This is a genomic window from Neorhizobium petrolearium (genome assembly GCF_017873175.1).
Lineage (GTDB): Bacteria > Pseudomonadota > Alphaproteobacteria > Rhizobiales > Rhizobiaceae > Neorhizobium > Neorhizobium petrolearium.
In genome coordinates, this window is record NZ_JAGGJW010000004.1 from 115,344 (window position 1) to 171,155 (window position 55,812).

Consider the following 55,812-nt stretch of genomic DNA (forward strand, 5'->3'; position numbering starts at 1 on the left):
GCGCCACAAGCGAGTCGATGACGTCGCGCGAGCCGCTCGGGTAACCCAGGCCGGAGGTCAGGATGAAGTAGTAGATCGAAACGCCGAGGAGAGCGAGGCCCGCCACCAGCATGCCGGTGATCGCGCCCGACTTGAAAGCGATGTCGAGGCCGGCGGCAAGGCTCTGCGAGGAGGCCTGGGCCGTGCGCACGTTGGCGCGGACCGATACATGCATGCCGATAAAGCCGGCAGCGCCCGAAAGCACGGCGCCGATGATGAAGCCGATCGCCGCCGGGCCGGACAGGAGCAGCCAAGCCAGGATGGCCACCACGACGCCGACCATGGCGATGGTCATGTACTGGCGCGTCAGATAGGCCTGTGCGCCTTCACGGATATAACCGGCGATCTCCTGCATGCGCTGATTGCCCTGATCGGCAGCCAGCACCGAGCGCGTCGCCCAGATGGCATAAATGATCGACAGTAGGCCGCAGACGATCACACCCCAGATTACGGTCATTCGCTTTCCCTCTCCCTAAGCGCCGGACGGTCAAATCCCTCCGGCCATGCACCCCGCGGCGCGGCACCTTTCCCGAAGATGCCAGAAGCACCGCAATATTCCATGCGCATTTCCGCGCAGGCGACCGCCTCCCCTCCCCGGGAGTTTCGGGCTCGCTCACGCGGAGGCGAGATTGCGGTGGAGATGAACCGGCGTCAAGCCCCGAAAGGGCAAGACTTCAAGCAGATTTGGAGGAACGCGACCTGGCCATCAGCGCCAGGATGAGGACGAGGCAGAGGATCGTCACCGGCCAAATGATGAGGTTCATGAACGACCAGCCATAAGCGGTGAAGACCTTGCCGGAGGAGAACGACGAGAGAGCCACCGTGGTGAAGAGGATGATGTCGTGGAAACCCTGCACCTTGTCAGCCTCGTGCGGGCGGTAGCTGGAGGCGACAATCGCGGTCGAGCCGATGAAGCCGAAGTTCCAGCCAATGCCGAGTAGGACCAGCGCACCCCAGAAATTCCAGAGTTCGATGCCCATATGGGCGACGACAGCGCAGCCCATGAGGATGAGAAGGCCGGCGGCGACGATTTTCTCGACGCCGAAGCGGGAGATCAGCATGCCGGTGAAGAAGCTCGGCGCGAACATGGCGAGCACGTGCCACTGGATGCCGAGCGTCGCCATTTCCGACGGGAAACCACAGCCGATCACCATGGCGAGCGGCGCGCCCGTCATCATGAAGGTCATCAGCGCATAGGAGCCGATGCCGCAGACCATGCCGGTGATGAAGCGCTGCGTCAGCACGATCTCGCGCAGCGGTCGCACCTGCGCCGCCGAAGCGGTGCCGACAGCCTCCGGCAGTTTCAGCGGCGAAAGCATGGCGATGGCCAGCAAGCAGAGCGGAATGATCGCCATGAAAGCACCGGCAAACAGAACCGGCTCGAGCAGGTTCTGGGTCCAGATCGCAAGCTGCGGGCCAAGCACCGCCGAGACGATGCCGGCCGCCAGAATCCAGGAAATCGCCTTCGGCTTGTAGAAGGACGGCGACGCATCGGCGGCGGCGAAGCGGATTTTCTGGGTGAAGCCGTTACAGAGGCCGATCAGCAAGAGGCCCAGCGCGAAGAGCCAGAAATTCGCCTGGAAGAGCGCGATTGCCGCAACGGCTGCGCCGAATGCACCCAGAAGCGCGCCCAGCATGAAGCTCGACTTGCGGCCGAGGAAACGCGAAGAGACGGCGATCGCGACGGCGCCCGCCGCCATGCCGACGTTGAAGCCGGTCAGCGGCGCGGTCGAAAGCGACTTGTCGTCGCCGAGAAGCTGATAACCTGCGAGCCCCCCGAGCGCAAAGACCATGGGCGGACCCGAACCCAGGATCGCCTGGGTGGCGGCGAGCAGCGCGACGCTGCGCCGGGCCGTCTGCAACTGCGTCTGAAGACCGTCCACCGTTGCGTCCATAGGTCCCTGCCCGGCTATTTCTTCGCTTCGCCGCGCGCCTGCTTGGCGATACGGTCAAGAACGGCATTGACGATGCGCGGCTCGTCCTCTTCGAAGAAGGCACGGGCGATTTCGACATATTCGGTGACGATGACGGCTACCGGCACGTCCTTGCGCTCAAGAATCTCGAACGTACCCGCCCTGAGGATGGCGCGCAGCGTCGAATCGAGGCGCGAGAGCGGCCAGTCTTCCTGCAGCGATGACCGGATCAGCGGGTCGATCTTCGTCTGGTCGCGCACGACGCCGGAGACGATGGAACGGAACCAGGAGGCATCCGCCTTGAGATAGGTCTCGCCGTCCAGCTCCTGGCCCAGGCGATGGGCCTCGTATTCCGCCACGACCTCCAGCACGCCGGTACCGCCTATATCCATCTGATAAAGTGCCTGCACGGCAGCAAGACGGGCGGCGCCTCGCTGATTGGCCTGCTTGACCGGCTGTTCGCCTTCCTTCGTCATGAAATCAACCACCATAGAGCTTTTCTCGCAGCGCGATCATGGAAAGCGCCGCCCGAGCGGCAAAGCCGCCCTTGTCCTTGTCCGAACGGCGCGCACGCGCCCAGGCCTGTTCCTCGTTCTCGCAGGTCAGGATGCCGTTGCCGATCGCCAGCGATTCGGAGACGGCGAGATCCATCAGTGCACGCGCGGATTCGTTCGAGACGATGTCGAAATGATAGGTCTCACCGCGGATCACCATGCCGAGCGCGACGAAACCGTCGTAATTCTTGCCGCCCTCTTCGGCTGCATCAAGCGCCATCGCAATCGCCGGCGGAACCTCCAGGGCGCCCGGAACCGTGACGACGTCATAGGTCGCTCCGGCTTCCTTCAGCGCATGGGTGGCACCGTCGAGCAGCGCATCGGACATGTCTTCGTAGAAGCGCGCCTCGACGATCAGGATGTGGGGCTTGGTATCGGACATCAGTGTTTCCTGCGGAAATTGGCGGGATTTGCATCTTTCCCGATTGCGGCGGTCAAATCATGGCGCGGCCGGATTGGCAAGTGTTTTTAGAGCCGCAGGCCTGCAGCGCCGGCACAGCAGCCTTGCCGTACCTTGCCCGCAAGTCTCGCCATGCTCGACCGAAAGTGATCGGCAGGCATACTACCCTCCTTGGCGATCTCGGTATTTCTTGTTTCGGCCGGGACACGTCGGGTGCCTCGAGTTAGATTTTTATGAGTGACACGCGACGTCCCGTTCGGTGTTCTTGTGCTGCGCAACTTCGATCCCTCTGCGCGGATACCGGCACCTTAGCCAGGGCAGCGCTCGCGGCGGAAACCGCCGGACGCTCCGAAAGGTTCGCGCCTTTCGGCAAGAACCAGTCGCCGGTCCAATCATGTGTGCCGCACAGGCACGCCCCGCCATATTTTCAGACGAGAGGGGGACCATTTTCTGCACAGCCCCTGACAACCCGCCTGCATCAACGGCAGACCGAAAGGGCACCGGTCCCATCTCGCCGGCGATGCTTGAACCGGTGTAGCCGAAACGGGACGCGGAGATTGTAGGCATGGGTTTGGAGGGCGGGGATGAAAAGAGACCGATTCGAGGGTAATTTTCTCTCAAATGACTGATTTTCCTAAGCAAGCCCCCTCTGCCCTGGCGGGCATCTCCCCCACGGATGGAGAGATCACAAGTGACGTGATCCGCGCTTCCAAACTACCGCTGCAAACGTGGGAGGCTCACTCGGGACACTCGATGAAGGGCTGTGAGCAGGCGTCCAGCCGATCTCCCCCTTGTTGTGGGGGAGATGCCCACCCTTCGACAGGCTGAGGAGGGCAGAGGGGGGTGCCGTGTCCACCGCCGCCGAACACGCTCCGATGCCTCTTGACCCCGCTTCCCTCGTTTCCATTTCAATGGCGGTGCCGATAGGAGGCGACCATGTCCGATGATCATAATGCCGTCCTTGTCAGGATAACCGGGAGGGTACAGGGCGTCAGCTTCCGCGTCTGGACACGCGACGAGGCAGTGCGGCTCGGTTTGACGGGCTGGGTCCGCAACGAAGAGGACGGGGCGGTGGTCGCCCTGATTGCAGGCCCTCATGCCGCGGTCTCGACGATGATCGAGCGCTTTCGACGCGGGCCCCCCGCCGCATCGGTTTCCGGTGTGGAAACACAAGCGACCACACTGGCAGAGTTTCCGACGGAATTCCGCATCAGCCGGTGACGGCGCCCGCGATGCGCCAAAGAAGACATTGAAAAGTACGGGTTGGCAGAGCGCCGCAAAGCGTGGTCTTTTCTTCCCAGAAAAAAGGAATGCGCCATGAACGAACCGACAGGACCTGTCGCCAATTCCGCCGATTTCACGTTCGACCCGTTCGAACAGGCAACGTCCGACAAGGGCGCCGGCATCCCAACGATCGAGACCGAGCGGCTGATCCTCAGACCGCACCGGATCGAGGATTTCGACGCCTATGCGGCATTCTGGGCCGATCCGGAGGTTGTTCGCTTCATCACCGGGGTTCCCTCGACGCGGGAAAACAGCTGGGGGCGGATGCTGCGGGTCAACGGCATGTGGCACCTGATGGGCTTCGGCTTCCTGGCGATCGAGGAAAAGGCGACGGGCCGGCTTCTGGGCGAGGCAGGCTTCCAGGACATGCGCCGCGATTTCGAGCCGTCCATCGAAGGCACGCTTGAAACCGGATGGGCGCTCATCCCTTCCGCCCACGGCAAGGGTTATGCAACAGAGGCGGTCAGCGCGCTCATTGCCTGGGCCGACGCGCATTTTCCCGGCCGGCGAATGACCTGCATCATCAGCCCGGAAAACCAGGCCTCGCTGCGGCTTGCCGCCAAGTTCGGTTTCCACGAATTCGCCCGCAGCAACTATCGCGGCCCGATCGTCGTGCTTGCGCGCGAAGGCTGAACTGCCGTTTTTCACCTTTTTTCAAGTATGATACGCGGAAAACGCGAAAGGTAATTGTTTTTCAGAAACTCCGAGTAAATTATCCCATAAGTTGCATGCCTGACATGACTCACCGCACCTTCATCAGAAGATCGCGACATGAACGACCATATCAGCGAGATACTATGGACACCTCACCGAAACAGCGTCCCGTTTCCACCGATGGCATGGAAGACCTGATTTTGCGCCTGTCCATGGCGCGCGGCGTCGAAGAGATCATGGCGTTGGTCCGCCAATCCGCACGCAGCCTCACTGGTGCCGACGGTGTGACCTTCGTCCTTCGGGACAACGACAAGTGCTATTATGCCGACGAGGACGCGATCGCGCCACTGTGGAAAGGTCAACGTTTCCCGATGGAAACCTGCATTTCCGGCTGGGCTATGAACCATGCCGAAGTCGTGGTCATCGAGGACATCTACAAGGATAACCGCATTCCGCATGAGGCTTATCGGCCGACCTTCGTGAAAAGCCTGGCGATGGCGCCGGTACGCGAAGAGGATCCGGTTGGTGCGATCGGAGCCTATTGGGCGAAGGCAGAATGCCCTTCGGCGGAAGCCATCCATCTTCTGCAGCGGATTGCGCATAGCACCGCCGTCGCCATGACCAATGTCGCGCTGATCAATTCTCTGGCCGCAGCCAAAGAGGAAGCCGCGCGGGCTCGCGACGCGATGATCCTTGCCATGGCCTCGCTTGCGGAAACCCGGGACACCGAGACCGGCAACCACATCCGCCGTACCCAGCACTATGTCAGGGCGCTTGCAGAAGCACTCAAGGAGCACGAACCTTACTCCGAGCACTTTAGCGACGACGTGATCGACCTGCTCTACAAGTCCGCACCGCTGCATGATATCGGCAAGGTCGGTATCCCGGACAGCATCCTGCTGAAGCCTGGCAAGCTCGAGCCAGAGGAATACGAGGTGATGAAGACCCATGCGGAACTCGGCCGCACAGCCATTGCCGCAGCCGAGCGCTACATGGGTTCGACGACCCCGTTTCTCAGCCTGGCGAAGGAAATCGCCCATACGCATCACGAAAAATGGAACGGCACCGGTTATCCGCAAGGGCTGAGGGGGGAGGACATTCCGATCGGCGGGCGAATCATGGCGATCGCCGATGTCTACGACGCGTTGGTCTCGGAACGGATCTACAAGCCCGCCATGCCGCATGACGATGCGGTCGACCTCATCCTCAGGGAGGCAGGGCGGCATTTCGATCCGGGCCTTGTCAATGTGTTCGCCACGATCGCCCCGAAGTTCAGGGAAATCCACCGCCAGTTCGCAGATGCGGCCTGATTTCTAGGCTTTCGCCGGAAACTCCGCCAGCCGTGCGGCATAGCGAGCCATGGTGTCGACCTCGAGATTGACGAAGTCGCCGGGCTTGCGGTCGCCCCAGGTGGTGACGGCCAGCGTATGGCGGATCAGGAGCACATCGAAATCCGTGCCTTCGACCGCGTTGACCGTCAGCGACGTGCCGTCGAGCGCGACCGAACCCTTCGGCGCGACGAAGCGAGCCAAACGTTCCGGCGCGCGAAGACGGATGCGCACCGCCTCGCCTTCCGGCTCGATCGCAAGGATTTCCGCCTTGCCGTCCACATGACCGGAAACGATATGGCCGCCGAGCTCGTCGCCGATCTTCAGCGGCCTTTCAAGATTGATCCGTGTACCCTCAGTCCATGCGGAGACCGTCGTCAGCCTGAGCGCCTCTTCCCAGGCTTCCACCTCGAACCAGCGCTCGTTGCTACCTTCGTCCGGAAGGGCCGTCACCGTGAGGCAGACGCCGGCATGAGCGATCGACGCGCCCATATCGATCGTCTTCGGATCGTAATTGGTGGCGATCCTGAGCTTCAGCCCCTCGTCCATCGGCGTCAGTTCGCAGACCGTGCCGACATCGGTGACAATTCCGGTGAACATCAGGAAACCCTTTCGTATTCGAACGCGCGGTCGGGACCATATGCGGCTTCGCCGACCAGTTCGAAGCCGTCCGGGATATCGGATGGAACGAGGGGCGATTCAAGTCCGTTGCCGCCAATCATGCCGGCGCCCTGGAAAAGCAGGATGCGATCCACGAGACCGGCGTCGATGAAGGATTTCGCGACCGCCGCCCCCCCCTCGACCAGGATGGAGGAGATCCCCCGGGTCGACAGCGCTCCCAGCAGCAGTTCCAGATCGTGCGGGTCGCATTGGAGCGTTTCGACACCGGCCGCCCTGAGTGCTTCCCGGCGCTCGATGACGGCCTGATCCGGATCGTCGCTGAACAGCGGCGGTTCGCCGGCGACCGCAATCACCGGCACGTCGTTCGCCGTCCGCACAAGATTGGAGGTGAGCGGCAGGACAAGCCTTCTGTCGAGCACGATGCGGGTGGGCGACCTGTCCTCCATACCGGGAATTCGGACCGTGAGTTCCGGGTCGTCCGCAAGCACCGTACCGATGCCGACGAGGATGGCATCGGCCTGAGCCCTCAGCCGATGCACCTCGTCCTTGGCGAGCAGCCCTGTGATCGCCACCTCTTCGCCCGGACGGCCAAGCATGCCATCGGCGGAAACCGCAAGCTTCAGTGTCACGTAGGGGCGGCCCTTCGTCTGACGCATGAGGTAGCCGGCGAGCGCCCGCCGTCCCTCCTTCTCCATCAGGCCAGTCTCCACGATGATGCCACCCTCCTCGAGGATGGCCAATCCACGGCCGGAGACACGTGGATCGGGATCAGCCAGGCAGGTGACGACGCGGGCGACGCCGGCTTCCACCAGCGCATTGGCGCAGGGCGGCGTCTTGCCGTAGTGCGAGCAGGGTTCGAGCGTTACATAGACAGTCGCCCCCCTCGCCTTGTCGCCGGCGATCGCGAGCGCCTGGGCTTCCGCATGCGGCCTGCCGCCCAGCGCCGTTACCGCCTCGCCGACGATCTCGCCGTCCTTGACAATGACGCAGCCGACCGATGGGTTGGTACCGGTCAGACCGGTATGCCGACGCGACAGTTCGAGCGCCCGCGTCATGAACTTTTCGTCATCAGCCGCGGTCATCCGTCACGCTTTCCTATGGCTCCACGCCAGGATCGCGGGCGATCTTGGCATTGATCTCGGCGATCACCTTCTCGAAATCCTCCGCATGGGAGAAATCACGATAGACCGACGCGTAGCGCACAAAAGCCACGTCATCGAGGCTCTTCAAGGCTTCCAGCACCTGCAGGCCGATTTCCTCCGACGAAATCTCGCTTTCGCCCGAGCTTTCCAGTCTCCGGACGATGCCCGAGACCGCCCGCTCGATGCGGTCGTTGTCGACCGGCCGCTTGCGCAGCGCGATCTGGAAGGAGCGCACCAGCTTGTTGCGGTCGAACGGCACCTTGCGGCCGGTCTTCTTGGTGACCATCAGCTCGCGCAGTTGCACCCGCTCGAACGTCGTGAAGCGGCCGCCGCAATCCGGGCAGATGCGCCGCCGGCGGATGGAGGTATTGTCCTCCGCCGGGCGCGAGTCCTTGACCTGCGTGTCTTCCGAGCCGCAATAGGGGCAGCGCATCGCTTCTCCTTAGGTCCTGGGTTTTCGGCTTACATATAAGGGTACATGGGGAAACGGCCGGTGAGCGCCACGACCTTTTCCCGAACGCCGGCTTCCACAGTGGCATTGCCCTCGTCGGAATTGGCGACCTTCAGACCGTCGAGAACCTCGACGATCAGGTTGCCGATTTCCCTGAACTCCGCTTCCTTGAAGCCACGTGTCGTGCCGGCCGGCGTGCCGAGGCGGATGCCCGACGTGACGAAGGGCTTTTCCGGGTCGAAGGGAATGCCGTTCTTGTTGGTGGTGATGTAGCCGCGGCCAAGAGCCGCTTCGGCGCGCTTGCCGGTGGCATTCTTCTTGCGGAGATCGACCAGCATCAGGTGGTTATCGGTGCCGCCGGAGACAATGTCGAGGCCGCCGGCCTTCAGCGTCTCGGCAAGCGCCTTGGCGTTCTTGACGATCTGCGCGGCATATTCCTTGAATTCCGGCTGCAGCGCCTCGCCGAAAGCGACCGCCTTGGCGGCGATGATGTGCATCAGCGGACCGCCCTGCAGGCCCGGGAAGACGGCCGAATTGATCTTCTTCGCCAGTTCCTCGTCATTCGTCATGACGACGCCGCCGCGCGGGCCGCGCAGCGATTTGTGCGTCGTGGTCGTCGCCACATGGCAGTGCGGGAACGGCGACGGATGCTGGCCACCTGCGACGAGGCCGGCGATATGCGCCATGTCGACCATGAGGTAGGCGCCGACCGAATCGGCGATCTCACGGAAGCGCTTCCAGTCCCATATGCGGGAATAGGCCGTGCCGCCGGCGATGATCAGCTTCGGCTTGTGCTCCTCGGCCTTCTTCTGCACGTCGTCCATGTCGAGCAGGTTGTCCCCCTCGCGCACGCCGTAGGAGACGACGTTGAACCATTTGCCCGACATGTTGACCGGCGAGCCGTGGGTCAGGTGTCCGCCCGAGTTGAGGTCCAGGCCCATGAACGTGTCGCCGGGCTGCAGCAGCGCCAGGAAAACCGCCTGGTTCATCTGCGAGCCGGAATTCGGCTGGACGTTGACGAAGTTGACGCCGAAAAGCTTCTTGGCGCGCTCGATCGCCAGTTCCTCGGCGATATCGACGAACTGGCAGCCGCCGTAATAGCGCTTGCCCGGATAACCCTCCGCGTACTTGTTGGTCATGATCGAACCCTGCGCTTCGAGCACGGCGCGGGAAACGATGTTTTCCGAAGCGATCAGCTCGATCTCGTGGCGCTGGCGACCCAGTTCCTTCTCGATCGCACCAAAGATTTCCGGATCGGATTCGGCGAGAGGACGGGAGAAGAAGGCATTGGTGTTCGACATGTGCGAAGCTCCTCGAAGGGGTGGGGCATGCGATGTCGCGTCTTAGCGCCCTGCCGGGTACAGGGCAATATGGAGAACGACATTTGCGGGCCTGAAGGCGCGGCGAAAAGCCTATGAACGAAAAAGCCGCACCCTTTGCGGATGCGGCCCTCGATGGTCTGACGACTGCGCCGGCTTACTGCGGCAGCATGTCGTCTTCGATGGAACCGGCCGGCTTCTCGACACCGGTCGTGGTCTGCAGCGCCAGTTCCTGATTGCCGTCGAGTTCGTAGATGTCGTCGCGGAACTGCACGACGCGGTCCTTCGCTGACCAGGCCGTGACGTAGACGATATAGACCGGCACTTCCTGCGCCAGCTTGATGGGCGTGTTGACGCGGCCGGCGATGACGCGCTCGATCTCCTGGCGCGACCAGCCGGGCGTGTCCCGCAGCAGCCAGGTGATGAGGTCGCGGACGTTCTGCACGCGCATGCAGCCCGAGGATTCGAAGCGCATCAGCTTGTTGAACAGGCCCTGCTGGGGCGTGTCGTGCATGTATTCGTTGTTCGGGTTGTGGAAGTTGATCTTCGTCGAGGCCATGGCGTTGATCTTGCCGGGGTCCTGACGGAACATGAAGTTCGGCGCCTTCGGAGCGAACCAGTCGACCGTTTCCGGCGCGACTTCGTTGCCCTTGCCGTCGATCAGGCGGATGTTGTTGCGGGTAAGATAGGTCGGATCCTTGCGCATCAGCGGCACGATGTCCTTCTCGACGATCGAGCGCGGAGCCGTCCAATAGGGGTTGAGGATGACTTCGTAGATCTTCGAGTTGATGGCGTGCGTCGGCCGGTCGATGCGGCCGACGACGGCATTGGTGCGCAGCGCCACGCGGTCGTTCTCCACCGCCTCGATATAGGCGGCCGGAATGTTGACCATCACGTAGCGGGGGCCGAGATCGCCCGAGAATGTCTGGAGACGGACGAGATTCGTGTTCAACTGCTGCAGGCGGATGTCGGCCGATACGTTGAGCGCCTTGACGGTGAATTCGCCGAGAACGCCGTCGGCCGGCAGGCCGTGACGGGCCTGGAAGCGCTTTACCGCGCCGTCGACATAGGAATCGAACGCGGACGAGATGCCGGCTTCCCGCGGCAGGTCGCCGGAAATCATCAGACGCTGGCGCAGGACTTGGACGGACGGATCGACGACGCCGATCTTGAGGCGCTGCTGGCCGGGATTGATTTCAGGCCAGCCGCCGTTCGAGACGATCTGCTGATAGTCGAAGATCGCCTGCTGGATGTTCGCCGGACCGCCGGGGCCGAGAACCGGATTGTTGGAGACGACGCCGACGGCCGTGCGCGATGCCGCCCTGGCATCGAACTGATCGTCCCAGGTGCCGCGGCGCGGCGCATTGATGAGGTCGTCGACGGCCGACTGCGCGAGAGCGGGTGCGGCAAGCGCTGCAGCTCCGGCGGAAACGGCCGAGCGGAGCAACGCGCGGCGGGATAGAACTTCGGATCCGGTCTTTTTCGACATCATACTACCCATCTGGTCCCGAGTATCGTCTTAGACGCCTACCGGGATATGGTTAACAAATGCGCAAAAGAATGCGCCGCCGGCCACGGCCTCGTCGTCATCGCGATATCGTGAAGCACGAAGTCCCGCCCGGCCCTTTGGTTCAGCGGGTCCCATAGCAATATGGCGAATTGGTGTCAGGTGCCGGCGTGTCACGATGCCGTGCGGGGCATGTGATTTTTTTGCATGCCTGCCCCAAACTCACAGCCGCGAAAACCGGATGCGCAGGGGACGCATCCGGTTCCGATCGCTGAGGAGGTCTTTTGCCGGCGGCCGCCCCTGTGGATGAGACGGCTGCTGGAGTTTTCGATTACAGACGATAGAGGATCTGGTCGTTCCAGAAACGGTCGAGGCGCTGCAGCAGCTTGTTCATCTGGCTGAACTCGCCTTCGCCGATGCCGCCGACCTTTTCGATCGAGCCGATGTGGCGCTCATAGAGCCTGGCGACGGTTTCGGCGATCGCCTGGCCTTCCGGCGTCAGGCTGATGCGGACCGAGCGGCGGTCGATTCGTGAACGCTGATGGTTGATGAAACCAAGGTCGACCAGCTTCTTGACGTTGTAGGACACGTTGGAGCCGAGATAGTAACCGCGGGAGCGCAGTTCGCCGGCCGTCAGTTCCGAATTGCCGATGTTGAACAGCAGGAGTGCCTGAACGGCGTTGACATCGTCTCGGCCCTGGCGGTCGAATTCATCCTTGATCACATCGAGAAGACGGCGGTGCAGGCGTTCGACCAGATGCAGCGATTCCATGTAAAGGGCGCGAATGGTTTCTTCATGCGGTTCTGCTACTGCCGGTGCCGCCTGCGGCTTCAGTTTCGTGTTCATCATGACTGCCTCACTCTGTTTTGTTTGGCGGTGTTTGTTTCTTCCCGCCTTGAGACAGACACTATCCAATACGCATAAAATTCGACTTAAAACATAGGCTTAACAAATACTTAACGCGACGCGTCGAATTCCGGCGACCGATTGCCGGCTATGAGGGCCAGCACTTCGGGCTATTAGAAATCAACAACTTAGCCGGATATTTTTCGTCAAATGCGGCCCCGAAAGCTTTAATTTCAGGGTAAATCAATCCTTACCCGCTCGGCTTTGCGGCGGGCTTCGATCCATAAGGAGAGGCGGAAAACGATATAAAGCGCCGCCACGAGGCCATGCATGAGAGGCACGAGCCGGTTATGACCAAATATATCCGGCCAGACCATATACATCAGGACCTGCGTTACGGCAGCGATCGCCCAAAGCACCGCCCCCCAGGAAACCGCAAGCCAGAGACCGAGCGAGGCGACCGGGAAAAGAACCGCGAGAGAAGACGCGGCCACCTTCCAGGGAAGGCTCAGGAGATCGAAGCGCGCCATGCCATGCAGCGAATAGCCGACCAGCATCGCCCAATATTGCAGGCCGAACCAGAAGCAGATGAGCGCGATCATCCGCAGGAAGATCACGTAAAGGATTTCCGTCAGCGTGCGCCTCGGCACGTTCAGTGAATCAGGCTCCATAGGATCTACACTAGCCGCCCCGACCGCCAACCGCCAGTGCCGGACCGGCGCCTGCACAATCGTTCAAGAGCTTTGAATTCGGCCCGGCTAAATCTACCGCCAACCGAAGGAGCAGACATGACCAGCGACTTTTCCCGCGCATCAATCAATCTTGCCGAAAAACTACAGCGGATTCCCGACCTCTGGCAACCGCGCGTCGTGGCGGAAATGAACGACTACCAGTTCAAGCTCGTCCGCATCCAGGGCGACTTCATCTGGCATGATCATCCCGAAACTGATGAAACCTTCATCGTTCTCGAAGGAGACTTGCGGATCGATTTCCGCGACGGCTCCGTCCATATCGGCCCCAGCGAAATGTTCGTCGTGCCGAAGGGTGTCGAGCACAAGCCGTTTGCCGAAAAGGAAGTGAAGATGATGCTGATCGAGCCGCGCGGCGTCTCGAACACCGGCCACGAAGGCGGCGAACGCACCGCTCAGAACGATCTCTGGATTTAGCGCTGCGGCGATCCCGCCCATTCATAAAGACCCTGCTCCATGATAATAGCGGCGCAATTGCAGAAGAATGGAGCCCTATCATGGACAAGACGCATCTGGTCGACGAGATCACCGGCCATCGCCGCATGCGGCGCAACCGCAAGGCCGACTGGACGCGCCGCCTCGTCCAGGAAAGCCGACTGACGGTCGATGACCTGATCTGGCCGATCTTCATCGTACCCGGCACCGGCATCGTCGATCCGATCGCGGCCATGCCCGGTGTCAGCCGCATGAGCGTCGACAAGGTAGTGGAAGCGGTAAAGGAGGCCGCCGATCTCGGCATTCCGGCGATCGCCACCTTTCCCGACATCGAAATGGAACTGCGCGACGAGACCGGCTCCAACAGCCTTGTTCCCGACAATCTGATCAACCAGGCGACGGCGGCGATCAAAAAGGCGGTACCGAATATCGGCATCATCACCGACGTGGCGCTCGACCCCTTCACCAGCCACGGCCATGACGGAATCCTGCGCGACGGCGTGATCGTCAACGACGAGACGGTGGACCAGATTGTCAGGGCGGCCGTGATGCAGGCGGACGCCGGGGCCGATATCATCGCGCCGTCGGAGATGATGGACGGCCGCATCGGCGCGATCCGCCACGCGCTCGATGCCGCAGGCCACCAGGATGTCGGCATCATGTCTTATGCGACGAAATTCTCGTCCGGGTTCTACGGACCCTATCGCGAGGCAATCAACACGAGCGGCCTCCTGAAAGGCGACAAGAACAGCTATTACATCTCGCCGGCGAACGGCACCGAGGCCCTGCGCGACGCGGCACTCGACGTCGAGGAAGGCGCCGACATGCTGATGGTGAAGCCGGGTCTTGCCTATCTCGATATCTGCTGGCGCATCAAGGAAGCCTTCGGACTGCCAACCTTCGCCTACCAGGTCTCGGGAGAATATACGCAGATCAAGGCGGCCGCGATGAACGGCTGGATCGACGGCGAGCGGATCATGATGGAGACGCTGCTCTGTTTCAAGCGTGCCGGCTGCGACGGCATCCTCACCTATTTCGCGGTGGATGCGGCGAAGAAATTGGCAAAAAGCCGCTGAGACTTGTTGTATAAACGGTTTCTACCCATATCCTTTGGGTAGAAACAGGAGACACGAACCCGATGACGCTCGACCCGAACCCGGCCTATGCCGCCCCCGACGACTGGCGGGCCTATAGTGGCGTTCTGTCGCGGCGGGTCTTTGCCTTCATCATCGACTACCTGGTCATCCTGTTGCTCTGCATTCCGGCAGCGGTCGTCGTCTTTTTCCTGGGCATCATCACGCTCGGGCTCGGCTTCGCGCTCTATCCCGCGCTCTTCGTGATCGTCGCGCTCCTTTATTTCGGCCTTACGCTCGGCGGCCCGAACCAGGCCTCGCCCGGCATGCGCGCCATGGGAGTCGCCATGGTCCGCCTCGACGGCCGGCGGATGGACTTCCTGACGGCGGTCGCCCACACGGTGATCTTCTGGATCATCAACTCGGTGCTGACACCGCTCATTCTGCTCGTCGGCCTCTTCACCGAACGCTCGCGTCTCGTGCACGACATGCTGCTCGGCACCGTCATCATCCGGACCGCGTAACCGTCACCGACAGAACGTTTGTCGTGCAAGCGGCGCTGCACCACGCTGCACATGGTTGACGTTTTACTTTTATGCGCCATGGTATGGATTTACGATGACAAGACGGGACCACCGCGACGCAATGAATACCCAGGCAACGCCCTCACCGCAGTTTTATCTGACGGCCCCGGCAGTTTGTCCCTACCTTCCGGGCGAGATGGAGCGCAAGGTCTTCACTCACCTGGTCGGTCCGCGCGCCGCCGAAATGAATGATCTCCTCACCCAAGGCGGTTTCCGACGATCGCAAAACATTGCCTATCGCCCTGCTTGTGAATCCTGCCGAGCCTGCGTTTCAGTCCGCATCCTCGCCAATGATTTCGAGCATAACCGTTCAATGCGGCGCGTGCTCGCGACCAACAGCGACCTGGTCTCGACCGTCTATCCGGCGCAGCCCTCCACCGAGCAGTTCTCGCTTTTCCGCCGCTACCTCGATGACCGGCACCAGCGCGGGGGCATGTCCGACATGTCGGCGCTCGACTACGCGATCATGGTGGAAGACACGCATGTCAACACCCGCATCATCGAATACCGCCGTCGCGAGCCGGGTTCGGGCATCAGCAATGAGCCGAAGGGGGAATTGCTGGCCGTGGCACTCACCGACATGATGAGCGACGGGGTTTCCATGGTCTATTCCTTCTTCAACCCCGAACTCGAAAAGCGGTCGCTCGGCACCTTCATGATCCTCGACCACATCAAACGCACAAAGGCGCTCGGCCTGCCGCATGTCTATCTCGGCTATTGGGTCAAGGGTTCCTCAAAGATGGGCTACAAGACCCGCTTCCTGCCGCAGGAGCATCTCACCCCGCGCGGCTGGGAGCTCTACGATCCCTCAACCGACGCCTGATACCCGACCTTCTCCATGAACAGTCACAAGAAGGGCCTCGTGCTCACCACCATCGGCGGGCTCGCGCTCTCCTTCGACGTGCCGCTCGTCAGGCTCGGCCATGGCGAACTCTGGTCGACGATCCTATTGCGCAGCGTCACCACCTTCTTGGCGGCAATGCTCCTCTGGCTTCTGGTCCGCCGTTTCGGCTCCAGCCGCCCGATCCTGATCCCCGGCAAGGCGGGCCTCGCCGCCGGCATCTGCTACGGCATTTCGACGATCGCGTTCCTCGGCGCCATCTTCAACACGGCAACCGCCAATGTCGTCTTCATCGTCGCCTTCACGCCAATGTTCGCCGCACTCCTCGGATGGCTGGTGCTGAAGGAACGCCCCTACCCGGCGACGCTTCTCACCATGCTGGTCATGCTCTTCGGCGTTGGATTGATCGTCTCGGGCGGTCTTTCCGGCGGGCATCTCTTCGGCGACGCGCTGGCAATTCTGGTCGCCTTGGTGCTGGCACTGGCGATCACCATAGGCCGGGCGACGCGCATCGACATGGGCTTCGTGCCACTCGTCGCGGCGGCCATGCCGGGGCTGATCGGGCTTGCCTTCGTGGGCAAATCTTCCCTTGCCGGCACGGGCGGCTTTTCGGTCCCCGATCCCTTCTGGGTGATATTTGACGGAGCGGTGATGATGCCGCTCGCCTTCTGGTGCCTGGCAACCGGCCCGAAGTATCTCTCCGGCCCGGAAGTCGGCATGTTCTATCTGCTCGAAACGATCCTTGCGCCGATCTGGGTCTGGCTGATCTTTTCGGAATTCCCCTCTTCCCGCACACTTCTCGGCGGCACGATCCTCATCCTGGCACTGATCGGCTATTCGCTCTGGCAGATGCGGAGAGTGGAGAGGGTAACCGAAATAGCGTAATTTTATGTTCCATTGGGAATATCTTCGTGTTATAACCTCGTTGCAACATGAGGATTGAACCATGAACGCCACCATTCGCAAGATCGGCAATTCCGAAGGCATCATCATTCCAAAGGAAGTCCTCGACCGCATGGGATTGAAGGCGGGCGATAACCTGGAGATTCGTGAGAACGACGGTAATATCGAGCTTGTTCCGGAGCACGCTGATCTCGCCGAACAACTCAAGGCTGCGCGTCTCGGCATGCAGAAGTATCGCGTAGCGCTTCGGGAGCTTGCCAAGTGAAAGTCGTAAAATGGCTTTCACCGCAAGCCATTGAGATCATTCATGCAGAGCAATTGGCAGAGCACGGCGGATTGCCAGGCTTAAGAGACGAAAACGCACTGGAAGGGGCGCTCGCTCGCCCTCTCCATAAGCACGCTTATGGGGAAGAGAGTGTTTTTGTGCTGGCTGCCGCCTATCTCTACGGCTTTGCCCGCAACCACCCTTTCTCAGATGGTAACAAGCGCACCGCTTATCTGGCAACGTTCACCTTCCTGATGATAAACGGCTATCTTATCGAGGCCACCCAAGCCGAGGTCATTGCGTTCGTCCTCTCAGTCGCCGCCGGCGAGATCGATGAGGAAGGGGCCATGCGTTTCCTGCGCGATCACACCGTCCCCCTCACCTGATCACCCCGCAAATTTCCCGCTTCTCGGAAAGCCCTTCGGCACGACGCGTCCGGCGGAGGCGCGGTCGCCCATCCATTCCAGAAGCTCGTCGTTGTTGCGCGTGAAGACACGGCCGGCGCTGTCTTCCCAGGAAAGCCCGTCGGCCATCGCGAAACACTTGACGTCGGAAATGCCGCCGTCCTTGTAGCGCTGCAGGCGCACGCCCTTGCCGCGGCTCATCTCCGGAAGCTGGACGAGTGGAAAGACGAGCATTTTGCGATTTTCGCCGACCACAGCGACGTGATCGCCCGAAACCGGCACGACGAGCTTGGCCTCGTCCGGCATGCCGACATTCATGATCTGCTTGCCCTTGCGGGTATTGGCGATCATTTCGCTTTCCGCCACCACGAAGCCGTTGCCCGCAGTCGAGGCGAGAATCAACTTGCGCGACGGGTCATGCACGAAGGCGGTCAGGATGTCCTGATCGTTCTCCATGTCGACCATGATGCGGACCGGTTCGCCGTGGCCGCGGCCGCCCGGCAGCCTGTCGGCACCGAGTGTGTAGGCTTTGCCTCCCGTCGTCACCAGCAGCAGCTTGTCGGTCGTCTGCGCCGGGAAGGCGAGCTTTAGCCCGTCGCCTTCCTTGAAGGTGAGGCTCGACGTATCGGACATGTGCCCTTTGAGCGCGCGGATCCAGCCCTTCTGCGAGACGACGACGGTGATCGGTTCCTTCTCGATCATCGCCTGGTTGATCGCTTCGATATCCGCCTCCGGCGCGTCGGCAAAACTCGTCAGGCGCGCATAGGGCTTGCCGCGGCCCTTGGCGAAGGACTTGCGGACCTCCTGGATCTGGTGCTCGACGACCCGCCACTGCTTGTCGTCGGACGCCAGCAGCGCTTCGATATCCGCCTTTTCCTTGGTGAGCTCGTCGAACTCGGTGCGGATCTCGAACTCTTCGAGCTTGCGCAGGTTACGCAGCCGCATGTTGAGGATGGCTTCCGCCTGCGTATCCGTGAGCGACCAGCGCGCGATCATCACCGGCTTCGGCTCGTCCTCCTCGCGGATGATGCGGATCACCTCATCGAGATTGAGATAGGCGATGAGAAGGCCGCCGAGAATGTCGAGCCGCCGGTCGATCGCCGCCAGCCGGAAGCGCGAGCGGCGGATGAGCACTTCCTTGCGGTGCCCCAGCCACTCGCTCAGAATCTCGTTGAGCGCCATCACCTTCGGCACGCGGCCCATGGAGAGGACATTCATGTTGAGCGGGAAGCGGTTTTCCAGCTCCGTCAGCTTGAACATCGATTCCATCAGCAGCGTGGCGTCCACCGTTCGGCTCTTCGGCACCAGAACGATGCGAACGTCTTCCGCCGATTCGTCGCGCACATCCTCCAGCAGCGGCAGCTTGCGGGCGAGCAGCAGCTCGGCGATTTTCTCGATCAACCGCGATTTCTGCACCTGGAAGGGGATTTCGGTGACGACGATCTGGTAGCCGCCACGGCCGAGATCCTCGATCTGCCAGCGTGCACGCACGCGAAAGCCCCCGCGGCCTGTCTTGTAGGCCTCGATCATCGAGGCCCGGCTATCGATGATGATGCCGCCGGTCGGCAGGTCGGGCCCCTCGATGCCGCCCCTGGCGGGATCGGCCGGGTCAGCCATCAGGTCCTCGACGGTCGCGTCGGGATGCCTGATCAGATGCAGGGCCGCATCGCACAGTTCATGAACGTTATGCGGCGGGATCGAGGTCGCCATGCCGACGGCGATGCCCGAGGTGCCATTGGCAAGGAGATTGGGGAAGCTGCCCGGAAGGACGACCGGCTCGCTGTCCTCTTCGTTGTAGGTCGGGCGGAAATCGACCGCATCCTGCTCAATCCCCTCCAGCAGGAGACCGGCGACCTCGGTCATGCGGGCTTCGGTATAACGGTAGGCGGCGGCACCGTCTCCGTCGATATTGCCGAAATTCCCCTGCCCATCGACGACCGGATAACGCTGCGAGAAATCCTGGGCAAGGCGAACAAGCGCGTCGTAGACGGATTGATCACCATGCGGATGGAACTTACCGATGACATCGCCGACGATGCGAGCGCATTTCTTGAAGGCCGAATTCGGGCGGATGCCCATCTCGCTCATGGCGTGGATGATGCGGCGATGGACCGGCTTCAGCCCGTCACGCACGTCCGGCAGAGCACGATGCATGATGGTCGACAACGCATAGGCGAGATAACGCTCCTCGAGCGCAGCCTTCAGATCCACCGGAAGAATATTGTCTCCGCCGTCGCCGCCGGAAGGAGGTGTCAGATTTTGTCCCATGGGCCTTGACTACCGGAAAGCCTGATTCCCGGCAAGAATCATGTACGAAGCGCCTGTGGAGAACAGGGCATGGCGATGAATTTCGTCATCCGTTTGCCCCCGAACCGGAGCCCTAATTTCGCCGCGAGGAACGCGGAACAAACCGATGGACGTTTTAATGCCGTTGCATATAACTGCGCATCCCAGCCGAAACGATCGCGGGCCGCGACCTCGCCCGCCAGGAGGAAAAATCGATGCAATACTCCACCAAGGCCCGGCTTCTTCTCGCCGGTGTTGTGCTTTCCACATGGGCCGGGCCGGCCTTCGCGCTGGACGGCAACGATCTCGTCGCCAAGATCAGCAATGCGATTTCGGTGCAGGGCAGCGGCAGCCTCTCTGCAGAATCGGTCGCGGTCAACGGTTCGGATGTGACGCTTACCAATGCTAGGTTCACCGCCGCATCCGGTCAGCCGAGCTTTCCGCTCGGCACGATCCGCCTCGAAGGCGTGGAGGAAAACAACGGCGGCTACACGATCGAAACCGCTTCCTTCGACAATGTGAACATCACGCAGGACAAGACGACTTTCACCGCTTCGGACATCTCGATGAGCGGCCTCGTCGTCCCATCCGATCCGACCGCCAACAGCCTGGACGCAGTCCTTCTCTATGACGAGGCGCATATCGGCAGGATGGCTGCGACGATCGACGGCAAGCCTGCCTTCTCCGTCGATGAAACGAACCTCACGACGGAAGTGGCAGACGACAATTCCTCCATCGGCTTCGATCTCCAGGCCAACGGCATCAAGAGCGACCTGAGCCTCATCGAGGACGCCAAGGCCAGGGACGCCCTTCAGCGGCTTGGCATTACCTCCCTCGACGGCAAGGTGACGATGCAGGGAAGCTGGGCGCCGGAAGACGGTGCACTGGACGTCGACGAATACGCGCTCGACTTCGCCGATATCGGCCGCCTCAATCTCACGTTCAGCATCTCCGGCTACACGCTGGACTTCATCAAATCGGCGAACGAGACCGCCAAGGCGATGGAAGCGAATCCCAACAAGGAAGAGGCACAGCAGGCCGCGAGCCTCGCCATGCTCGGCCTGATGCAACGCCTCACCTTCAGCAGCGCGGAAATCCGCTTCGAGGATGCCGGCATTACCAAGCGCGCACTCGACTATGCGGGCAAGAGCCAAGGCACCAGCGGCGAGCAGATGGCCCAGATGTTGAAGGGCATGGCGCCAATGATGCTCGCGCAGTACAACCTGCCGGAACTGCAGAACATGGTGAGCGCGGCGGTCAACACCTACCTCGACAATCCCGGCAGCTTCACGATCAGCGCCGAGCCCGAAAACGGTGTGCCCTTCCCGATGGTCATGGGCGCTGCCATGGGCGCCCCCAACACACTGCCGAAGGTACTCGGCGTCAAGGTCACGGCGAACGACTGAAGCGGCAAGCTTCGATTTTTGGAGCCCCGGAGAGCAGAGCTTTCCGGGGCTCTTTCTCCATCAATGAGATGCCGGAGTTGCAAACGAGGCATGCTCCTTGTCGTGAAGCGCAAAGCGATCGATCATGCTGGCGCTTGCTTCATTCACACCGTGAACGCTCACATCGATTCCACGCCGGCGGAATTTCAGCACGACGTCGTCAAGCGCGCCGACTGCGGAAATATCCCATAGATGGGCCTCGCTCACGTCGATCAGCACTCTTTCTATTGGCTCATCAAAGTCGAAAGCCTTGATCAGGCTTTCCGTGGAGGCGAAAAATATCTGACCGTCAACTCTATACGTCCGGCTCGTGCCATCGGCGTTGAGTTCCGAGCGGACGTGGAAAAGACGGGCGACCTTGCCGGCGAAGAAAATGCCGGACAGCAACACGCCGACCAGAACCCCCTTGGCCAGATCGTGGGTCGCGACAACCGTCACCACGGTTGCCAGCATGACGACCGACGACGGCAGCGGATTGTGCCGGAGGTCACCGATCGAGCGCCAGGAAAACGTGCCGATCGAAACCATGATCATCACGGCAACCAGAGCGGCCATCGGGATGATGCGGACGAGATCGTCGAGCACAACGATAAGGAAGAGCAGGAAAGCCCCGGCCACGAAGGTCGACAGCCTGCCGCGTCCAGCCGAGGAAACATTGATGACCGACTGGCCGATCATCGCGCAGCCGCCCATGCCGCCGATGAGACCGGAGGCGATATTGCTGACACCCTGGCCGATACATTCCTGGCTCTTGTTGCTGGTCGTGTCGGTCATGTCGTCGACAATCCTTGCCGTCAGCAGGGATTCCAATAGACCTACTGCGGCAAGAGCAAGCGAATAGGGAAAGATGATCTGAAGCGTCTCCCACGTCAGGGGCACGCTCGGCAAGGCGAAGACCGGCAGCGCGGATGGCAGTTCTCCAAGGTCGCCCACTGTGCGGATATTCATGCCGAGGAAGATTGATGCTCCGGTGAGGACAGCGATCGCGACCAGAGGCGAAGGGATGGCTTTCGTGATCCTCGGGAAAAGATAAATGATGGCAAGCCCCGCCGCGATCATGACATAGGTCTCGACCGGAACGCCGATCAGTTCGGGCAGTTGTGCCATAAAGATCAGTATCGCGAGCGCATTGACAAAACCCGTCATGACCGACTTCGAGACAAAGCGCATGACCCGGCCAAGCTTTGCAAGCCCCGCCAGAATCTGCAGCGCGCCCATCAGCAGTGTCGCGGCGAAAAGATATTGCAGGCCGTGATCGCGGACCAGCGTCACCATCAATACGGCAGTCGCAGCCGTCGCGGCCGAAATCATCCCCGGTCGCCCTCCCGTAAACGCCGAGACACAGGCAATGGCGAAAGAGGCGAAGAGACCGACCTCGGGATCGACCCCCGCTATGACCGAAAATCCGATTGCCTCCGGAATCAAGGCAAGCGCCACCACGATACCCGAAAGAATATCGCCGCGAATGTTGGAAAACCATTCACGGCGATACGCAGAAAGTTTGTTCATCAGGAAACTTCGCAAAAAGAATCGCATCCGCCAGGAAAGAGATATCCGGGTGTCGGAACGGCTGATGCTTTGCGTTGTCCGGCGGATCGGCGGCCGGAAGAGCCACCCGGGAGTTTCACCCGAGTCCCTGTGATGCGGCACAATAGCCTGCGAAATGCTGCGCCGCAACACCAACAGCGAAAACCCGTATGTGTTTGCCGGGCTTCCTGGTTCTCCTTGTCGTTATTCCAGAACCTGGATTACCATACGGGTTTGCGGATTGACGATGACGCGCTGTTCGTTGACGACCGTGTAGGCGTAGTCTGGATGATCCTGGATGGTATGGATTTCCACAGTGTCCGGTAGCGCAGTGCCAACCGCGAGCGTGCCGTCATAGGTGACTGACGGAACGGTCTGTTCCATCACATAGGTCCGTACCTCGCCGGGCAGTTCCATCGTCGTCGAGCCGGTAACCGCCGGATCCTTCGTGATGATTGTCGTTTGTGCATAGACTGTTCCCGAAAGAGCGATCAACGCTGCGGAAACAGCCGCCAGAGTCTTGTGCATGTTCTTCTCTCCCTGTGCTTGAGCCGACCTAACAATACAAACGAGCGATCGTTCCCGCCCCTTCCCGCTTGCGCTGAATGCGGCAAACGACACCTTGACGCCGTGGGCAGGCGCGGGTGAAAACCGCGGGGCGGAGCAGTGGGCAGGCTCGATCTTCGGGGAGCGCCGCTATCTATGAAAGGTTTCTATTCCCATGCTGGCATGGCTTGCCGCGGAAACGCAGACGATCGAGAAGCTGGAGACCGCCCGCAAGCGTTTCGAGCCGGCCCACCCCTCCTATTACAGCGGCCGGCCCGGCAACCAGCTACAGCGGCTGATGACTGCACGCCAGGATTTCCTGTCGATCTGGCGACAGAGCGACCACCGGGAGACGGTCCGGGACATCAAGCTCTTCGGGCGGCAGATCGTTGCCGTGAACTCCCCCGAGGCGATCAAATACGTGGTTGCGACCCGGCACGAGAATTTCGAACGCAAGACGCCACAGATGCGCCGGGCGCTGGAATATCTGCTCGGCGACGGGCTGTTCATTTCGGACGGCGAGACCTGGAAACAGCGGCGCCCGCTTGTCGCGGACATCGTCCACAAGCACCGCGTGCCCGCCTTCGGCGATATCATGAAGAACACTTCGCTCGAACTGGCCGAACGCTGGACGGCACTCGGCGACGGCGCGTCCGTCAATGCGCTCTACGAGATGGCGGGGCTGACGGCGGAAATCATCTCCCGCAGCGTCTTCGGCAACGATCTCGGCGAGGAACGTGCCGGCATGGTCACCGACGGCTTCACCAGCTATCAGGCGCTGATCGACTCCATCAATATCGGCTATTTCCTCGGCTTCGACGAAGGCCTGCCGCTCCTTCGAACCCCTTCGCTCCGCCGTTCCGTCAAGCGCATCCATGGCATTATCGACCGGGTGATCGAGGATCACCTGGCCGGCAAGGGCGACGACAATTCGATGGTGGAGCTCTTGATCCGCAGGCAGAAGCGCAATCCGGAACTCAATCTCGACGTGGTCGCGCTCCGCAACGAGGCGGCGACCATCTTCATGGCAGGCCACGAGACTACCGCCGCGACGCTCACCTGGGCCTGGTACCTGCTCTCCAAGGCGCCGTGGGTCGAGGAAGCGGTGCATGCGGAGATCGAAGGGATCTGCGGCAGCAGCGTGCCGACCGTCGCGGATGTATCCAACCTGAAATGGTGCACGGCGGTGATCGAGGAAACGCTTCGGCTCTATCCGCCCGTCCCGATCCTTGCCCGACAGGCGAAGCAGGCCGACCGGATCGGCGACCTCGACGTCAGGCCTGCTTCCCTCATCCTGATCGTGCCGTGGGTCCTGCACCGGACGCCTTCGCTTTTCCCGGATCCGCATCTCTTCAGGCCGGAGCGCTTCCTGGAAAGGCGACCGACGCCCTACAGCTATATTCCCTTCGCAAGCGGCCCGCGCATATGCCCGGGCCTGCAATTCGGTCTCACGGAAGCGATCCTCTGCCTTGCCGTGCTCGCCCAAAGGTTTCGCCTGCGCGTGCCGGAGGACCACAAGGTCGAGCCCGTCAGCCGGCTGACGCTGAGGCCCCGCGGCGGCCTGCCCGTCACCCTCCATCAGCGGTGAGGGTCAATGACCGAGACTGGAGATGTGCCGCCCACCGCAAGCCCGACCAAGCGCAAGGCCTGGCTCTACAGGGAAACCGATGCGCCGACGATTGGCGATTTCTTCGCCGGCGGCGAGACCCGGCAGCGCTTCCTCGATTTCTGGCGCCCCGACGCCCTGAGCAACGCCGGCGAAATCCTGATGTTCTTTGCCTTCAAGTTATTGCCGGCAAAGGTGGTTTCCGAAATCGGCGGCGCGCTTGGCCGCTTTGCCGTGCCGCGCTGGCATAAAAAAGCTCTCTCCCGTGTAAGGAACAATCTCAGGGTCATCCGGCCGAATGCATCGGAGGCGGAGATCGACCGGTGGGCGGAGGAGTTTGCCGATTCGCAGGGGCGGCAGAGGGCGGAATATTCCGTCCTGCAAAGGCTGGCTGCCGGCCGCAACATCCGTTTCGTCGGCACGAAAGGCCTTGCTGCCCAGTGCTCCGACCGCCCGGTCATCTTCATCGGCTTCCATACCGGGAATCTCGAAATTCTCTGGCAGTGCCTGATCAACATGGGGCTTACCGTCACCACCAATTACGACCCGCCGAAGCGTCGCTCGCACCAGTGGATCACCGACCGCATCCGCCGGCACGGCGGGCTTGGCCTCTTGCCGCCCGGCAGGAGCTATGTCCGGCCTGCCTTGAGAATTCTCCAGTCCGGCGGCAACCTGCTCATCTATTGCGACGAGGGGTTCGGCGGGATCATGCGCGCCCCCTTCTTCGGACGCAGGCCGCACCTGCAAAGCAATTACGCGCTGGTCTCGCGGATGGCTCGGAAGACCGGCGCACTCATCCAACCCGTCTATCTGACGCGCGACGGCGGGACGCGCTTCACCTTCCATGCGCTGCCGCCGATCGATTTGCCGCCGGAGGACTCGCCGGGAAGCCGGCTGGTCGAAGATGTAGTATTGCTCAATTCCGTGGTCGAGCCGATCATCGCCGCTCATCCGGGCCAATGGTTCTTCCTCGACAACCGGATCGTTCCGCTCTGAATGCATATCGGGGCCGGTCAAGACAGGAGATTTGGCTTATGATTCCCTTCGATGAAAGCAAGCAGAAGACCTACCTCGCCGTCGATAACACGATCGATACCGCCCTTGCATCGAAACGGCTGGTCGGCACGGTGGTGCTGATCGCCAGGGACGGCGAGACCGTCTATCACCGCGCCGCCGGCCTTGCAGATCGCGAGGCCAACCTGGCCATGAAAGAGGACACGATCTTCCGTCTTGCCTCCGTCACCAAGCCGATCGTGACGATTGCAGCCATGCGGCTCATCGAGCAGGGTCGGATCGGGCTTGACGATCCCGTCACGAAATGGCTGCCTAATTTCCGGCCGCGCCTCGAAGACGGAAGCGAGCCGGCGATCCTGGTCCGGCATCTCCTGACCCACACTTCAGGCCTCAGCTATTGCTTTGCGGAGGAGAACGGCGCCTATGTCCGCGCCGGTGTTTCGGACGGCGTCGACCAGCCGGGCCTGTCGCTCGACGAAAACCTTCGCCGCATCGCTTCGGTGCCGCTGCTCTTCGAACCCGGCAGAGGCTGGCAATATTCCGTTTCCATGGACGTGCTCGGCGCCGTCATCGAAAAGGAGACCGGCAAGCGTCTGGGCGATGCGGTGGCGGAACTCGTCATGCAGCCGCTCGGTCTTTCCGACACGGCTTTCGCCGTGGTCGACCGCAGCCGACTGGCCGCCCCTTACGTGGACGCATCGCCCGAGCCGAAGCGGATGGGCGAAACGGAAAAGGTTTGGGCGCTCGACGGCTCCGTGACCTTTGCGCCCGACCGCATCTTCGATCCCCTCTCCTTCCATTCCGGCGGCGGCGGCATGGCCGGAACCGCAGGCGACGTGCTTGCCGTGCTCGAGACAGTCCGCAAGGGCGGCGCGCCGCTGCTTTCGGAAAAGACGGTTAAGGACATGATGACGAACCAAGTCGGGAACCTCCTGGAGCCGACGCGACCGGGCTTCGGGTTCGGCTTTGGATGGGCAATCATCCTCGACCCGGCGGCAGCGGCTCTGCCCGTCTCGCCCGGCACGCTGCAATGGGGCGGCGTTTACGGCCACCACTGGTTCATGGATCCGGCGAAGAAGCTCACCGTGGTGGCGCTCACCAACACCACGCTCGAAGGCATGTGGGGCCAGTTCACGCTGGATATCAAGAAGGCTGTTGCCGCTTCGCTCTAGGCAGGCTACCTGCCGCCTTCACGCGCGAGACGTCAGCCTGTCGAAAAGGCCCGCGACGGCATCGGGATCGGCGGCATCGATTGCCTCCAATCCATGTTCCTTTGCCGACGCGTGCATTTCGGAATTGTCGCGCAAGGATCGTTCTATGAATTTGTCGATGAGACCGCGGCTGAGGTCGTCGGCCTCACCATATCTTGCTTCGGATCGCATCCTTGCCTGCAGGAAATCCGCATCCGCATAAAGACACACTCCCGCAATTTTCGCGGAAACCAGCGGCGCAATATATTCCGGGCGAAGCGCCGAACCCTCGAACACGAAACGTCTCTCGGCCCCGCTCTCTTCCTTGATGATCTGCTCAAGCCGAGGCCACATATTCTCCTGGTGTACCTTCAGAAACCAGTAGATCGTCTCAGGCGAAAGGCGAGAATAATATTCGGCAACGGGTTGGCGGACCTGAGGCCAAGGGCGGCCTGGATGTCGCCCAAGGCTGTCGGTAGAGATCATCCGCCAGGCAAGCGCGTCCGCCAGACGCCTGCCGAGCGTCGTCTTGCCGACGTTTGAACTTCCCGCAATCAGAATGCCCGAGAGGCGCTCCTCCATTAGAGTCGCCGCTCAGTCCTTTTTCTGCGGCGGAATGACCCGGATCGAGAGTTCGCGGAGCTGGGTCGGCGTTGCTTCCGACGGCGCGCCCATCAGGAGGTCCTGCGCCTGCTGGTTCATCGGGAAGAGCGTGATCTCGCGCAGGTTCTTCGCGCCCGTCAGAAGCATGACGATGCGGTCGATCCCGAAGGCGGCGCCGCCATGCGGCGGGGCGCCGTACTGGAAGGCGCGGTAAAGGCCGCCGAAGCGCTCCTCGACATCCGCCTGCGACAGGCCGACCAGTTCGAAGGCCTTGACCATGGTTTCCGGCGACTGGTTGCGGATCGAGCCCGAAGCGATCTCGAAGCCGTTGCAGACGGCGTCGTACTGGAAGGCCTTGATCGCCAGCGGCTCCTTGTTTTCCAGCGCTTCAAGCCCACCCTGCGGCATGGAGAAGGGGTTGTGCGCGAAGTCGATCTTCTTCTCGTCCTCGTTCCATTCGTAGAACGGGAAATCGACGATCCAGCAGAGCTCGAAACGGTCCTTGTCAGTGAGGTTCAGTTCCTCGCCGACGCGGCTGCGCGCCTCGCCCGCGAACTTGTAGAACTTTTGCGGATCTCCGGCGACAAAGAAGCAGGCGTCGCCCCCTTCCAGTCCGAGCTGGGTGCGGATCGCTTCGGTGCGTTCCTCGCCGATATTCTTGGCGAGCGGGCCGGCGCCTTCGAGGACTGCGCCTTCCTGCCGCCAGAAAATGTAGCCGAGGCCCGGCTGACCCTGTTGCTGCGCCCAGGCGTTCATGCGGTCGCAGAAGGCGCGCGAACCGCCGGTCCTGGCCGGGATAGCCCAGATTTCGACATTCGGATTGGAGGCGATCATGTTGGCGAAGACCTTGAAGCCGGAGCCGGCGAAATGCTCCGTCACCGCTTCCATGACGATCGGGTTGCGGAGATCCGGCTTGTCAGAACCGTATTTGCGGATCGCGACGTCATAGGGGATGCGCGGCCATTCCCTGGTCACCGGCTTGCCGTCGGCGAATTCCTCGAAGATCGAGGTCATCAGCGGACCCATCGTGTTCCAGACGTCTTCCTGGGTCACGAAGCTCATTTCGAGGTCGAGCTGGTAGAACTCGCCCGGCAGGCGGTCGGCGCGCGGGTCTTCATCGCGGAAGCAGGGGGCGATCTGGAAATAGCGATCGAAGCCTGCCACCATCAGAAGCTGCTTGTACTGCTGCGGCGCCTGGGGCAGCGCGAAGAACTTGCCCTGGTGGATACGGCTCGGCACCAGGAAGTCGCGCGCGCCTTCCGGCGAGGATGCGGTCAGGATCGGCGTCGTATATTCGGTGAAACCGACATTGGTCATCTCGCGGCGCATGGCCGAGATGATCTGCGTGCGCTTGACGATGTTCTTATGCAGCGTCTCGCGGCGCAGGTCGAGGAAGCGGTAGCGCAGGCGCACGTCTTCTGGATAATCCGGCTCGCCGAAGACCGGCAGCGGCAGTTCCTTCGCTGCGGAGAGCACTTCGATTTCCTGCGCGTAGAGCTCGATCTCGCCGGTCGCCATGTTCGGGTTGACCGTGTCCTCGGAACGGGCCTTCACCAGGCCGTCGACGCGGATCACCCATTCGCCGCGCACGGTCTCGGCCATCTGGAAGGCCGGCGAATCCGGGTCGGCGACGATCTGCGTCGTGCCGTAATGGTCGCGCAGATCGATGAAGAGAACGCCGCCATGGTCTCGCACGCGATGCACCCAGCCGGACAGGCGGATGGTGGAACCGACATCGGACTTCCGAAGGGCGGCACAGGTGTGGCTGCGGTAACGATGCATTTCAAGAATCCTGGACTGATGCGTAAGACGGCTTGTCGGCGTGCGCGGCACTGCCGGCCGGTCTCATGGAAAATCGGCGCGAAAAGCGCATGATGGGCCTGCTTTGTCAAGGCAGAACCGGTTTGCAGGCAAAAACGCTTCTAACCCGAGGCCGGATATAGGACCGCAATCACGCCGCGCCAGTGCCGCGGAACAGGTCCCGCATCGCCTTTTCCTCCTGCACGATGCGGATGGCGAGGATGACGAGATAGACCGGCAGCCCGATCGCCAGCGTGAGATAGGCGTGGAAGATCAGGGCATAACCAATGAGTTCCGGCAGGATATTCAGAAAATAGTTCGGATGCCGGATCACGCGGAACAGCATATGCCGGCTGATCGGATGGTTCGGCGCGATCATGATCTTCACCGTCCAGACCTCGCCAAGCAGCCCGACGATCCATACGAGCATCAGCATCGCCGCGATGAAGACGGCGAGACCGATCATCGACACAGCGTCGAACTGAGTCTGCCTGATCCACCCTTCACCCAGCCCCGCGAGGTAAAAGACCGTGTGAGCCAGCGCCAGCAGCGCGCTGTTCAATGCGCCATATTCCACCGCGCCCTGCTTTCGAAGCTGCCGCTCATGCCGCTTCGACACGACGACGCTTGCGATTCGGGCTGCAGCGGCAGCGAGGAAAATAACGACGAGAATAGGACTCATGACGACTAAGCCTCCGGTCGTCAGCAATTAACCGAAGCCCCGTCGCGAAACCATAGGCATGGGTCGACGGCGGGTGAATTTTCCAAGACAGATGTAATGTTCTTCGTCTATGAGTTGCCTTGAGCGCATCGATTGGCGCGATTCACGTCCTGCCTCACGCGACAAAGTTCGATGAACCATATCCGTCCGTTGATCCCCCTTCTCGTCACCGCAGGCATCCTGATCGGCGGCAACGGACTGCAGGGAACGTATATTGCGTTGCGCGGTTCTGCCGAGGGTTTTTCCCCCTCGATCATCGGCATGATCGGCGCAGGCTACAGCGTCGGTTTTGCGATCGGCTGCATCTACGTGACGCGGCTGCTGCGCGCCATCGGCCATATCCGCACCTTCTCCGCCATGGCTGCAATCACGGCATCCGCCTCGCTCGGCATGTCGATGATCGTCGATCCCGCCGTCTGGTTCGCCACGCGCTTCCTGATCGGCATCGCGGTCGCAAGCCTCTTTGCCACCGTCGAGAGCTGGATCAACGCCAAGGTCACCAATGCCAACCGCGCCCGGACGCTCTCGATCTATCGCCTGGTCGACCTGAGTTCCGTGACGATCGCACAATACATCATCCCGGTGGCCGGCATCGAAGGGCCGCTCGTCTTCAATATCATTGCGATCGCTTTGACGCTGTCGCTCGTGCCGATCTCTCTCGCTGACAGATCGAGCCCTGCCCCGCCTGAGAAGATCGCCTTCGATCTCAAGGCCGTCTGGCGCATCTCGCCGCTCGCGGTGGTCGGCGTCATTTCGGTCGGCCTTTCCATGGCCGCCTTCCGCAATATCGGGCCGATCTATGCCGAGGAGATCGGCATGAGCATCACCTCGATCGCCACCTTCATGAGCGCCGGCATCATCGGCGGCGTCGTGCTGCAATATCCACTCGGCATCTATTCCGACAGGCTCGACCGGCGGCGCGTCATCCTGTGGACGACGATCGGCTCGATCATTACCGGCGCCTATCTCTCCTTCGGGGCCGGAACCAACGAGACGGCCAACATCGTCAGCGTCTTCCTCTTCGGCGCCTTTTCAATGCCGCTCTATTCGCTCTGCTCGGCGCACGGCAACGACTATGCGAAGAAGGGCGAACACGCGCTGGTCTCTGCGGGCCTGCTCTTCTACTGGTCGGTGGGTGCGACGATCGGGCCGCTGCTCGCCTCCATGCTCCTCGAATATTACGGGCCGCGGGCCTTCTTCGCCTATACGTCCTTCATCTTTGCGGGCTTCATGGTGTTTACGATCTGGCGCATGGGCGCGCGGCCGCCCGTGCCGCCGTCCGAGCGCAGCTCGCGCTTTCGCGCTCTGCTCCGGACGTCTGCCTATTTCAACAGGCTCGCCGGTCCGCCCGATAAAGACGAGCGCAAGTAACACTTAAATCCCGTTCTGTATTGACATATGCCGTCGGACGCGAAAGGAAGGTTGATCACCCTCAAATGAACGAAAAAATGATCGAAACGACCGCCGCCCTCGAGGAAGCCTGCCATGCGCTGGCCAAATCGGACTTCATCACCATCGATACCGAATTCCTCCGAGAGACGACCTTCTGGCCGGAGCTCTGCCTCATCCAGATGGCAAGCCCGCGGCTGGAAGTGCTGGTCGATCCGCTCGCCAAGGGGCTGGACCTCAAACCCTTCTTCGAGCTGATGGCGAACCCTTCGGTCACCAAGGTCTTTCACGCCGCCCGGCAGGATATCGAGATCGTCTACCATCTCGGCAATCTCGTGCCGCATCCGATCTTCGACACGCAGGTGGCCGCCATGGTCTGCGGCTTCGGGGATTCGGTCTCCTATGACCAGCTCGTCAATCGCATCAAGGGCGTGCATATCGACAAGTCCTCGCGCTTCACCGATTGGAGCCGGCGACCGCTTTCCGACAAGCAGCTCGAATATGCGCTGGCTGACGTCACCCATCTGCGCGACGTCTATCTGTCGCTGAAGGAGCAACTCGAGCGCGAAGGTCGGGCGCTGTGGCTCACCGAGGAAATGGCGATCCTCGAATCGCCCGAGACCTACGACCTGCATCCGGATGATGCCTGGCTGAGGCTCAAGGCGAGGCTCAGGAAACCGACCGAGCTTGCCATCCTGAAATTCGTCGCCGCCTGGCGCGAGCGCGAGGCGCGCAGCCGCAACGTCCCTCGCTCCCGCGTGCTGAAGGACGATGCGATCTATGAGATCGCGCAGCAGCAACCGAAGGATGCGGAAGCGATGTCCAGGCTGCGCACGGTTCCCAGGGGCTGGGAGCGCTCGGCCTCAGGTGCTGCGGTCATCGAGCAGGTCAATGCCGCGCTGGCACTGCCGAAAACCGAGATGCCGCATCCGCCGAAGCATGCGCATGTGCCGGAGGGCACGGCCGCGGCGGTCGAACTGCTCAAGGTTCTCCTGAAACTCATCTCCGACAGGCAGGGCGTTGCCGCCAAGGTCATTGCCAACACGGACGACTTGGAGAAGATCGCCGCCGAAGGCGACAAGGCCGACGTTCCCGCCCTCTCCGGGTGGCGTCGCGACCTCTTCGGCGACACCGCATTGAAGCTGATCGACGGCGACGTGGCCCTCCGCTTCGTCAACAAGAAGGTCGAGGCGGTCGAGCTTTAGGGGCTTACGACATTTTCGCTTTTCCCCTGCGTCACCCCCTCTCTCCGACAGGACAGAGGGGGTAAGAGCGGAACGTCGTATATTTCGCGACAAGTCATTCCGACGCAGCCATCCGATAGCCCCCTATCGAATGACCGGTTCGCCGTGATAGCGTCGTTTCGACGGTTTCGAAACGCCGAATCCGACCTCCATCATCAGGCGCGGGCTCTGCTTCGCGAGCGTGCCCATATGAAAGCCGAACGGGTCCTCGACGAAGCCCGTTCCTGCACGACCAGTCAACGTGACGGCGTTTTCCTCGCCGTAGAATTCCAGCACCTCTTCCGCCGGATGACCGACCAGCAGAGTCAGCTGATGCTTGATGCGCCGGCGCCTGTGGCTGCCCCGGACATATATATGCGGGCCGGCGTCTGCATCGACGTCCGACAGGTAGAAGAAGAATTTGAGCATGCGCCAGTCGTCCAGATCGAAGTGGTATTTGAACGAGGCGCGGCTGAGATCCGCGTCGGTTGCCGCCTTGGTGGGGAAACTCCACCAGATCCGGGTGGTGATCAGTTTCGCCTCGCCGCCGAGATAGTGCCGCGCCACGTCGATGAGAAGCGGGTCCTGTTGCACCGCGACGGCGGCCTCGCATTGCAGGACCCGTTCGAAGTGATGGCCGCTCAGGATCGGGCGTCCGAAGCGCCGCTCGGCTTCCGCATGCTCACCGGCCAGAAACTCGAGCTTGCGTTCGAAATTGCCGAAACACGGCGTTTCCCGGCCAAAGCGGGCGATCTCCCGGTGGATGTCGTCCGGTAGGGCAAGACCGGCAAATATCCCAGCGCTTTTCAGATCCGCCGCAATGGTCCGCGCATCCAAATCGCCGAACATCGAAAGTCCCGGCGTTACCGTGCGGACCGGCTTCGCCGTCAGCCAATGCGCCCGGCGGAACGGCATTGTCCGCGCCAGAAGAAACATCGGCAACCATGCGGGATTCTCGCGCACGTCGGTCAGATAGGTCGGTATGCGTGCGGTGATGCGGCGAAGCGATCCGCCGGTACGGGCAATGGTCTCGAGATCTCTCGGCTTGGATCTGGAAGCGTCAAGCATCTGATATCCTTTATGAAATCTTTGCTGGAACGAAATCAAAAATCTTGGCGGCCCCTCATTTACGGTAACGTCTTCCCGCTGCCATCGCAATGCAGCATAAGAATTTTCGCATAAAACACCGAACGCAAACCACCACCTTCGTTAAGAGAAACTTGACACCGGCCAGCCATCTCGATCACGCGGGATTGCCGGCGAGCATATGCCCGCACCCGTTTCCGGCTTGATCCGGCCGGTTTCGTATGGTGATCTCGCCCACATCCTCCCCGACGCGACGATGTCCGCCCATCGCCGCTCCTTCAAAGCGAGCCAATCCACATGCGCCAGTCCCTCACCGCCGAGACCGCCCAGCATTTCGCCGTCATCGCGCTCGGGCATGTCAGGCGCGAATATCCGAACAAGCCGGCCAACGTTTTTTCGGGCCCGGAAGACGCGAAAACACCGAGCGAGCTTCATCCGATCTTCCACGGCAGCCTCGACTGGCATTCCTGCGTGCACGGCTACTGGATGATGGCGCATATCCTTCGGACATTCCCGGATATCCCGGCGACAAAGAACATACGGGCGCTGTTCGACGCGATGCTGGTGCCGGACAAGGTGACGGGCGAATGCGCGTATCAGGCGAAGCCCACGTCGCGCGGCTTCGAGCGGCCCTATGGCTGGGGCTGGCTCCTGAAACTTTCCGCCGAACTGTCGCTGCTCGATGAGCGGTGCTGGTTCGAGAACCTTAAACCTCTGTCGGATGTCTTCACCGGTCGCTTCACCGATTTCCTGCCGGTCGCCACCTATCCGGTCCGGGTTGGCACGCATTTTAACACCGCCTTCGCCATGCGGCTTGCAGCCGACTATGCGGAAACGGTTGGCGATGCAGCCCTCCTCCAACTGTTAAGGGACACCGCACAGCGCTGGTATGGCCCGGACGAGGCCTGCCCGGCCTGGGGCGAACCCTCCGGCGACGATTTTCTCTCTTCAGCGCTCGTGGAAGCGGAATGCATGCGGCGGCTGATGCCGGCGGTGGGTTTTCTGTCCTGGTTCGACCGTTTCCTGCCTGAGATCTTGGCGCGGAGGCCCGCGACGCTGTTCTCGCCGGCCTCCGTCTCCGACCGCTCGGACGGCAAGATCGCCCATCTCGACGGTCTCAATCTTTCCCGCGCCTGGTGCTGGCGGTCGCTCGCGAAGGCCCTGCCGCAGGATGATCCGCGACGGCCGATCATGGAAAGGGCGGCGGAAGAACATCTTGCAAGCGCGCTTCCCCATGTGGAAGGCGACTATATGGGCGAGCACTGGCTGGCGAGTTTCGCGACGCTGGCGCTGGAGGCATGAGCGGAAAAATTACCGGTGCATCTTCGCTCCCCTGGTGATCTTGTCGACGATCTTCTTCTCGGCCCTCAGCGCGATCCCGACCAGCCTGGCATCGTCCGGCGCAAACTCGGCGAACACCGTGCGGTTCGCCGCATCGTGGCCGGTTGCAAACATCTCCTCGATATAGGCCGATGTTGTCACTTCCCGTTCGACCGAGCGCCGGTGGATCGTGCGCAACGTCTCCTGCTCGGCAGAGAGGACCACGACCGGCTGGATGCTCATCGGATTGTAGACATGACCGGCCGCGTCCCGGTATGCTTCACCGATGATCGCGGGAGATTGGGCGACGATGCCGCTCATCAGGAAAGCGGTCACATTGAGCTCCTGCCAGGGGGCGAGGTCATCGCGAAGCACGAGCGCGATCTTGGTGTCGAACATGAAGAACTCCGTCGAAGGTTATGCAAGGACTGACGCGATAGCGGCAGCAAGCACCGCCGGTCTTGAACGTTCGTGCAAGGCGGAGGGAAAGCCGGACGGCATCGTCCAGGCTCCCTCCTCATGCGGCATCGAGCGGATCGAGGCGCGGTTCCACGGCAATGGCTTTTCGCCGCACCGGCATGACACCTATGCGCTCGGAATCACGCTTTCCGGCGTCCAGACGTTCCATTATCGCGGCTCCGTCCGCGTCAGCCTGCCCGGCAATGTCATCGTCCTGCATCCGGACGAGGTGCATGACGGCGCCGCCGGCACCGACCACGGTTTGCGTTACCGAATGCTCTACCTGCCGCCGGAACGGCTGATCGAGGCGGCGGGCGGTGTGGCCGGACTGCCCTTCGTGCCCGAGCCTGTCATGGCAGACGATGCCTTCCGCGACTGCCTCGCCGAGGCGCTCGATGATCTTGACGCCACACCGCAGGAGCTTCTGCTGGATGACCTGATCGCCCGGCTGACGGCAAGCCTCTGGCGTCACGCGGACGCCCATGGCGGCTCTCCAGGCACCTCTGCGGGCAAGGCGGTCGCGCGCGACGCGGTGCTTCGTTGCCGCGACTATCTCCAGGACAATTGCGACCGTGCCGTCTCCTCCAGGGAACTGGAGGCCGTCAGCGGCCTCGACCGTTACACGACCGCGCGGCATTTCCGGAAGCTCCTGGGGACAAGCCCGCACCGCTACCTCGTCATGCGCCGGCTCGACCGGGCGAAACATCTGCTCTTCGAAGACGGGAGCCTGGCGGATGCCGCTTTCGGTGCAGGCTTTGCCGACCAGGCCCATTTCACCCGACATTTCAAGAAGGCCTTCGGCATGACGCCGGGCCGGTGGGTGGCGCTCAAGAGAAGCGCCTGACGTACAAGGCGACCTCGATATCCCGTCATCAAAGCTTCATCGAAGCTTCAATGTTCCATCACCCGGCCGTCATGACCGCTCCCTATGCGGTAGGCGTCTTTGACACGCCAACCAACAGGTGATCTCATGATCCGACCCCTTCTCGCCTCCGTTGCTCTCGCTGCGCTGATCGGCGGTTCTGCTGCTGCCGAAGAAAAAGCCTTCCCTGCCAAACTCGTCGGCCAGGCGATCCTGCCCGCCAACACGATCGTCCCGGCCCCGGCCGATGCGCCGGCCTTCCTGAAGACATCCGGCAAGTTCACCACGCCCGACCGCAAGCGCACCGAAGCCCTCGGCACGCTGCCAGGCAAGGACGGCGCCCGCGTCACCGATGTGAAGCTGCCGTTCGACGGCCAGCCGCTGCAGGGCTTCTCCGGCATCAAGACGATGGCCGATGGCACGTTCTGGACACTGTCGGACAACGGTTTCGGCTCGAAGGCCAATTCGTCCGACGCCATGCTCTTCCTGCACCAGATGAAATTCGACTGGGCCGCCAACAAGGCGGAAGTCATAAAGAATATCTTCCTCTCCGATCCGAACAGGATCGCGCCCTTCCCGATCACCATGGAAGGCTCCGACACCCGCTATCTCACCGGCGCCGATTTCGATATCGAATCCATCCAGCCGGTTGCCGACGGCTTCTGGCTCGGCGAGGAATTCGGCCCCTATCTCCTGAAGTTCGACACCGAAGGCCGCCTGACCGACGTGATCGCGACCGTGGTCGACGGCAAGCCGGTCAAATCGCCCGACAATCCGACGCTCACCACGCCAGCCAACCCGGCCGCAAAAATGGTCGCCTTCAACCTGAAGCGTTCCGGCGGCTACGAGGGCATGGCCATGTCGAAGGACGGCTCCAAGCTCTATGGCCTGCTGGAAGGCCCGCTCTATCTGGAAGACGGTTCCGTCGAGAAGGCGGACGGAATGACGGCGCTGCGCATCGTCGAATTCGACGTCGTCTCGAAGGCCTGGACCGGCCGCTCCTGGCTCTATCCGCTATCCCAGGGCGGCGAAGCGATCGGCGACTTCAACATGATCGACGCCACGACCGCCCTCGTCATCGAGCGCGACAACGGCGCCGGCTCCGCCGACAAGGCATGCGCCGATCCGGCCAAGCCCCAGCCGACCTGCTTCAATGCGCCTGCCAAGCACAAGCGTGTCTACAAGATCGAGATGACCGACGGGAATGTCGGCAAGGCCGTCCGCAAGATCGGCTACATCGATCTCATGAAGATTGAGGATCCGGACGAGAAGAAGAAGGCGGGCAATATAGAGGGCATCTACGACATGCCTTTCGTGACGATCGAGAATGTCGACGTGGTCGATGCGACGCATATCATCATCGGCAACGACAACAACCTGCCCTTCTCGGCCGGCCGCGCCGTCGACAAGGCCGACGACAACGAATTCAGCCTGCTCGAAGTCGGCGAATTCCTGGCGGCGAAGTAATTCAGGTCCACATCAAACATCTCAGCCCCGGTATCCGCCGGGGCTGATGCATTCAATCAATTGACCGGTATGTCGATCGCATAGCGGTCGACCAGTTTCAGGCTCCGGTCCGGCTGGATGATGTAGGTCTCGTAATACCGGCGACCGTCCTGGCCGTAGAACTGATGGGTGACGGGACTGCCGACCGGCGACTTCGTTAGCTTGCTGCGCGGCTGTCCGCCATAGGTGATGCTGCCCGGAATGGGTTCCAATGCAACAGCGGTGCAGCCTGCAAGGGCCGCCGTCAGCAGGGCAACTGCAACTATCTTCTTCATCACTCGTCTCCCCTGTCCCGCAATTTCCTACACGCCGGACAGCCAAAATGGTCTGCCTTATGGTGGATGTCGGGATTGTCGACGTGATTTGCAATCGGGCAGCGATAAAGTTTCCCGAAATCTATTCGAACCGGAACGCCAGCCGCTTGCCGGTCAGCTTCGCCAGTTGCTGCAGGCGACCATCCAGCCTTTCACCGGCAAAATTGCGGTAGGCCGGCGGCACGATGAATTCCAGATCGAGATCGGGGTCGGATGATGGGCGGAACGTCAGGTTGTGGACGATGCCCGGCATCGCGGCCGAGAAGAGATAGACAACACGCAGCAGGCCACCGAGCAGTTTGGCAAGATCGAGCATGCGCGGTGTGGCAATCGTCGCCAAGGGGCCTGTCGCGCCGTCGTCGTTCAGTCCCTCGAAGCGGTAGTAGTTGGCGAGCGCCAGATAGGCGCGGCCGGCATGGGTGATGCCGACGAAAGAGGAATGAGCGATGATATTGAGCGCCTGCAGACCGCGATAATCCGGATGGGCGCGCCAGCTTATGTCGGCGAGCAGGCAGGCGGCCTGACGATAGCGGCTTTCTTCCTCCGTCTCGGTAATGCCAAAAGCAGGCACCATGCGGCCCGTCCATTCCGCCAGCTCACGGGCATGCTCCGGCGAGCGGGCGCGCAGGATCGCCAGTTCATCGGCCGCAGCCAGCAACGGGTCACTTGCCTTCTCTCCGTCGGAAAGCCGCGAATAGAGATAGCCTTCGCGCACACCCTGCGCGGAGAAGCTCACTCTGGCGGGTTTCATCGCATTCAGCACTTCCTGCATGGCGATGGCGCCGTAGGGCAGCAGCGAGCGGCGGCTTTTGGAAACCGCCTGCCAGGCAGGGTCCTTGGAGTCCTTGGCGGCGATCACCTCTTCGAGGAATTTCTGGATATCCGCGAGCGGCAGTTCGTAACCCTGCATCATGTGCAGGGGATATTTCGTCATCTCCATGTGCAGCTTGGCGATATTTCGCCAGGTGCCGCCGACCGCATAGAAGGTGCGGCCCGCGCCCTGCTCAAGGAACCGCGCGGTGTTCACCTGCTTGCGGGCGAAGGTGCGCGCCTTGGAAAGCGAATTGCCGGAAAATTCCGACAGCCTCAAGCCTCCGAGCGGCAACGTGATGCCGCGACCGAACTCATTGCCCTTGATATCGATGAGTTCCAGCGAACCGCCGCCAAGATCGCCGGCGATCCCGTCGGGGTCATGGAACCCGCTGATGACGCCAAACGCCGAATAGCGCGCCTCTTCCTCCCCGGAGAGAAGCTGGATCTCCTGGCCAAGGATCTCTTCCGCCTCGCGGATGAAATCCGGTCCGTTCGACGCCTCACGGGCAGCCGCCGTCGCCAGCACATAGATCTCGTTGGCGCGCGCCTGCGTCGACAACGCCTTGAAGCGTCTCAGCGCCGAAAGCGCGCGCTGGACGGCCTCCTCGTCCATCCGACCGCTGGATCCGAGCCCCTTGCCGAGCCCGCAAAGAACCTTCTCGTTGAAGAGAATCGTCGGCGCGCGGGAAAGGCCTTCATAAATGACGACACGAACGGAGTTCGAGCCAATGTCGATGACGGAAACAGGGGCAATCCCCGGAAGGCGCCCCTGGGCTTCGGATCGTACCATATTGCCTATTTCTTGCGTCCGGACATCAGGCCGGCGATCAGTTTGGGAGCACTCGACTTCAGAGCCTCCCCGCGCCCCGAGAGGCTTGGATTGGTCATGAAATAGTGCTGCGCGTTAAAAGGTTCCTCGCCTTTGCGCACTTCCATGCGCCGCGACGTGCCGTCGGGCAATATCTCGTAGCTCTGCTGGTTGTCAATCAAGTTGCCCAGCATGATCTGTGAAAGAACCTGCTCATGCACGGTCGGATTGAGGAGCGGCACGAGCGTCTCGACGCGGCGGTCGAGGTTGCGCGGCATCATGTCGGCCGAGCCGATATAGACCAGCGCCTTGTCGGACGGCAGGCCGTAACCGTTGCCGAAGCAGAAGATGCGGCTATGCTCCAGGAAGCGGCCGACGATCGACTTCACCCGGATATTGTCGGAAAGCCCCGGCACCTGCGGGCGCAGGCAGCAGATGCCGCGCACCACGAGGTCGATCTCGACGCCCGCGCGGCTTGCCCGGTAAAGCGCGTCGATGATGTCCGGATCGACGAGCGAGTTCATCTTCATCCAGATCGCTCCGGGCTTGCCGCTCTGCGCGTGGACGATTTCCTCCTCGATATGCCTGAGGATGCGCGACCTGAGCGTATAGGGCGAGACCGCCAGCTTCATGCTTTCTTCCGGCTCCCCATAGCCGGTGATGAAGTTGAAGACGTTCGCCATGTCGTGGGCGATCTTCGGATTGCAGGTGAAGAAGGACAGGTCCGTGTAGATCTTGGCAGTGACGGGATGATAGTTGCCCGTGCCGATATGGCAGTAGGTACGGAGCTTGCCCTCTTCGCGGCGCACCACCATGGACATCTTGGCATGTGTCTTCAGTTCGATGAAGCCGAAGACCACCTGCACCCCGGCACGTTCGAGATCGCGGGCCCAGCGGATGTTCGCCTCCTCGTCGAAACGGGCCTTCAACTCGACCAGCGCCGTCACGGACTTGCCCATCTCGGCCGCATCGATCAGGGCCCGGACGATCGGGCTGTCATTGGAGGTTCGGTAGAGCGTCTGCTTGATGGCGAGCACGTCCGGGTCGCGCGCCGCCTGCAGAAGAAATTGCACAACCACGTCAAAGGATTCATAAGGGTGGTGAACCACCATGTCCTTTTCGCGGATGGCCGCAAGGCAGTCGCCAGCATGTTCGCGAACCCGCTCGGGAAATCGGGCGTTATAGGGCTCGAACCTCAAGTCGTCGCGCGGCGCCCTGGTGATTTCCGAAAGGGTGTTGAGCGCCAGAAGGCCGGGCAGAACCGCAACGCGATTATCCGGCACGCCGAGTTCCTGCACCACGAACTGACGCAATGACGCCGGCATTTCCGAATCGGTCTCGATGCGGATGACCTTGCCGCGGCGGCGGCGCTTCAGCGCCGTCTCGAAGAAGCGCACCAGGTCCTCGGCCTCTTCCTCCACCTCGATATCGCTGTCGCGGATGATGCGGAAGGTGCCGGCGCCCTTCACCTCATAACCGGGGAAGAGCCTGTCGGTGAACATGCCGACGACGTCCTCCAGCGTGATGTAGCGGATCGCCGCGCCTTCGTCCGGCAGGCGGATGAAGCGATCGAGCGTGGTCGGCAGGCGCAGGAGCCCCGTCATCGGCTCCTTGCCGTGCTTGCTGTGAAGCTGCAGGCCCATGGAGAAGCCAAGGTTCGGGATGAACGGAAACGGATGGGCCGGGTCGATCGAGAGCGGCGTCAGGACGGGGAAGAGTTCGTCGTCGAAGGACGTGGCCAGCCAAGCGCGATCTTCCGCCGAAAGCGCCGCCGGACGGACGATCAGAATGTCCTCCTTGGCAAGATATTGCTGCAGCACGGCGAGCGAGGCCTGCTGTTCCATCTGCAGATTGTCGATTTCCCGCAGGATGGCGTCGAGCTGTTCGGCGGGCGTCTTGCCGTCCGGGCTGCGCACGATGATGCCCTGGCGCACCTGGCCTTCCAGACCGGCGACGCGGACCATGAAGAATTCATCGAGGTTGGCCGCGGAAATCGACAGGAAGCGCACTCGTTCCAGAAGCGGATGGGCCGTGTTCAGCGTTTCTTCCAGAACGCGGCGGTTGAATTGCAGCCAGGAGAATTCGCGGTTGATGAACCGGTCCGGGCTCGTCAACAGTTCAGCGGCGGAATCGACCGCTGCGATTTCGGCCTGCTGCGTTTCCGTCGTCATCGAATCCATTTCGCATCCTCCGCTAACCCTTTGGGTTCGAACGCCAAGTTCGGCGAGGAAAGTGTCACAGTCAATCACCGTCCCTGGCGCCGGCGCCAGAATTTCCGACATCGTTCAGCACTTCGGCCGCCAGCGGACGGGTGATCCTGGTGCCGCGGGCGAGCGCCAGCCGGTCCAGCCGGTCGACGATCGTCTGGGCCGCACCAAGGGAACGCTCCATCCTGTTGACGATATAGCCGACAAGTTTGTCATCGATATAAAGCTGCCGATCCGCGAAAAGTTTCACGATCACCTGGGCGAGCAGCTCCTCGTCCGGCTCACCGATCTCGACTGTGGTCGCCGCCTTGAGCCGCGACTTGAGGTCCGGCAGCGTCACGCCCCACGATATCGGCCATAAGCGCGAGGTCATCAGGAGGCTATGGCCATTCTCGCGCACGCTGTTGATGACGTGGAAGAGCTCCGCATCGTCGAAACCGCGTCTATCGGCATCCTCGAACAGGACCGGGCCGGCGGCTGCAAGGGCCGCGGCATTCGAACCGGCCACCGGATGAATGTCCGTCGCGCCGGTCTTCTCCCGCCAGATATGCGCGAGATGCGATTTGCCCGAGCCGATCGGCCCCGCCAGCACGACGACCGGCGACGGCCAGGCCGGCCATTCGTCGACGATCGCGACGGCCGCAGCCAGGCGTTCGGAGACCAGGAGGTCATCCCGGCTCTTCGCCGCATCATGAATGAATTGGAGCGGCAATTGCTCGCTTCTCCGCCGCTCGCGCTCAGTGGTCTCGTTCATTGGTCTTTCGAACTGCTCTCTTGAGCATCATTTGCTGCGCTGGTTCCGCTGCCATCCTGACGGTGTTCCAGCACTCGGGGCGGAGGCGCCCCTTCCCAGGGAAGCGTGGCCGTTCGTCCGTAATAGATATCGCTGTCAAGATACCGCGCCAGCGCGAAGCGGACAAGGACGCCAACCACGGCTGCGGCCGGCACGGCAATCAGCAGCCCGACGAAACCGAATATCGCACCGAACGCAAAGAGCGCGAACATCAGCCAGACCGGATGAAGTCCGACGCTTTTGCCGACCAGCTTGGGCTGCAGGATGTTGCCCTCGAGGAACTGGCCTATGAAGAAGACGCCGGCGACCGCAACAATCCACGCGTAATCCGGCCAGAATTGCACGAATGCAACGCCGACCGAAAGCACCAGGCCGACCAGCGAGCCGATATAGGGGATGAAGCTGATCATGCCGGCGATGAAGCCGATGAGCAGGCCGAAATTCAGACCGACAAGCGAGAGGCCTACCGCATAGAAGATGCCGAGGATGAGGCAGAGCGAGCCCTGGCCGCGGATAAAACCGGCGACCGACTGATCCATCTCGCGGGCGATCTGCCTGACGGTGTCGACCTGATCGCGCGGAACCCAGCTATCCACCCTGGCGACCATGCGGTCCCAGTCGAGCAAGATGTAGAAAGCGACCACCGGCGTCACGATCAGCAGCGATACGACGTCGACGATCGCCTTGCCGGAATTCCAGATCTGCGCGAGCAGCGAGCCGAGAAAGCCGGCGCCCTGGCTCAGCACCTCGGAAAAGTTCTGCTTAACCGTCTCGATCTGCGCGCCGACCCAGCTCGGCAGGAAGGAAGTCTCAGGGCTGGCGATGATCTGCTGCAATTGCGAGATATAGCCCGGAAGTGCCGCCGCAAGCCCGGTGAACTGGCTGATGATGATCGGAATCACCAGCATCAGAGACAGCGCGAAGACCAGCACGAAGCAGACAAGGATGACAACCGTCGCCATCAGCCGGCTGAGACCCCACCGTTCCAGCCAGTCTGCGACCGGATCGAGGAAATAGGCAAGCGCCATGCCCGCCACAAAGGGCAGGAGAATCGTGCGGAAGAACCACAGAAACAGGATAAGGACGACCAGCACGCCGATCCAGAACAGGATGTGGCGTTTCAGGCTCGCGCCGCTGATATGGTATGGCATCTCTGCTTCCCCTGGTATTGGCCGGGCCGATCAAGGCATATGGAAGCGGGCGTATCAGGTCAAGAGTCCGGTCGTTGGGCTGTGAAAAGCCTTCAAAAGCAGCCTGAACGCTTGCATATCGGGGCGTGGCGTGCAATGGCGGCCAGATATGTTGCACATGCCTCCGAAAGTGCTTCACACTTTTCGGGGGACATGCGACGGTCCTCATTGGAGATGGAAGATGAGCGAGGCGGGCAAGAACGGTCTCACCTATAGCGATGCCGGTGTCGATATCGATGCAGGCAATCTCATGGTCGAGAAGATCAAGCCGGCCGTGCGCTCCACCCGCCGGCCCGGCGCCGACGGAGAGATCGGCGGTTTCGGCGGGCTCTTCGATCTCAAGGCTGCCGGCTTCAGTGATCCGGTTCTGGTTGCGGCGAATGACGGCGTCGGCACCAAGCTCAAGATCGCCATCGATGCCAACTTCCACGACACTGTCGGCATCGACCTCGTCGCCATGTGCGTCAACGATCTCGTCGTGCAGGGCGCCGAACCGCTATTCTTCCTCGACTATTTCGCGACCGGCAGGCTCGATCCCGACCAGGGTGCCGCGATCGTCGGTGGGATTGCCGCCGGCTGCCGCGAGGCGGGCTGTGCGCTGATCGGCGGAGAAACGGCCGAAATGCCGGGCATGTATTCCGACGGCGACTACGACCTCGCGGGCTTCGCGGTCGGGGCCGCCGAACGTGGCCAGTTGCTGCCGGTCGGCGACATCGCTTCGGGCGACGTCATCCTCGGTCTCACCTCCTCCGGCGTCCATTCCAACGGCTATTCGCTGGTCCGCAAGATCGTCGAGGTCTCCGGCCTTGCCTGGGATGCGCCCGCCCCTTTCCGCGACGGCATGACTCTCGGTGAGGCGCTGCTCGTGCCCACCCGCATCTACGTGAAGCCGCTCTTGAAGGCGATCCGCGAAACCGGTGCGCTGAAGGCTCTCGCCCACATTACCGGCGGCGGCTTTCCGGAGAATATCCCGCGCGTACTACCGAAGAACCTTTCCGCCGAAATCGATCTCGATTCCATTCCGGTTCCGCCCGTCTTCTCCTGGCTCGCCAAGACCGGCGGTGTCGAGGCGAAGGAAATGCTCAGGACCTTCAACTGCGGCATCGGCATGATCGTCGTCACCGCCGCCGAGAACGCCCAGAGGGTCAGCGACATCCTCACCGGCGAAGGCGAGATCGTCGTGCCGCTCGGCCGCATGGTCGAGCGCCCCGAAGGCGGCGCCGGCGTCATCTACAAGGGCACGCTCAGCCTATGACGGCAACCTCCGCACCGCCGGCGCGCAAACGTGTCGTCGTCTTCGTTTCAGGCGGCGGCTCCAACATGCTGGCTCTCGCGAACGCCTGTGCGGCGCCGGATTTTCCGGCCGAGATCGTCGCGGTCATCTCCGACAAGCCTTCGGCCGGCGGCATCGCCAAGGCTGAAGCACGCGGCATCAGGACCTTCGTCTTCGAGCGCAAGCAGTTCGCAGGCAAGGCCGAGCACGAGGCAGCGATCCTTGTCGCGCTCGACGAGATAAAGCCCGACATCCTCTGCCTGGCAGGCTATATGCGGCTCTTTTCCGGCGACTTCATCAGCCGCTACGAAGGCCGCATCCTCAACATCCACCCTGCCCTTTTGCCGCTCTTTCCAGGCCTTCATACGCATCAGCGCGCCCTTGATGCCGGCGTCAAGATTGCCGGCTGCACAGTGCATTTCGTGACCGAAGGCATGGATGAAGGACCAATCGTTGCGCAAGCGGCCGTTCCGGTGCTCGCCGATGATACGGCGGAAACGCTCGCCGCCCGGGTGCTGACCGTCGAGCACAAGCTCTATCCGCTGGCTTTGAGGCTGCTGGCGGAAGGCAGGGTGCGGATGGAGGGGGACAAGGCAGTTTTCAGCGACCTGCCCACGAAGGACGAGGCCAAACTCATTTCGCCGGCAGTCTAAAGCCGCTCGATCTGATCCGGCGGATCACCCCTCCAGTTCATCTCCTTTCACCGGCGGGTTGCCTTTGCCCGAACGGACGAGGATATCGACCTCGTCAGCTCCGCAAAAACGTCATCAGGTCTTTCGCCAGTTGATCCTTGTTCGAAGCGAAGAGGCCATGCGGTGCGCCATCATATTCGATCAGTTTCGAGCCGGGGATCATCGCAGCAGCGGCACGGGCGGACGTATCGATCGGCACGGTCTGGTCGCTCGTCCCGTGAATGATCAGCGTCGGCACCCTGAAACTCGTCAGGTCGGGCCGGAAATCGGTCGTCGCGAAGGCCTTGGCGCAGGCAAGCGTGGGTTTGAGCCCCGCCATCATCGTCTGGTTGAAGGACCAGTCGAGCACTTCGTCGCTCACCGAACCGGTGAAGACCCCTACGCCGAAGAAGCTCTTGAAGAAGTCCGCGAAGAAATGCGCCCGGTCCTCCCTGATACCCTTGGTCATCTCATCGAAAACCGATTGCGGCACGCCGTTCGGATTGTCGGAAGTCTGCAGCATATAGGGCACGACGGAAGCGATCAGCGCCGCCTTGGAAATACTCTTGCCGCCGTGGCGCGACATATAGCGGGCGACCTCGCCGCCGCCCATGGAAAAGCCGAAGAGCGCCGCATCTTCCACTTCGGTCGCGGCGATCACGTCCGCAAGGTCATCGGAGAGCGTATCGTAGTCATAGCCCTGCCAGGGCTGGTCAGATCGGCCAAAGCCGCGGCGATCGTAGGAGATCGCGCGGAAACCCGCCTCGGCCGCAACCATGGCGAAATCATCCCATGTGTCGCAGGTCAGCGGCCAACCGTGCAGCAGGATGACCGGACGGCCCCTGCCCCAGTCCTTGACGTAGAGTTCGGTGTCGTCGCGCGTCTTGATCATCGTCATCGGAAAATCCTCGCTGGATGGGATTTTCCGTAAACGGTCCGGCAATGCGGTTGTTCCTGGGATTCAGCCCGAAATCGCCGTCCGGTTGATCACCGCCCATTGCAGCAGCATGATCGTCTTGGCGTCGCAGATCTCGCCGCTTTCGATCATCGCCACGGCTTCATCAAGCGGCAGTTCCACCACCTCGATGTCCTCGTGTTCCTCCGCCAGCCCGCCGCCGCCGTTGATGCGGTCGGCAAGATCGATCGGTGCATAGAAGAAGTGCACGAGTTCCGTCACCGATCCGGGTGAGGTCAAAGCCTTGAACAGGTGGCGCACGTCGCGCAAACGGTAGCCTGTCTCCTCCATCGCCTCGCGGCGGATCGCATCCTCTGGATGATCCTCGTCGAGAAGGCCGGCCGGCACCTCGATCATCCAGCCTGGTTCGCCGGAGAGATAGGCCGGCAGGCGGAACTGCTTCACCAACACCACCATGCCTCGCTTCGGATCATGGAGCAGAATGCAGGCCGCCGGGGTGCGGTGGTAAATTTCCCGGTGCAGGCGATGGGTCTCGCCGTTGCGGTCCATATAGTCGAGTTCGTAGTTCGACAGCCGTGTCCAGCCATCCGACAGCGTCTTTTCGCTGACGATCTTCACTCGCGCATCATTATCCGTCATGCGGCATCCTTGCGAAGCCAGACCTTGTTGTCGTGGAAGGCCGCGCCACCATAGGGCGCCACCGCATCAGCGCCGGTCAACACGTTGATGCCCTCGCCGTCGAGATGCTTCGCGTTCGGCCAAAGCCCTTCGGCGATCAGCACACCCGGCCGCGCGCCTGGTACGATCCTGGCATGCAGACGGATTTCGCCGCGCTGGTTGCCGAGCCGGACGATATCGCCGTCCGCAATGCCGAGCCGGGCCGCATCGGACGGTTCGATCATCACTTCCGGCCGCCCTTCCCGCTCGTAGGAACTCTTCGTCTCGGTGAAGGAAGAGTTCAGGAAGCTACGCGCCGGCGATGTCGCAAGCCTGAAGGGATGTGCCTCGTCCGCTACCTCGATGACGTCGACCTGATCGGGAAAGACCGGCAGTTCGGAGAGCGGCCCCATCGGCCCGACATTCTTTGGCGGTTTGTCCGGCGACGGGCCGTTCGCCCAGTCCGGACTGAAACGAAACTTGCCATCCGAATAGCCGAAGCCCCTGATATAATGGGCCGTTTCAAAATCCGGCTGCGCGTCGATCCATTTTTCCCGTTCCAGCACGTCGACGCCCGGCCAATGGCTCGCCTTCAAAATGTGATCGATATGTTCTCGCTCGTTGAGACCGAAACCCGGATAATGATCGACGCCGAGACGCTTTGCCAGTTCCTCGATGACGAAGAGGTTGGTGCGCACGGTCGGCGGTGGTTCCGTGATCTTCGGTCCGAGCAGGATGTGCTGCTGTCCACCGGCGCGGTAGATGTCATCATGTTCGAGGAACATAGTGGCCGGCAACACGATATCGGCGACCTCCGCCGTATCGGTCATGAACTGCTCGTGGACGGCGACGAACAGGTCGTCGCGCATGAAGCCCCGGCGCACGAGGCGCTGTTCCGGCGCGACGTTCATCGGGTTGGTGTTCTGGATCAGCATGGCCGTCACCGGCCCGCCATAGCGCAAGGCCTCGGCATCACCCGTCAGCACGCGGCCGATCTGCGACTGGTCGAGCTGGCGGATGTCCGGGTCGGCATAGGTCGTCCCCATCAACTCCGACTTGTTGAGCCTAAAGATCTCGCCGTTATTGTGGAAGGCGCCACCGCCCTCGTATTGCCAGGAACCAAGCACGGTTGCGATCGAAAGAGCAGCATGCATAGCGACCGCGCCGTTGCGCTGGCGGGCAAAACCGTAACCCAATCGGAAGAAGGTCTTTCTGGTCGTCCCGACGAGCTTGGCGAAATTCTCGATCTCATCGACGGACAGGCCCGTAATCGCGGATGCCCATTCCGGCGTCTTTGTCCTCAGATGCGCCTCAAGCCCCGCCGGATCGTCGGCGTATTTTTCCATATAGGCGCGGTCGGCATAACCGTCGCGGAAGGCGACATGCATGACGGCACAGGCGAGCGCGGCATCTGTCCCCGGCCTGACTGTCAGCGCGATATCCGCCTGCTTCATGGTCGGATTGTCGTAGATATCGATGACGACGATCTTGGCGCCGCGTTCCTTGCGGGCCTTCACCGCATGGGTCATGACGTTGACCTGGGTCGAGACGGCGTTCGTCCCCCAGATCACCACGCAATCGGATTTCGTCATCTCGCGCGGATCGGGGCCGCGAAGTGCGCCGGTCCCCGTCACATAACCCGTCCAGGCCATGTTGGTGCAGATCGTGCCAAAAAAGCCGGAATATTTCTTGGCGTGACGCAGCCGCTCGATCGAATCTCGCTGCACCTGGCCCATCGTGCCGGCATAGAAATACGGCCAGACCGCTTCCGAGCCGTGCTTCGCCTCGGCCTTCAAAAAGGCATCCGCGATCTCGTCGAGCGCCGCCTCCCAGGAAAGTTCCTGCCAATCGCCGCCGCCCTTGGCACCCCTGCGGCGCTTCGGCACCATCAGCCGGCCGGGATGGTAGATGCGCTCGGAATAACGCGCCACCTTGGCGCAGATGACGCCGGCAGTATAGGTGTTGTCGGCCGAGCCGCGCACGCGGCCGATACGGCCGTCGGCGGTCAGGTCGACATCCAATGCGCAGGCGGACGGACAGTCGTGCGGACAGACGGTGTGGCCGACAGTCGTGTGACTGACAGCGGTTTTGGCGGAGATCGGGGTCGCAACGTTCATGGCTTTTCTATATTGCAAGCAGAGGGCCACAAAAAGTGCGATTTACGGCGCATCAATTTTATTCACGCGAGACTCCAGTCACGATGAACTACCGGCACATCTATCACGCGGGCAATTTCGCCGACGTCCTGAAACACGCGGTGCTGGCGCGGCTGATCCGTTATGCCCAGAAGAAGGACAAGGCATTCCGCGTGCTCGATACGCATGCCGGGATCGGTCTTTATGATCTTTCGTCCGAAGAGGCGCAGAAGACCGGCGAATGGCGCGACGGCATCGGGCGGCTGATGGAAGCTGAGCTCCCGCCAAATGTAACCGAGCTTCTGGAACCGTATCTCACGGCAGTGAAGGAGTTGAATCCCAGCGGTTCCATGAAACTCTATCCCGGCTCGCCAAAACTCGCCCGCATTCTATTTCGCCCACAGGACCGTCTGTCGGCCATGGAACTACACCCGGAAGACTTCAACCGCCTGCATAACCTGTTCGAGGGCGACTTCCAGGTGCGCGTCACCGAACTCGACGGCTGGCTTGCACTCGGCGCGCATCTGCCCCCGAAGGAGAAACGGGGAATCATCCTGGTCGACCCGCCCTACGAGGAAGAGGGCGAATACCAACGGCTGGTGAAGGGTCTTGCCAATGCCTACAAGCGTTTCCCCGGCGGCACCTACTGCCTTTGGTATCCGATCAAGAAGGGCGCGCCGATCAAGGTCTTCCACGAGGAGCTCCAGGCGCTCGATATCCCGAAAATGCTCTGTACGGAACTTACCGTCCGCAGTGACCGCGAGACCACCGGCCTCACCGGCTCCGGTCTCGTCATTGTCAATCCGCCCTTCACCTTGAAGGATGAGTTGCACGTGCTGTTGCCGGTCCTGAAGACAATCCTCGCCCAGGATCGTTTCGCCTCGCAGCGCACCTTCTGGCTTCGCGGCGAATAATCCGATTCACGAGGTCTCCCGTTTGCCTCTCTCCACATCCGACGGATGCTCGGCGCGGAACCGCGACCGCTCGAAGACCAGGATCACCACCAGCGCCATGGCGAAGGGGATGAGCAGGTAGAACAGCCGGAAGACCAGCAGGGCGGCGATGACATCCGCCGGATCCATGTCCGGCAATCCCATGACAAAGACGAGTTCGAGGACGCCGAGCCCGCCCGGCGCATGGGAGATGAGTGCCGCCGAGAAGGAAATCAGAAAGATGCCCAGCACGACGAGGAAGCCCGGATTGCCCGTCTCGGGCAGCGCGAAATAGATGATGCCTGCGGCACCGATCAGCTCCACCGGCGCGATGATGAGCTGCGGCAGCACGACCCGCGGTGCCGGATAGAAGATGCTGATCGAGCCGATCTTGAGCGGCCTGAGCTTCAGGAAGCTCGCGGCGACATAGAGCGCGATGAGGAGAAGGATGACCAGTCCGGTTCCCGTCGAGGCTTCGACCGGCACGACATCGCCGAAACGTTCGGTAAGGTCCGGTTCGATGACGAGCACCAGACCTGCGAGCAGGAGAGTTCCGAGGACGAATGTGAAGGAGCATATGGCGATCAGCACGCCGATTTCGGCCGGTGTCAGGCCCTTGGAAGAATAGGCACGATAGCGGACCACCGCTCCCGAAAAGACGGACGCGCCGACATTGTGCGACAGCGCATAGGTGGTGAACGAGCAGATCGTGATGAACCACCAGTCGACCTTGCGCCCGAGATGCATCAGGGCGATACGGTCGTATCCGGCCAGTGCCGCATAGGCAAGCAGGGTCGAGAGACCGGCCAGCATCCAATGGGTCGGCGAGATCGCTTCCAGACTGTGCCACAGATCGTCCAGAGACAGCCCGCGCAATTCCTTGTAGAGAAGCCATGCCGAAAGCGCTATCGTCAGTCCGCCTATCGTCGGCCACAGGTATTTCTTGAATGTCATCCAGTCACGTCGCTCTTTACTCCCTGCCTCTATCCGGGCTTTCCGCCTTCCGCGAAAGGTTACTCTATTCGCCGAAACTCTGATTGTTCAACCGTTCAGACCGATGCCTGTTCCGAAGATCGAGATTTCCGACAATGACGCTGATCTTTAAAGCGACAGCCAAGAGCATCATCGCCGCAGCGCTTTTTTTTATGCCGGTGACGGCCACCATCGCGCAGGCCCAGCAACGCCACGACGATCGCGCCGGGCAGTTCGATTTCTACGTCCTTTCGCTCTCGTGGTCGCCAACCTTCTGCGCCTCGCAACGCGGCAACGGAAGCGATCAGCAATGCGGCGAGACCAGGGATTTCCGCTTCATCGTCCATGGGCTCTGGCCCCAATACGAGAAAGGCTATCCGGATTTCTGCGAGACCCGCGAGCCGGGCCGTGTGCCGCGCTCGGTCGGCGAACCGCTCTTCGACATCATGCCGTCCATGGGACTCATCGGCCATCAGTGGCGCAAGCATGGAAGCTGCACAGGCCTCAGCCAGCGGGAATATTTCAACGAGACCCGCCGGGCTTTCGAGCGTATCCGCCTGCCCTCCGATCTCTCTCGCGGCGACAGCGCCGTGACGCTTTCCGTCGATCAAATCGAAGAGAAGTTCGTCTTGGCCAACCCCGGCATGAGCCGCCGCGGCATTTCCGCAAGCTGCGAAGGTCGGCGGCTGGAAGAGGTGCGTATCTGCCTCACGAAGGACCTGCAATTCCGCGATTGCGCCGAGGTGGATGGTGACGGCTGCCGCACGGGCAGCATCACGCTGCCGCCGGTGCGCTGAATTTCATAAAGAGGAAAGACCATGAAGCTGCTTTATTCGCCGGCATCGCCCTATTCCGCCAAAGTGCGCATGGCGGCACGTCATCTCGGCATCGGGATCGCCGAGGTGAAGACCGATACCAACTCCAATCCGGCGGAACTCATCGACAGCAATCCGCTCGGCAAGATCCCGGTGCTGATCCGCGACGGCGAGCCGCCGATCTATGACAGCGTCGCCATCATGCACTATCTCGACCGGCTATCCGGCGGAAAGCTCTATCCGAAGAAGGATGGAAAACGCACGGAGGCAGAAGTGCTGGAAGCCTTGTGCGACGGCATCATGGATTGCCTTCTCGCGATCGTCTACGAGCGTCGCTTCCGCCCGGAGGAAAAGATCCACCAGGGCTGGATCGACAAGCAATGGGAAAAGGTCATGCGCGGCCTGGATTATCTCGAAAACAACCTGCCGAAGACCGGCAAGAAGCTCAATGGCGGCCATTTCGCGCTCGCAGCCCTGATCGGCTATCTCGACCTGCGCTTCAATGGGCAATGGGCGGAAGGCCGTCCGGAACTCGCCTCATGGCCCGATACCTTCGCCAAGCGGTTTACCGATTACGGCGCGATGAAATCGTCCGGATAAACAAGGAAAAAGCCCGGAGCGGCGCTCCGGGCTTCCCCAGCCTGTGAAGGCTTTCGAACTTAGAACTTGACGCCGATACCGACCTTGACGCTGTGGTCGTCGAAGCCCTTGGAGACCGAGCCCGTGGCAAGGTCGTAATCCTCGGCGGCGAAGTCGGTGTAGCGATATTCGATACGAGCGGTGATGTTGTTGGTGACGAACGCTTCCGCACCTGCACCGACCGTATAACCGACCGAAGTCTTGTCGTCGGAAGAGATGCCGTCGCTCAGTTCGTTGTTCTGGAAGGCGACACCCGCCGTACCATAGATCAGGAACGGATTGAGGTCATAACCGACGCGGCCGCGGACCGAACCCTTCCAACCACCTTCGCCGGTGTAGCCATTGGGGCTCGGACCGTCGAGGCCGTTGTAGCCGACATCAGCTTCGATACCGTAGACGACCGGACCGGTCTGGAAGTTGTAACCGGCAAAGGCTCCGCCGCCGAGACCATCGGCGTCATAGTCGCCACCACCGAAGCGGCCCCAGTCATATTCACCGTAAGCACCGAGATAGAACCCCTGCCAGGTGGCGGCCGGTGCCGGCTCTTCGACCGCGACCGGAGCCTGCGGAATCTGCTCTACGGCATCAGCGGCATTGGCCGCGGAGATTGCGATGAAGCTGGCTGCCGAGGCCATCAGAGTTGCGATAAGAGTACGCATACATTTTCTCCTTTTGCTGCTGTGCCGGGAATTTCGTCGCGACAACACGATAGCCGACGCATTTGTTCCCTGCCCGCTGGAGGCGAATGTGGATGCCAAATGAGGAATTGAAAGAGCCGAAATGTGAATTGATTGCGGCAGACAGAAGGCGAAAATTTGATGTTGCTGTAGCGCAACATGTAATTCATTAACCTTAACTGTTCCTTACTTTAAATATAAATTTCTTCACCTTCGTAAAATACTTCTAAAATACAAGAACAACTTCGTCAATATATCTTGACAGGCAGCCACCGTGGCTGGCTTGGTGCGGATTCGACTTTCATATTCAGAAAAATCTGCGCCCGCCGCGAGCAGAAGGAGATTTTAGACATAGAAAATAAAGAGCTTCAGGCGCCATCCGGGACAAGGACGCGATCGATGAAACGCTCTGCCGGATTTCTGCCTCAAATCATCCGGCAAAAGCGGCGTTTCCGTCCTCGAAGCCCGAAAGCAAGGCATTCGCCTGCCACGCTTTCAAAATCATGCCTGAGTCACTATGTCTGTCGCAACGGCCGATCGGGAGCCCGGCCGGCTATCCCGCAATCTTTTGACAAGCCGCCGATGACGAGCCCATGGTTCGAATCGGCAATGGTCAGGCATCGATCGCGAACGGAAAGCCGAGTTCGCAGGTCGCATCTGGCGGAGACTTTGGAAATGAACGGAACGAAGCTGCCCGACGGCGGCGTTCTCTACGACGAAACGGAAGACGATGACGACGACGCCCTGGTGAGCGAGCCGAGCGCAGGCCTTGCTGTGCCGATCGACTGGAACGAAGCTCTCAAGAACGAGAGCGGGTTGAAAGGCGCCGAGCTTATCGGCGAATTCGTCAAGCACCTGCCGAACCAGCCTGGCGTCTACCGCATGTTCAACGAGGCGGGCGACGTGCTCTATGTCGGCAAGGCGCGCAGCCTCAAGAAGCGGGTCGGCAACTATGCGCAGGGCCGTGTCCATTCGAACCGCATCGCCCGCATGGTGCGCGAAACCACGCATATGGAATTCGTCACGACGCGGACGGAGACCGAAGCGCTGCTGCTCGAGGCCAATCTCATCAAGCGCCTGCGCCCGCGTTTCAATGTGCTTCTGCGCGACGATAAGTCCTTCCCCTATATCCTGATCACCGGCGACCATCGGGCGCCTGCCATCTTCAAGCATCGCGGCGCCCGCGCCCGCAAGGGCGATTATTTCGGCCCCTTCGCATCCGCCGCCGCCGTCGGTCGCACGATCAATTCGCTGCAGCGGGCGTTCCTGCTGCGCACTTGCACCGACAGCGTCTTCGAGACGCGCACCCGCCCCTGCCTGCTCTTCCAGATCAAACGCTGTTCCGGCCCGTGCACCCACGAGATCAGCGACGAGGATTATGCCGGCCTTGTGCGCGAGGCGAAGGATTTCCTCTCCGGAAAGAGCCAGAACGTGAAATCCGCGATCGCCGCCCAGATGACGGAAGCCTCGGAAGACCTCGATTTCGAGCGCGCAGCGGTCTATCGCGATCGTCTTGCCGCGCTCTCCCATGTTCAGAGCCACCAGGGCATCAATCCGGCGGGCGTCGAGGAGGCGGATGTCTTCGCCATCCATCACGAGGGCGGGCTCTCCTGCATCCAGGTCTTCTTCTTCAGGACCGGCCAGAACTGGGGCAACCGGGCCTATTTCCCGAAAGCCGATCCGCAGATGCCCGGCACAGAGGTTTTGAACGCCTTCCTGGCGCAGTTCTACGACGACAAACCGGTGCCGAAGCAGATCCTGCTTTCCGAACCCGTCGAGGAACAGGACCTGCTGGCGCAAGCGCTTTCCGAAAAGGCCGGCCACAGGGTGACGATCTCGGTGCCACAGCGCGGCGAGAAGAAGGACCTTGTCGATCATGTGCTGGCAAATGCCCGCGAGGCCCACGGTCGCAAGCTCGCCGAGACCTCATCGCAGGCGCGGCTGCTGCAGGGCTTCGCCGAGACTTTCGGCCTGGCACAGGTCCCGCGCCGCATCGAGATCTACGACAACTCGCACATCATGGGCACCAATGCCGTCGGGGGCATGGTCGTGGCGGGGCCGGAAGGCTTCGTGAAGAACCAGTACCGCAAGTTCAACATCAAAT

54 protein-coding genes and 1 other annotated feature (2 of these 55 running past the window's edge) are annotated in these 55,812 nt (G+C 61.5%); of the genes, 25 read left to right on the forward strand and 29 right to left on the reverse strand.

Annotation, left to right across the window (positions count from 1 at the left end; all coding sequences use genetic code 11):
* The 4 genes from J2046_RS08915 to ribH form a co-directional block, all read right to left on the reverse strand.
* A protein-coding gene (locus J2046_RS08915; protein WP_210050995.1) for a sodium-translocating pyrophosphatase crosses the window boundary here: on the reverse strand, positions 1–496 show its 5' end (the start). It extends 1,646 nt beyond the left edge of the window; the window shows 496 of its 2,142 coding nt (coding positions 1–496); it begins with the start codon at positions 494–496; the stop codon falls past the left edge of the window.
* A 217-nt stretch (positions 497–713) separates the two neighbouring features.
* Positions 714–1,934, reverse strand: coding sequence for an MFS transporter (locus tag J2046_RS08920; protein WP_210050996.1), 1,221 nt, complete (start codon positions 1,932–1,934; stop codon positions 714–716).
* Positions 1,935–1,948: 14 nt separating this feature from the next.
* Positions 1,949–2,428 (reverse strand): transcription antitermination factor NusB, encoded by a 480-nt coding sequence (gene nusB, locus J2046_RS08925; protein ID WP_210051615.1) that lies wholly within the window; start codon positions 2,426–2,428, stop codon positions 1,949–1,951.
* A 4-nt stretch (positions 2,429–2,432) separates the two neighbouring features.
* Positions 2,433–2,888 carry a 6,7-dimethyl-8-ribityllumazine synthase gene (gene ribH, locus J2046_RS08930; RefSeq protein WP_411828482.1) on the reverse strand — a complete coding sequence of 152 codons (456 nt, stop codon included), beginning with the start codon at positions 2,886–2,888 and terminating at the stop codon, positions 2,433–2,435.
* A 954-nt stretch (positions 2,889–3,842) separates the two neighbouring features.
* On the opposite strand from ribH, the gene J2046_RS08935 reads away from it, so the two are divergent.
* The 3 genes from J2046_RS08935 (at position 3,843) to J2046_RS08945 (ending at position 6,154) form a co-directional block, all read left to right on the forward strand.
* Complete coding sequence (locus J2046_RS08935; RefSeq protein WP_210050997.1) at positions 3,843–4,127, forward strand: acylphosphatase; 285 nt, start codon at positions 3,843–3,845, stop codon at positions 4,125–4,127.
* Between the two features lie 96 nt (positions 4,128–4,223).
* Positions 4,224–4,823, forward strand: coding sequence for a GNAT family N-acetyltransferase (locus tag J2046_RS08940; RefSeq protein WP_210050999.1), 600 nt, complete (start codon positions 4,224–4,226; stop codon positions 4,821–4,823).
* A gap of 164 nt (positions 4,824–4,987) precedes the next feature.
* Positions 4,988–6,154 (forward strand): HD domain-containing phosphohydrolase, encoded by a 1,167-nt coding sequence (locus J2046_RS08945; RefSeq protein ID WP_210051000.1) that lies wholly within the window; start codon positions 4,988–4,990, stop codon positions 6,152–6,154.
* Between the two features lie 3 nt (positions 6,155–6,157).
* Here the strand turns inward: J2046_RS08945 and J2046_RS08950 are convergent, their stop codons facing one another.
* From J2046_RS08950 to J2046_RS08980, 7 genes are all read right to left on the reverse strand, one after another.
* Complete coding sequence (locus tag J2046_RS08950) at positions 6,158–6,772, reverse strand: riboflavin synthase (protein ID WP_210051002.1); 615 nt, start codon at positions 6,770–6,772, stop codon at positions 6,158–6,160.
* Positions 6,772–7,875 carry a bifunctional diaminohydroxyphosphoribosylaminopyrimidine deaminase/5-amino-6-(5-phosphoribosylamino)uracil reductase RibD gene (gene ribD, locus J2046_RS08955; protein WP_210051004.1) on the reverse strand — a complete coding sequence of 368 codons (1,104 nt, stop codon included), beginning with the start codon at positions 7,873–7,875 and terminating at the stop codon, positions 6,772–6,774. The genes J2046_RS08950 and ribD overlap by 1 nt, the downstream gene beginning before the upstream one ends.
* Positions 7,876–7,888: 13 nt before the next feature.
* A complete protein-coding gene (nrdR, locus tag J2046_RS08960; protein WP_037150667.1) occupies positions 7,889–8,368 on the reverse strand; it encodes a transcriptional regulator NrdR in 480 nt (159 codons plus the stop codon).
* Positions 8,369–8,397: 29 nt separating this feature from the next.
* A complete protein-coding gene (gene glyA / locus J2046_RS08965; protein WP_210051005.1) occupies positions 8,398–9,687 on the reverse strand; it encodes a serine hydroxymethyltransferase in 1,290 nt (429 codons plus the stop codon).
* Positions 9,688–9,862: 175 nt separating this feature from the next.
* Positions 9,863–11,194, reverse strand: coding sequence for a L,D-transpeptidase family protein (locus J2046_RS08970; RefSeq protein ID WP_210051006.1), 1,332 nt, complete (start codon positions 11,192–11,194; stop codon positions 9,863–9,865).
* A 349-nt stretch (positions 11,195–11,543) separates the two neighbouring features.
* Entirely contained in the window at positions 11,544–12,059 is a 516-nt protein-coding gene (gene ldtR, locus J2046_RS08975; protein ID WP_210051616.1) for a transcriptional regulator LdtR, read from the reverse strand.
* Positions 12,060–12,292: 233 nt separating this feature from the next.
* Positions 12,293–12,730, reverse strand: coding sequence for a DUF6163 family protein (locus tag J2046_RS08980; RefSeq protein WP_210051007.1), 438 nt, complete (start codon positions 12,728–12,730; stop codon positions 12,293–12,295).
* A 117-nt stretch (positions 12,731–12,847) separates the two neighbouring features.
* Between J2046_RS08980 and J2046_RS08985 the strand changes: the two genes are divergently transcribed.
* From J2046_RS08985 to J2046_RS09015, 7 genes are all read left to right on the forward strand, one after another.
* Positions 12,848–13,225 (forward strand): cupin domain-containing protein, encoded by a 378-nt coding sequence (locus tag J2046_RS08985; protein ID WP_210051008.1) that lies wholly within the window; start codon positions 12,848–12,850, stop codon positions 13,223–13,225.
* Between the two features lie 77 nt (positions 13,226–13,302).
* The gene (gene hemB / locus J2046_RS08990; RefSeq protein ID WP_210051617.1) at positions 13,303–14,319 is read left to right on the forward strand and encodes a porphobilinogen synthase; all 1,017 of its coding nucleotides are present in this window, start codon (positions 13,303–13,305) and stop codon (positions 14,317–14,319) included.
* A 62-nt stretch (positions 14,320–14,381) separates the two neighbouring features.
* Positions 14,382–14,840 (forward strand): RDD family protein, encoded by a 459-nt coding sequence (locus tag J2046_RS08995; protein WP_210051009.1) that lies wholly within the window; start codon positions 14,382–14,384, stop codon positions 14,838–14,840.
* Between the two features lie 121 nt (positions 14,841–14,961).
* Positions 14,962–15,723 carry an arginyltransferase gene (locus J2046_RS09000; protein ID WP_210051618.1) on the forward strand — a complete coding sequence of 254 codons (762 nt, stop codon included), beginning with the start codon at positions 14,962–14,964 and terminating at the stop codon, positions 15,721–15,723.
* A 15-nt stretch (positions 15,724–15,738) separates the two neighbouring features.
* The gene (locus tag J2046_RS09005) at positions 15,739–16,626 is read left to right on the forward strand and encodes a DMT family transporter (RefSeq protein WP_210051010.1); all 888 of its coding nucleotides are present in this window, start codon (positions 15,739–15,741) and stop codon (positions 16,624–16,626) included.
* 61 nt (positions 16,627–16,687) lie between these two features.
* Positions 16,688–16,909: an AbrB/MazE/SpoVT family DNA-binding domain-containing protein gene (locus tag J2046_RS09010; protein WP_210051015.1), complete on the forward strand. Its 222-nt coding sequence runs from the start codon at positions 16,688–16,690 to the stop codon at positions 16,907–16,909.
* The gene (locus J2046_RS09015) at positions 16,906–17,295 is read left to right on the forward strand and encodes a type II toxin-antitoxin system death-on-curing family toxin (RefSeq protein WP_210051017.1); all 390 of its coding nucleotides are present in this window, start codon (positions 16,906–16,908) and stop codon (positions 17,293–17,295) included. Before J2046_RS09010 ends, J2046_RS09015 begins: the two co-directional genes overlap by 4 nt.
* On the opposite strand, the gene parC is transcribed toward J2046_RS09015, so the two are convergent.
* Positions 17,296–19,581 carry a DNA topoisomerase IV subunit A gene (gene parC / locus J2046_RS09020; RefSeq protein ID WP_210051018.1) on the reverse strand — a complete coding sequence of 762 codons (2,286 nt, stop codon included), beginning with the start codon at positions 19,579–19,581 and terminating at the stop codon, positions 17,296–17,298. It lies immediately after the preceding gene.
* Between the two features lie 233 nt (positions 19,582–19,814).
* On the opposite strand from parC, the gene J2046_RS09025 reads away from it, so the two are divergent.
* Positions 19,815–21,005, forward strand: coding sequence for a hypothetical protein (locus J2046_RS09025; protein WP_210051019.1), 1,191 nt, complete (start codon positions 19,815–19,817; stop codon positions 21,003–21,005).
* Between the two features lie 60 nt (positions 21,006–21,065).
* Here the strand turns inward: J2046_RS09025 and J2046_RS09030 are convergent, their stop codons facing one another.
* Positions 21,066–22,553: a SulP family inorganic anion transporter gene (locus J2046_RS09030; RefSeq protein WP_210051020.1), complete on the reverse strand. Its 1,488-nt coding sequence runs from the start codon at positions 22,551–22,553 to the stop codon at positions 21,066–21,068.
* A 72-nt stretch (positions 22,554–22,625) separates the two neighbouring features.
* Positions 22,626–22,683, reverse strand: a sequence feature (sul1 is cis-regulatory element that is thought to sense ions involved in sulfur or methionine metabolism; They are found in Alphaproteobacteria).
* Between the two features lie 92 nt (positions 22,684–22,775).
* Positions 22,776–23,099 carry a DUF1236 domain-containing protein gene (locus J2046_RS09035; RefSeq protein ID WP_210051021.1) on the reverse strand — a complete coding sequence of 108 codons (324 nt, stop codon included), beginning with the start codon at positions 23,097–23,099 and terminating at the stop codon, positions 22,776–22,778.
* A 193-nt stretch (positions 23,100–23,292) separates the two neighbouring features.
* On the opposite strand from J2046_RS09035, the gene J2046_RS09040 reads away from it, so the two are divergent.
* Genes J2046_RS09040 through J2046_RS09050 form a run of 3 tightly spaced genes read left to right on the forward strand, consistent with a single transcriptional unit; the run spans position 23,293 to position 26,909 of the window.
* Positions 23,293–24,705, forward strand: a complete 1,413-nt coding sequence (locus J2046_RS09040; RefSeq protein ID WP_210051022.1) for a cytochrome P450 — start codon at positions 23,293–23,295, stop codon at positions 24,703–24,705.
* Between the two features lie 6 nt (positions 24,706–24,711).
* Positions 24,712–25,719: a lysophospholipid acyltransferase family protein gene (locus J2046_RS09045; RefSeq protein ID WP_210051023.1), complete on the forward strand. Its 1,008-nt coding sequence runs from the start codon at positions 24,712–24,714 to the stop codon at positions 25,717–25,719.
* 38 nt (positions 25,720–25,757) lie between these two features.
* Positions 25,758–26,909, forward strand: coding sequence for a serine hydrolase domain-containing protein (locus tag J2046_RS09050; RefSeq protein ID WP_210051024.1), 1,152 nt, complete (start codon positions 25,758–25,760; stop codon positions 26,907–26,909).
* Positions 26,910–26,927: 18 nt separating this feature from the next.
* On the opposite strand, the gene J2046_RS09055 is transcribed toward J2046_RS09050, so the two are convergent.
* The 3 genes from J2046_RS09055 to J2046_RS09065 form a co-directional block, all read right to left on the reverse strand.
* Positions 26,928–27,509, reverse strand: a complete 582-nt coding sequence (locus tag J2046_RS09055; protein WP_210051025.1) for a hypothetical protein — start codon at positions 27,507–27,509, stop codon at positions 26,928–26,930.
* Positions 27,510–27,521: 12 nt separating this feature from the next.
* Positions 27,522–29,312, reverse strand: a complete 1,791-nt coding sequence (gene aspS / locus J2046_RS09060) for an aspartate--tRNA ligase (protein ID WP_210051027.1) — start codon at positions 29,310–29,312, stop codon at positions 27,522–27,524.
* 169 nt (positions 29,313–29,481) lie between these two features.
* Positions 29,482–30,012 carry an isoprenylcysteine carboxyl methyltransferase family protein gene (locus tag J2046_RS09065; protein ID WP_210051028.1) on the reverse strand — a complete coding sequence of 177 codons (531 nt, stop codon included), beginning with the start codon at positions 30,010–30,012 and terminating at the stop codon, positions 29,482–29,484.
* Positions 30,013–30,183: 171 nt separating this feature from the next.
* On the opposite strand from J2046_RS09065, the gene J2046_RS09070 reads away from it, so the two are divergent.
* Entirely contained in the window at positions 30,184–31,422 is a 1,239-nt protein-coding gene (locus J2046_RS09070) for an MFS transporter (RefSeq protein ID WP_210051030.1), read from the forward strand.
* 77 nt (positions 31,423–31,499) lie between these two features.
* Entirely contained in the window at positions 31,500–32,645 is a 1,146-nt protein-coding gene (gene rnd / locus J2046_RS09075; RefSeq protein WP_210051032.1) for a ribonuclease D, read from the forward strand.
* A gap of 123 nt (positions 32,646–32,768) precedes the next feature.
* Here the strand turns inward: rnd and J2046_RS09080 are convergent, their stop codons facing one another.
* Entirely contained in the window at positions 32,769–33,731 is a 963-nt protein-coding gene (locus J2046_RS09080; protein ID WP_210051034.1) for a phytanoyl-CoA dioxygenase family protein, read from the reverse strand.
* Positions 33,732–34,046: 315 nt separating this feature from the next.
* On the opposite strand from J2046_RS09080, the gene J2046_RS09085 reads away from it, so the two are divergent.
* Positions 34,047–35,051, forward strand: a complete 1,005-nt coding sequence (locus J2046_RS09085) for a DUF2891 domain-containing protein (RefSeq protein WP_210051036.1) — start codon at positions 34,047–34,049, stop codon at positions 35,049–35,051.
* Positions 35,052–35,060: 9 nt separating this feature from the next.
* Here the strand turns inward: J2046_RS09085 and J2046_RS09090 are convergent, their stop codons facing one another.
* Positions 35,061–35,468 carry a DUF2000 family protein gene (locus J2046_RS09090; RefSeq protein WP_210051037.1) on the reverse strand — a complete coding sequence of 136 codons (408 nt, stop codon included), beginning with the start codon at positions 35,466–35,468 and terminating at the stop codon, positions 35,061–35,063.
* On the opposite strand from J2046_RS09090, the gene J2046_RS09095 reads away from it, so the two are divergent.
* Both J2046_RS09095 and J2046_RS09100 read left to right on the forward strand, forming a co-directional pair.
* On the forward strand, positions 35,467–36,372 hold the full coding sequence (locus J2046_RS09095) for an AraC family transcriptional regulator (RefSeq protein WP_210051039.1): 906 nt from the start codon (positions 35,467–35,469) through the stop codon (positions 36,370–36,372). The genes J2046_RS09090 and J2046_RS09095 overlap by 2 nt on opposite strands.
* Positions 36,373–36,498: 126 nt before the next feature.
* Positions 36,499–37,857: an esterase-like activity of phytase family protein gene (locus tag J2046_RS09100; RefSeq protein ID WP_210051041.1), complete on the forward strand. Its 1,359-nt coding sequence runs from the start codon at positions 36,499–36,501 to the stop codon at positions 37,855–37,857.
* A 56-nt stretch (positions 37,858–37,913) separates the two neighbouring features.
* Here the strand turns inward: J2046_RS09100 and J2046_RS09105 are convergent, their stop codons facing one another.
* The 5 genes from J2046_RS09105 to J2046_RS09125 all read right to left on the reverse strand — a co-directional run bounded on the left by J2046_RS09105 (position 37,914) and on the right by J2046_RS09125 (position 43,982).
* Positions 37,914–38,171: a lipoprotein gene (locus J2046_RS09105; RefSeq protein ID WP_210051043.1), complete on the reverse strand. Its 258-nt coding sequence runs from the start codon at positions 38,169–38,171 to the stop codon at positions 37,914–37,916.
* 121 nt (positions 38,172–38,292) lie between these two features.
* Complete coding sequence (gene ppx / locus J2046_RS09110; RefSeq protein WP_210051044.1) at positions 38,293–39,813, reverse strand: exopolyphosphatase; 1,521 nt, start codon at positions 39,811–39,813, stop codon at positions 38,293–38,295.
* Between the two features lie 5 nt (positions 39,814–39,818).
* Positions 39,819–42,011 (reverse strand): RNA degradosome polyphosphate kinase, encoded by a 2,193-nt coding sequence (locus J2046_RS09115; RefSeq protein ID WP_210051045.1) that lies wholly within the window; start codon positions 42,009–42,011, stop codon positions 39,819–39,821.
* A 61-nt stretch (positions 42,012–42,072) separates the two neighbouring features.
* Positions 42,073–42,792, reverse strand: coding sequence for a DnaA regulatory inactivator HdaA (gene hdaA / locus J2046_RS09120; RefSeq protein ID WP_210051046.1), 720 nt, complete (start codon positions 42,790–42,792; stop codon positions 42,073–42,075).
* A complete protein-coding gene (locus tag J2046_RS09125; RefSeq protein WP_210051047.1) occupies positions 42,789–43,982 on the reverse strand; it encodes an AI-2E family transporter in 1,194 nt (397 codons plus the stop codon). Before J2046_RS09125 ends, hdaA begins: the two co-directional genes overlap by 4 nt.
* 220 nt (positions 43,983–44,202) lie before the next feature.
* Between J2046_RS09125 and purM the strand changes: the two genes are divergently transcribed.
* Complete coding sequence (gene purM / locus J2046_RS09130; protein WP_210051048.1) at positions 44,203–45,276, forward strand: phosphoribosylformylglycinamidine cyclo-ligase; 1,074 nt, start codon at positions 44,203–44,205, stop codon at positions 45,274–45,276.
* Positions 45,273–45,947, forward strand: coding sequence for a phosphoribosylglycinamide formyltransferase (purN, locus tag J2046_RS09135; RefSeq protein ID WP_210051049.1), 675 nt, complete (start codon positions 45,273–45,275; stop codon positions 45,945–45,947). The genes purM and purN overlap by 4 nt, the downstream gene beginning before the upstream one ends.
* A 94-nt stretch (positions 45,948–46,041) precedes the next feature.
* Here the strand turns inward: purN and J2046_RS09140 are convergent, their stop codons facing one another.
* The 3 genes from J2046_RS09140 to J2046_RS09150 all read right to left on the reverse strand — a co-directional run bounded on the left by J2046_RS09140 (position 46,042) and on the right by J2046_RS09150 (position 49,655).
* Complete coding sequence (locus J2046_RS09140) at positions 46,042–46,863, reverse strand: alpha/beta fold hydrolase (protein ID WP_210051050.1); 822 nt, start codon at positions 46,861–46,863, stop codon at positions 46,042–46,044.
* A 63-nt stretch (positions 46,864–46,926) separates the two neighbouring features.
* Positions 46,927–47,520 (reverse strand): NUDIX domain-containing protein, encoded by a 594-nt coding sequence (locus J2046_RS09145; protein WP_037150599.1) that lies wholly within the window; start codon positions 47,518–47,520, stop codon positions 46,927–46,929.
* On the reverse strand, positions 47,517–49,655 hold the full coding sequence (locus J2046_RS09150) for a molybdopterin-containing oxidoreductase family protein (RefSeq protein ID WP_233469646.1): 2,139 nt from the start codon (positions 49,653–49,655) through the stop codon (positions 47,517–47,519). The genes J2046_RS09145 and J2046_RS09150 overlap by 4 nt, the downstream gene beginning before the upstream one ends.
* Positions 49,656–49,738: 83 nt before the next feature.
* Between J2046_RS09150 and J2046_RS09155 the strand changes: the two genes are divergently transcribed.
* Positions 49,739–50,587, forward strand: coding sequence for a 23S rRNA (adenine(2030)-N(6))-methyltransferase RlmJ (locus tag J2046_RS09155; protein WP_210051051.1), 849 nt, complete (start codon positions 49,739–49,741; stop codon positions 50,585–50,587).
* A 6-nt stretch (positions 50,588–50,593) separates the two neighbouring features.
* Here the strand turns inward: J2046_RS09155 and J2046_RS09160 are convergent, their stop codons facing one another.
* The gene (locus J2046_RS09160; protein WP_210051053.1) at positions 50,594–51,559 is read right to left on the reverse strand and encodes a lysylphosphatidylglycerol synthase domain-containing protein; all 966 of its coding nucleotides are present in this window, start codon (positions 51,557–51,559) and stop codon (positions 50,594–50,596) included.
* A gap of 191 nt (positions 51,560–51,750) precedes the next feature.
* Here J2046_RS09160 and J2046_RS09165 point away from each other — a divergent pair, with 191 nt between their 5' ends.
* Both J2046_RS09165 and J2046_RS09170 read left to right on the forward strand, forming a co-directional pair.
* Entirely contained in the window at positions 51,751–52,374 is a 624-nt protein-coding gene (locus tag J2046_RS09165; protein ID WP_233469667.1) for a ribonuclease T2 family protein, read from the forward strand.
* Between the two features lie 21 nt (positions 52,375–52,395).
* Positions 52,396–52,992 (forward strand): glutathione S-transferase, encoded by a 597-nt coding sequence (locus J2046_RS09170; protein ID WP_210051055.1) that lies wholly within the window; start codon positions 52,396–52,398, stop codon positions 52,990–52,992.
* Between the two features lie 59 nt (positions 52,993–53,051).
* Here J2046_RS09170 and J2046_RS09175 read toward each other — a convergent pair whose 3' ends face one another.
* Positions 53,052–53,690, reverse strand: coding sequence for an outer membrane protein (locus J2046_RS09175; RefSeq protein WP_037150588.1), 639 nt, complete (start codon positions 53,688–53,690; stop codon positions 53,052–53,054).
* Positions 53,691–54,383: 693 nt separating this feature from the next.
* On the opposite strand from J2046_RS09175, the gene uvrC reads away from it, so the two are divergent.
* A protein-coding gene (uvrC, locus tag J2046_RS09180; RefSeq protein ID WP_210051056.1) for an excinuclease ABC subunit UvrC crosses the window boundary here: on the forward strand, positions 54,384–55,812 show its 5' portion. Its footprint extends 611 nt past the window's final position; the window shows 1,429 of its 2,040 coding nt (coding positions 1–1,429); the start codon lies at positions 54,384–54,386; the stop codon falls past the right edge of the window.

Bases quoted from the DNA above. Each gene is read 5' to 3' on its own strand.
- ribD (WP_210051004.1), bottom strand. From the start codon at position 7,875: ATGACCGCGGCTGATGACGAAAAGTTCATGACGCGGGCGCTCGAACTG.
- J2046_RS08970 (WP_210051006.1), bottom strand. From the start codon at position 11,194: ATGTCGAAAAAGACCGGATCCGAAGTTCTATCCCGCCGCGCGTTGCTC.
- ldtR (WP_210051616.1), bottom strand. From the start codon at position 12,059: ATGAACACGAAACTGAAGCCGCAGGCGGCACCGGCAGTAGCAGAACCG.
- J2046_RS09165 (WP_233469667.1), top strand. From the start codon at position 51,751: ATGCCGGTGACGGCCACCATCGCGCAGGCCCAGCAACGCCACGACGAT.
- hdaA (WP_210051046.1), bottom strand. From the start codon at position 42,792: ATGAACGAGACCACTGAGCGCGAGCGGCGGAGAAGCGAGCAATTGCCG.
- J2046_RS09155 (WP_210051051.1), top strand. From the start codon at position 49,739: ATGAACTACCGGCACATCTATCACGCGGGCAATTTCGCCGACGTCCTG.
- J2046_RS09035 (WP_210051021.1), bottom strand. From the start codon at position 23,099: ATGCACAAGACTCTGGCGGCTGTTTCCGCAGCGTTGATCGCTCTTTCG.
- J2046_RS09055 (WP_210051025.1), bottom strand. From the start codon at position 27,509: ATGGAGGAGCGCCTCTCGGGCATTCTGATTGCGGGAAGTTCAAACGTC.
- glyA (WP_210051005.1), bottom strand. From the start codon at position 9,687: ATGTCGAACACCAATGCCTTCTTCTCCCGTCCTCTCGCCGAATCCGAT.
- J2046_RS08950 (WP_210051002.1), bottom strand. From the start codon at position 6,772: ATGTTCACCGGAATTGTCACCGATGTCGGCACGGTCTGCGAACTGACG.
- J2046_RS09085 (WP_210051036.1), top strand. From the start codon at position 34,047: ATGCGCCAGTCCCTCACCGCCGAGACCGCCCAGCATTTCGCCGTCATC.
- aspS (WP_210051027.1), bottom strand. From the start codon at position 29,312: ATGCATCGTTACCGCAGCCACACCTGTGCCGCCCTTCGGAAGTCCGAT.
- J2046_RS09065 (WP_210051028.1), bottom strand. From the start codon at position 30,012: ATGAGTCCTATTCTCGTCGTTATTTTCCTCGCTGCCGCTGCAGCCCGA.
- nusB (WP_210051615.1), bottom strand. From the start codon at position 2,428: ATGACGAAGGAAGGCGAACAGCCGGTCAAGCAGGCCAATCAGCGAGGC.
- J2046_RS09145 (WP_037150599.1), bottom strand. From the start codon at position 47,520: ATGACGGATAATGATGCGCGAGTGAAGATCGTCAGCGAAAAGACGCTG.
- J2046_RS09140 (WP_210051050.1), bottom strand. From the start codon at position 46,863: ATGACGATGATCAAGACGCGCGACGACACCGAACTCTACGTCAAGGAC.
- J2046_RS09040 (WP_210051022.1), top strand. From the start codon at position 23,293: ATGCTGGCATGGCTTGCCGCGGAAACGCAGACGATCGAGAAGCTGGAG.
- purN (WP_210051049.1), top strand. From the start codon at position 45,273: ATGACGGCAACCTCCGCACCGCCGGCGCGCAAACGTGTCGTCGTCTTC.
- J2046_RS09000 (WP_210051618.1), top strand. From the start codon at position 14,962: ATGAATACCCAGGCAACGCCCTCACCGCAGTTTTATCTGACGGCCCCG.
- J2046_RS09150 (WP_233469646.1), bottom strand. From the start codon at position 49,655: ATGAACGTTGCGACCCCGATCTCCGCCAAAACCGCTGTCAGTCACACG.
- J2046_RS08935 (WP_210050997.1), top strand. From the start codon at position 3,843: ATGTCCGATGATCATAATGCCGTCCTTGTCAGGATAACCGGGAGGGTA.
- J2046_RS09045 (WP_210051023.1), top strand. From the start codon at position 24,712: ATGACCGAGACTGGAGATGTGCCGCCCACCGCAAGCCCGACCAAGCGC.
- J2046_RS09160 (WP_210051053.1), bottom strand. From the start codon at position 51,559: ATGACATTCAAGAAATACCTGTGGCCGACGATAGGCGGACTGACGATA.
- J2046_RS09005 (WP_210051010.1), top strand. From the start codon at position 15,739: ATGAACAGTCACAAGAAGGGCCTCGTGCTCACCACCATCGGCGGGCTC.
- J2046_RS09115 (WP_210051045.1), bottom strand. From the start codon at position 42,011: ATGGATTCGATGACGACGGAAACGCAGCAGGCCGAAATCGCAGCGGTC.
- J2046_RS09095 (WP_210051039.1), top strand. From the start codon at position 35,467: ATGAAGAACTCCGTCGAAGGTTATGCAAGGACTGACGCGATAGCGGCA.
- rnd (WP_210051032.1), top strand. From the start codon at position 31,500: ATGATCGAAACGACCGCCGCCCTCGAGGAAGCCTGCCATGCGCTGGCC.
- purM (WP_210051048.1), top strand. From the start codon at position 44,203: ATGAGCGAGGCGGGCAAGAACGGTCTCACCTATAGCGATGCCGGTGTC.
- J2046_RS08940 (WP_210050999.1), top strand. From the start codon at position 4,224: ATGAACGAACCGACAGGACCTGTCGCCAATTCCGCCGATTTCACGTTC.
- parC (WP_210051018.1), bottom strand. From the start codon at position 19,581: ATGGGACAAAATCTGACACCTCCTTCCGGCGGCGACGGCGGAGACAAT.
- J2046_RS09105 (WP_210051043.1), bottom strand. From the start codon at position 38,171: ATGAAGAAGATAGTTGCAGTTGCCCTGCTGACGGCGGCCCTTGCAGGC.
- ppx (WP_210051044.1), bottom strand. From the start codon at position 39,813: ATGGTACGATCCGAAGCCCAGGGGCGCCTTCCGGGGATTGCCCCTGTT.
- J2046_RS09170 (WP_210051055.1), top strand. From the start codon at position 52,396: ATGAAGCTGCTTTATTCGCCGGCATCGCCCTATTCCGCCAAAGTGCGC.
- J2046_RS09125 (WP_210051047.1), bottom strand. From the start codon at position 43,982: ATGCCATACCATATCAGCGGCGCGAGCCTGAAACGCCACATCCTGTTC.
- J2046_RS09080 (WP_210051034.1), bottom strand. From the start codon at position 33,731: ATGCTTGACGCTTCCAGATCCAAGCCGAGAGATCTCGAGACCATTGCC.
- J2046_RS09030 (WP_210051020.1), bottom strand. From the start codon at position 22,553: ATGAACAAACTTTCTGCGTATCGCCGTGAATGGTTTTCCAACATTCGC.
- J2046_RS08945 (WP_210051000.1), top strand. From the start codon at position 4,988: ATGGACACCTCACCGAAACAGCGTCCCGTTTCCACCGATGGCATGGAA.
- J2046_RS09175 (WP_037150588.1), bottom strand. From the start codon at position 53,690: ATGCGTACTCTTATCGCAACTCTGATGGCCTCGGCAGCCAGCTTCATC.
- J2046_RS09050 (WP_210051024.1), top strand. From the start codon at position 25,758: ATGATTCCCTTCGATGAAAGCAAGCAGAAGACCTACCTCGCCGTCGAT.
- J2046_RS09090 (WP_210051037.1), bottom strand. From the start codon at position 35,468: ATGTTCGACACCAAGATCGCGCTCGTGCTTCGCGATGACCTCGCCCCC.
- ribH (WP_411828482.1), bottom strand. From the start codon at position 2,888: ATGTCCGATACCAAGCCCCACATCCTGATCGTCGAGGCGCGCTTCTAC.
- J2046_RS08980 (WP_210051007.1), bottom strand. From the start codon at position 12,730: ATGGAGCCTGATTCACTGAACGTGCCGAGGCGCACGCTGACGGAAATC.
- J2046_RS09025 (WP_210051019.1), top strand. From the start codon at position 19,815: ATGCAATACTCCACCAAGGCCCGGCTTCTTCTCGCCGGTGTTGTGCTT.
- J2046_RS08920 (WP_210050996.1), bottom strand. From the start codon at position 1,934: ATGGACGCAACGGTGGACGGTCTTCAGACGCAGTTGCAGACGGCCCGG.
- nrdR (WP_037150667.1), bottom strand. From the start codon at position 8,368: ATGCGCTGCCCCTATTGCGGCTCGGAAGACACGCAGGTCAAGGACTCG.
- J2046_RS09010 (WP_210051015.1), top strand. From the start codon at position 16,688: ATGAACGCCACCATTCGCAAGATCGGCAATTCCGAAGGCATCATCATT.
- J2046_RS09070 (WP_210051030.1), top strand. From the start codon at position 30,184: ATGAACCATATCCGTCCGTTGATCCCCCTTCTCGTCACCGCAGGCATC.
- J2046_RS09100 (WP_210051041.1), top strand. From the start codon at position 36,499: ATGATCCGACCCCTTCTCGCCTCCGTTGCTCTCGCTGCGCTGATCGGC.
- J2046_RS08995 (WP_210051009.1), top strand. From the start codon at position 14,382: ATGACGCTCGACCCGAACCCGGCCTATGCCGCCCCCGACGACTGGCGG.
- J2046_RS08985 (WP_210051008.1), top strand. From the start codon at position 12,848: ATGACCAGCGACTTTTCCCGCGCATCAATCAATCTTGCCGAAAAACTA.